We start from the raw sequence: 57,671 nt of genomic DNA on the forward strand, positions 1-57,671 counted from the left end.
TCCTCCGACAGGCAGGGGGCGACGGTCACCGTGCAGACACTGGCGCAGATCCTCGACCCGTCGCTGACCGACAAGGACCTCGGCGCCTTCCTCGCCAAGCTCGCCGACCTCGCCAAGGGCGGCGACTACAAGACGGCGCTGCTGCCCGTCCAGACCGACGGCACACTGAGCGCCCAGACCAGCGGCAGCGTGGTCAAGGACGTCCTCGGCGGTACCGCGAAGAGCCCCGACCAGGGGTCCGCGATCCGTGTCTCGGTCCAGAACGCCACCGGCACCAAGGGCAACACCGAGAAGGCCAGGGTCGCGCTCCTCAACGGCGGCTTCACCTTCCTGGACGGCGGCACCGCGGACGGCTCCGAGGCCACCTCCGAGGTCACCTACGCCGACGCCGCCGACAAGGACAACGCCACCGAGGTCGCCAAGACGCTGGGGCTGCCCACCAGCGCCGTGACCAAGGGAAAGGTCTCCGCGAACGCGTCCGTCGTGGTGATCCTGGGCCAGGACTACAAGCCCCCGGCCCTCTAGCCCGGGACCCCGCGCCCCACGTGATCCGGACGGGTGATCCGTTCGTCACGTGGGGCGCCGTCGGCTGTCCGTGAGACCCTTGGTGACACATGACCGCCGACGGAAAGCCTTGTAGTGACCGCCACTGACCGTTCCATCGAGCTCATCAACGCCGCCGCCCAGGCGGCGGCCGACAAGCTCGCGCACGACATCATCGCCTACGACGTCAGCGATGTGCTGTCGATCACGGACGCCTTCCTGCTGGCCTCCGCCCCCAACGACCGCCAGGTCAAGTCCATCGTCGACGAGATCGAGGAGCGGCTCAACAAGGAGCTCGGCGCCAAGCCGGTGCGCCGCGAGGGCGACCGCGAGGCCCGTTGGGTGCTGCTCGACTACGTCGACATCGTCGTCCACGTCCAGCACAGCGAGGAGCGGGTCTTCTACGCCCTGGAGCGGCTGTGGAAGGACTGCCCCGAGCTGGCGCTGCCCGCGGACGCCCAGGCGACCCGCGGCAAGGCCGAGGAGCACGCCAAGCTGCGCGCGGCCGAGGAGGAGGCCGACGGGGACGGTGAGTGGCGATGACCACCCCGGGCGCCGGGGCCGGATCCGCGGTCGACCGTGAGCCCGGCCGCGGGCGCCGGATCATCCTCTGGCGGCACGGCCAGACCTCGTGGAACGTGGAGCGCCGCTTCCAGGGCAGCACGGACGTCGAGCTCACCGAGACCGGTGTCGCCCAGGCCCGCCGCGCCGCCCGGCTGCTGGCGTCCCTGCAACCCGACGCAATCGTCGCCTCCGATCTTCGGCGGGCCGCCGACACGGCCGGCGAGCTCGCCGCGCTCACAGGCCTCACGGTGGCCCCCGACGAGGCCCTGCGCGAGACCTACGCGGGTGTCTGGCAAGGGCTGACGCACGAGGAGATCCTCGCCCGGCACGGCGAGGAGTACGCCGCGTGGAAGCGCGGTGAGCCGGTCCGCCGCGGCGGCGGCGAGCTGGAGACCGAGGTCGCCGACCGCGCCGCCCCGGTCGTCCTCGCCCACGCCGAGAAGCTCCCCGAGGACGGCACCCTCGTCGTGGTCAGCCACGGCGGCACGATCCGCACCACGATCGGACGCCTGCTCGGCCTGGAGCCACGGCACTGGGAGAGCCTCGGTGGTCTGTCCAACTGCTGCTGGTCCGTCCTCGGCGAGGGCGCCCGCGGCTGGCGCCTGCTCGAGCACAACGCCGGCACCCTGCCCGAGCCCGTGCTCGGCGACGACGACTGACCGCAGTTCCGGGGCGCGCAGCGGAGCCCGGAACCCGGATTTCACTTTCCGGCAGGTCGCAGGCTAGAGTTCTTCTTGTTCGCACCGCAGAGCGGGAAGAACGCAAGGGGCTATAGCTCAGTTGGTAGAGCGCCTGCATGGCATGCAGGAGGTCAGGAGTTCAATTCTCCTTAGCTCCACAGAACGACACTCTGTCGAGTTGTCAAAGATCGGTTGGATCAGGATCCCGTCCCCTCAGGGGGCGGGATTTTCTGTCTGCCACTGCTGGATGATCTCGGCGACCCCCTCGTCCGACGGCGGCCACAGCCGCTGCCTGGTCTCCCGCAGCAGCCCGAGCCTGCTTCGCGCCTCCTCGCTCTCCGGTGTGTAGACGACGATCCGGCACTCCGGCATCCCGTCGATCGACAGCGACTGCGAGGTCATCCTCAGTTCGCCGACCGCCAGATGCCGGAACGTCTTTATCCGCGGCCCCGGAGGTATGACCTCGCCGCTCGCCCACACCTCGGCGAAGTGCGGGCTGACCGCCGACAGGCCTCGGATGAAGTTCTCCCAGGCCGGCTCCCCGACGTGCCGGCCGTACGAGGAGCGCAGTGTCGCCACCATCACGGGCAGCTCACGCTCCCGGTGCACCACCGGGCAGGCCTCCTCGGACACCGTGAACAGCGTCCACAGCACGTTCGGCACCCCGATCCGTACGGTCTCCGGGACCAGGAACAGGACGCGGTAGGCCGGGTTGGTGGCGAGGACGTCGTAGCGCGAGTTGTAGACCGCCGCCGGAAGCGGGTCCAGGGCGTCGATGACGCCCTGGATCTCCGGGGCGACGGTCTGCGTCAGGCGCTCCGGATCGGGCTCGAAGGGGACCTCCGCCAGGCGGTACAGATGCTCCCGCTCCGGCGGGTCCAGCCGCAGCGTGCGGGCCACGGCGTCCAGGACCTGCGCGGAGGCGTTGATCGGCCGCCCCTGCTCCAGCCAGGTGTACCAGGTGACCCCGACACCCGAGATCTGGGCCACCTCCTCGCGCCGCAGCCCCGGGGTACGGCGCCGCAGCCCCGGCGGCATGCCCACGTCGGCCGGTGTCACCCGGGCGCGCCTGTTGCGCAGGAAGGCCGCCAGCTCCGGCCGGCGCCGCTGTGTCGTCCCCATCGTCACGTCCCCCCGTCATCCCGCCGCGACTCCATCGTCACCGCCCGGCACGGTCCTTGCCAGGTGCTGGCAGTACCAGCATCAGCGGGCACTCCACACTCGTACCGAAGCCTCGTCACGCTCGACGGCATGACGACAACACCCCGCACGGAGCCGGATTCCGCGCCCGTTCCGCGGCCTGGATCCAGTAAAGCCCCCGGCACTGACAACGGGTCCCGGCTGCTGCTCACGGTCGTGCTCGCGGCCCAGTTCATGGCACTGCTCGACGTCTTCATCGTGAACGTGGCGGCCCCCACCATCGGTTCCGACCTGCACGCCTCCGGCGCCGACCTGCAGCTGGTGATCGCCGGATACGCCATCACGTACTCCGTGCTGCTGATCACCGGAGCCCGCCTCGGCGACCGGCTCGGCCACGGCCGGGTCCACCTGGCCGGGCTCGCCCTCTTCACCGCCGCCTCGCTCGCCTGCGGGCTCGCCCAGGGCGCGACCGAGCTGATCGCCTTCCGGCTGGTGCAGGGCGCAGGTTCGGCGGTGATGATCCCGCAGGTGCTCAGCCTGATCCAGCGCTCCTTCACGGGGGAGGCCCGGATGCGGGCCCTCGGCGCGTACTCGGCGGTCATAGCCGTCGGCGCGGCGGCCGGACAGGTGGTCGGCGGTGTCCTGGTCAGCGCCGATCTGTTCGGCACCGGCTGGCGGCCCGTGTTCCTCGTCAACGTGCCGGTCGGCGCCGTACTCCTTGCCGTCGGCCGGCGCGCACTGCCCCGCGGCGGCGCGGCGGACCGGACGCGCCGGTTCGACCTGACCGGGCTGGTGCTGCTGGGCGGGGCCGTCTCGCTCCTGACGGTGCCGCTGGTGCTCGGGCAGGAGGAGGACTGGCCGCTGTGGTCCTGGCTGTCGCTGGCCGCCGCGGCCGGCCTCTTCGCGCTGTTCTGCCGCTTCGAGGCGCGGCTGGCCCGCAGCGGTGGCGCCCCGCTGATCGCCCCGCGGGTCCTGCGCCACCCCGGCATGGGCCTGGCCGCCTTCCGGATCATGGCCGTCATGGCCGTCAACGGCGGCTTCCTGTTCGCGCTCACCCTGCATGTCCAGGGCGGCCTCGGCTACAGCGCGCTGCACGCCGGTCTCACCTTCGCGCCGACCGCGGTCGTCTTCGGAGCGGTCGGCCTGACCTGGCGGTCCTGGCCCGCCTCCTGGCAGCGGACGCTGACCCCGGCCGGATTCGCGCTCACCGCGGTGTCCGTGGTGGCGGTCGGCCTGGTGCTCAGGGGCGGCGGCGAGGGCGGCGCCTGGCTGTACGCGGCCTACGCGGGGACCGGGACCGGTATCGCGCTGGGCTTCAGCCCGACGCTCACCCGGGCGCTGGCCACCGTGCGCCCCGAGGACGCGGCGGACGCCAGCGGCCTGCTCGCCACGGTCACCCAGCTCGGTCAGCTGATCGGTGTCGCGGTCTTCGGCACACTGTTCCTCAACCGCCTTGAGTCACTTGGGGCCCCGGGGGCGTATACCTCTGCGGAAGCGCTTGTGGCGTGCACGTTCGCGCTTGCCGCGGCGGCCGTGACGGGCGCCGTGTCCGGACTGGTACTAAGGCGTCGCTGACCGTATCGGCCCGGCCGTGGCAGAATCAAACGGCCGGAAGGGGGCGCGGCCCGACTGGGAGGGAGTGGTGATGCCTGCGAGCATCCTCGAAGAGGTTCGTGTCCTCTTCGACGCAGTACTGACACGGGATACGATCATCCGGCTCAGCTGCCCTTCCTGTGGTTCCGCGGACGTCGCGCAGGTACTGGGCGACAACGGCGGAATTTCCTATGTGTGCACGGCCTGCGGCCACAGCTGGAGCTGATCGATGGGTGCACACAGGCGAAAGTGCGACTGGTGCGGCAGCGGGACGCCGATCGTGCGCGACATGGAGCCGCTCAATCCCGACTACCAGTACTGGTGCGAGGAATGCGCGCGGGCGCTGATCATAAAAGGCGACCCCATCGAGACGTACCGCGAACTCGAGGGCGAACCGATCTACGGCCGGCTCCTCGAGGAACACTGCACACTCAAACGGTTCTATTCGTTCGTCACGGCTTGATCACGGCCGGGGTCTCGTAGCGAGATCCCGGCGAGGGCGAGGAAGAGCAGGCCCGCCCCCGCGTAGAGGGCCGACAACGCCAACTCGACGCCCCGCTGATGCAGTTCGGGCCGCCCGTGGCCGTGTGGCACCCACCACAGCGCGTACGAGCCGAAGACGAACAGCGCCCCCAGGGCCGCCGCCCGGTGCCCGCGCGTCACCAGGAGCAGGACCAGTGGCACACACCACACCCAGTGGTGCGACCACGACACGGGGCTGACGAGCAGCGCCGTCACCGCGCAGACCGTCACCGCCCAGGCCCGCAGTCCGCGCAGCTCCGCCGCGACCGCCACCGTGAGCCCGCCCAGGGCCACCACGGCCGCTGTGGCGACCCAGAGGTTCCCCGGCTCCGGCGTGTGCAGGAAACGGGCCAGGAGGCCCCGTAGAGCCTGATTCGCGGCCTCCTCCGCGTGGCCGACCCGCCCGGCACGGAACATCGTGTCCGTCCAGAACCGCCGGGAGTCCCGCGGCAGCACCACCGCCGTCAGCACGGTGACGCAGGCGAACGCCGCCACCGCCCCGCGCGCGTGCCGCAGCCGGTGACCCGCACAGCCGTGTCCGACCCGGGCCGTGACACCCGCGGCGAGCAGGAACACCACGAACAGCGCGGGCGTCAGCTTCACCGCCGTCGCGAGCCCGATGCCCAGGCCGGCCCAGCGGTGCCCGGGGCGCCGGGTCAGGTCCCACAGCACCAGGACCGCGATCAGCAGATTCACCTGCCCGTAGCGCAGCGTCGTCCACACCGGCTCGCACCACACGGCCACCGCGGCGCCCCACCAGACGGTCTCCGTGCGCGTGTGGCCCACGAGGCGCAGCGACAGTCTGACGAACACGACCAGCAGGACGAGGTTCCCGGCCGTCGCCAGGGCGCGCAGGCTCGCGATGCCCGGCAGGGTCAGCGGGGTGAACAGCAGGGCCGCGAACGGCGGATACGTGGTGGGCAGGTGCTCCGCCGTCGCGCGCAGCGCGTACAGGTCGCCTCCGGCGAGCACGGTCGCGCCCTCGGCCCGGTAGACCATCAGGTCGATCATCGAGACGTGGGTGGCCCGCTGGGCGATCCAGAAGGCGGCGAAGGAGAACAGGCAGGCACCCAGGGCCATCGGCATGCGGCGGTGGCCTGCGGAGAGCGTGAGCGCGGTCACAACGAACGACACTATCCCGAGCGAATCCGTACAGAACGGAATCGATTTGGTGGTGCACCCCGGTGACCGTGTAATGTTGGCGTCGCCGCCGGGGAAACCGGGCGACACGGTAAACATGCGGTTCCACCGCATGACCGCGAGGGGCTATAGCTCAGTTGGTAGAGCGCCTGCATGGCATGCAGGAGGTCAGGAGTTCAATTCTCCTTAGCTCCACAGAAGTAGAAGGCGGATCACTCGATCGAGTGATCCGCCTTCTGCGTTTTCCGGAGATGAAGTCCGGCGACAGTGCGACCGCTGCCGTACGGCGACGCGCCGGTGGCCGGCCCCGGGCGGGGCCGGCCACCGGCGCGGTGGGTCAGCGGCCCAGGGCTCGACGGCCGCGCCCCTGGGACACGACCGGCAGGTTGCGGGCGGGTGCCTGCGAGCGGGTGTCCTCCTCGATGCGCAGGGCGAGGGCCGGGCAGCGGCGCACCGCACGCAGCGCCTTGGCCTCCGCGAAACGCGGGACCTTCGCCTGCGCGACGGTCGGGAAGCCGTCGGCGCCGAGCTCGAACACCTCCGGGAGGAGATCCGCGCACAGACCGTGACCCCGGCACAGGGTCCAGTCGACGAAGATCTTCTGACGGCTCTCGCTGTCGTCCGCGGGCTTTTCGGCGCCCATGATGGCCGCCGGCGCCATGCCGGGCTCGAAGAGCGGCAGAACGCCCTCCACGGGCCGCCCGCAGCCGTTGCCGAGGACGTGCGCGGCCAGGTCGTCGGTGAACGCCTTGATGGTCGACTCCAGGAACATCGCGGAGCCGTCCGGGTGCGAGCACGCGCCGCGCCGCTTGACGTTCTTGGCGACCTGCTTGAGGGCCTCCAGCGCGGCGGGCCCGCCGCCGTTGAGGATGTCCTCCATGCCGCGTGCCGCGGCCGGCAGACCGAGGTAGCAGGGGCCGCACTGTCCCGCGCTCTCCTCGGCCAGCCACTGGGCCACCCGCAGCGACTCGCCCAGCGGGCAGGTCTCCTGAGTGATCGGCAGGATCGCGCCCGCGCCGAGCGCGCCGCCCACCGCGTCCAGGGAGTCGCGGGAGACGATCGCCTCGTTGACCGTGGCCGCGTCGATCCACTTGCCGTGGTAGCCGCCGGTCAGCACACCCTGGGGGACGGGCGGGGCGCCGGCCAGCTGGAGCACGTAGCGCAGCGGCACGCCCGTGGGGACCTCCAGGACCATCGGACGGGCCACGGCGCCCGAGACCGTCAGCATGACGGTGCCGGGTTCGTCGTACAGGCCGGTGTTGCCGTAGCGCTCGGGGCCGATGCGGGCGGCGATCGCCAGCTGGGCGAAGGTCTCGGCGTTGGACAGCAGGGTCGGGGCGCCGCCCACGCCGTTCTGCGACGCGCTGACCTTGCGGCCGGGCGGGATCGCCGGGCCGCCGTCGATGGAACGGATCACGGACGCGGCCGCGCCGGTGACCATACGGATCGGGTTGCGCTGGACGAAGGCCTTCAGCGCCGAGCGCCGGCCGTTGCTCAGGCCGCGCTCGGCGAGCGCGGCCTCCATGGACCGCTGGGTGGACTCACGGGTGACCGCCACCACGAGCGTGCGGGCACCCAGCGCCTCCGCGACCAGCAGCGCGCCGTCCAGGATGAGGTGCGGGGCACGGTTGATGAGCACCGTGTCCTTGCGGCAGGCCGGTTCGTCCTCGCTTCCGTTGACGACGACGACCGGCCGGACGCCGCGCTTGATCGCCGCGTCGGCGACCGAGCGCAGCTTCTTGTGGAAGGGGAAGCCCGCGCCGCCGCGGCCCTTGAGGTTGATGCGTTCGGAGAGCTGCGCGAGCTTCTCTCCGCCCAGGGGTTCGAGCGGCCCGTGCACCTTCAGGTGCATGGGCAGATCGAGTCTCTCGACAAGGTCGAAGCCCGACGTGAGTTGCGGAAGGCCGACCACGCGGACTTCTGGAACGTCGGGCAGGGCCTCGTTCACCTATAGCCTCCGGAAGGCATGTTCCAAGGTTCGCCCGAACCCGGTGTGTCGTACGACGCACCGGGGTTTGGTTCACTGGCGGGACCGCTGTTGTACGTGTCGTTCTGGTTGTACGTGTTGTACCGGGCGTTCGTCTCACCGGTGTCGTACACATCACTTCCGCGGTATCCCGCCGCACCCTGGCTGCCGTAGGCCGGGATGCTGAATCCCGTGTCCTGGAGCGGGTCGTAGGCGGACGGGGGCGCCTCGCCGACCGGCGGCGGGGACGGAACCGGCCAACTGCCCGCGGTGTTGCCGCCGGCGTCCATGCGCGGCATGGCCGCCGTGGCCTGCGTCTCGAACGGCGCGTTCGCGCGCCCGGCCGGGCCGCCCGCGTAGGGCTGCTGCCCGCCGCCGACGGGCGCGTTGGCGGTGCGGTAGGCGGCCGCGAAGCCGTTCCCGGACTCCTGGGTGCCGTACGACGGCGAGGCGGCCGACGCCGGCGGCGCCGTCCGGGGCGAGGCCATCGTCTCGGCGGTCGGCGACGGACGGCCGCCACGGCCCTCGTAGCCCGGCAGCGACGATCCGGCCTCCGCCACCCGGGCCCGGCTCGCCTCCAGGCCGTCCATGGCGGACATGTCGCTGTTGCCCATGAACCTCATGAGCTGGTCGGCGACCTTGCGCTTGACCGAACGGGGGGAGCTGCGCAGCGCGAGGGCGGCCAGGACTCCGGCCAGGCACAGCTCGTACGAGACCATGAAGAAGGGCTTCGCCGCGCGGCCCGCGAACAAGCCGTGCGTCAGGGCCGCGCACAGTGCGGGGTAGGCCAGCATGTGCATCGCGCGCCAGCGGGCGGCGACCACGGCCGGCGCGGCGAACTGGTTGCGCAGCGCACCCGTGATACCCACGAAGATCATGAGCAGGCCGGCCAGCGAGCCGAGGCCGATGAGTCCGGCGCTGCCCTTGACGCCCAGGCTGAAGGGGAGCAGCGCGGCGATCAGGACGGTGTGTCCCAGGAGCAGCTTGACGCTGATGTGGACGATGAGGAACGCGATCGAGCCGACGGCGGTCACGCGGTGGACGCCCTGCGCGACGATCCGCTGACGCGTGTTGAGGATGAGCCGGTCCTGGGCTATCAGGCCCCAGATCACCGAACAGGTCAGGCAGACCAGGGACAGCACGCCGGCGCCGAAGTTGAGGAACTGCTGGAACTGATCACCTCCGGCCAGCACCACCACGGGGATGAGGATCAGAACGACAGCCGACGCCACGCCGTAGGCCGACCGGCCGGGCTTGGGGAGCGAGCTGTTACTACGACGAGGGTTCATGGGGGCAACTCCGAGCAGTTTCGGGAAAGCGGTCCCGCTGCCGAACTCTAAGTGGCTCCATACCGAGGGGTACGAGGTTTGAGTTATTGCGTTGTTATCAAAGGACAGCGCGTCCGTTGCGATGTCCCTGTTGCTGCTGTTACGCGAAGTAATCGTTGAACTTGATTCAGCTTTCGTGTGGTGTGCATGATCTCCAACAGAGACATACGCAAGTACGACGCGACGTGCTCAGGGCCTGCGGTACCCTAGCGCCATGCGTGCTGTACGCCTTCTGCTTAGCGAGCCGCGCTGATCAGTCCCGACCACCGGTGAGACCCGTGGTCGGCATCGGCGCGGCGTCCCCTCCTGTGCGAGGGGCTTTTTCATTTCCGCAGGCAGAGACGATCGATGGAGCTTTGAGGATCATGAGCGAGACGAACCCCGCTGCTGCCGCCGCCGTGCCGGCGGACGCCGCGCCGCACCGCTACACGGCAGCCATGGCCGCCGAGATCGAGGCACGCTGGCAGGACTTCTGGGACGCCGACGGCACCTACGCGGCGCCCAACCCCACAGGCGACCTGGCCGGCGACCCCGAGCTGGCCGCCAGGCCCAAGAAGTTCATCATGGACATGTTCCCGTACCCGTCCGGTGCGGGCCTGCACGTCGGTCACCCCCTGGGCTACATCGCCACCGATGTCTTCGCCCGGTTCCAGCGGATGACCGGCCACAACGTCCTGCACACCCTGGGCTTCGACGCCTTCGGCCTGCCCGCCGAGCAGTACGCCGTGCAGACCGGCACGCACCCGCGCGTGTCGACCGAGGCCAACATCGCCAACATGAAGGCCCAGCTGCGCCGGCTGGGCCTGGGCCACGACCGGCGCCGGTCCTTCGCCACGATCGACCCGGACTACTACAAGTGGACCCAGTGGATCTTCCTGCAGATCTTCAACTCCTGGTACGACGACGAGGCGGACAAGGCCCGTCCGATCTCCGCGCTGATCGCCCAGTTCGAGTCCGGTGAACGCGCCGTACCGGGCCACACGCGCGCGTGGAACGAGCTGACCGCCGCCGAGCGCGCCGACGTCCTGGGCGGCTTCCGCCTGGCGTACGCCTCCGAGGCGCCGGTCAACTGGTGCCCCGGACTGGGCACCGTGCTGGCCAACGAGGAGGTCACCGCCGACGGCCGCTCCGAGCGCGGGAACTTCCCCGTCTTCAAGGCCAAGCTGCGCCAGTGGAACATGCGCATCACCGCCTACGCGGACCGGCTGCTGGACGACCTGGACGCGCTGGACTGGCCCGAGGCCATCAAGCTGCAGCAGCGCAACTGGATCGGCCGCTCCGAGGGCGCCCGCGTCGACTTCCCCATCGACGGCGAGCACATCACCATCTTCACCACGCGTCAGGACACCCTGTTCGGCGCGACCTACATGGTGCTGGCGCCCGAGCACCCGCTGGTCGACCAGTTCACCCCGGCCGCCTGGCCGGAGGGCACCCACGGCGTGTGGACCGGCGGTCACGCCACCCCGGCCGAGGCCGTCGCGGCGTACCGCGCGCAGGCCGCCTCGAAGTCCGACGTCGAGCGGCAGGCCGAGGCCAAGGACAAGACCGGTGTGTTCACCGGCGCGTTCGCGACCAACCCGGTCAACGGCGAGCGCATCCCGGTCTTCATCGCCGACTACGTCCTGATGGGCTACGGCACCGGCGCGATCATGGCCGTCCCGGCGCACGACAGCCGCGACTTCGCCTTCGCGCGTGCCTTCGAGCTGCCGATGCGCTGTGTCGTGGAGCCGGCCGACGACCGTGGCACGGACCCCTCCACCTGGGACGACGCCTTCGGGTCGTACGACGCGAAGATCGTCAACTCGGCGAGCGACCAGGTCTCCCTGGACGGCCTGGGCGTCGTCGACGCCAAGGCCCGCATCACCGAGTGGCTGGCCCGCAAGGGCATCGGCGAGGGCACCGTCAACTTCCGCCTGCGCGACTGGCTGTTCAGCCGCCAGCGCTACTGGGGCGAGCCCTTCCCGATCGTCTACGACGAGGACGGCACCGCCCACTCCCTGCCCGAGTCGATGCTGCCGCTGGAGCTGCCGGAGGTCGAGGACTACTCGCCGCGCACCTTCGACCCGGACGACGCCGACACCCAGCCCGAGACCCCGCTGTCGCGCAACGAGGAATGGGTCAACGTCACCCTGGACCTGGGCGACGGGCCGAAGAAGTACCGGCGCGAGACCAACACCATGCCCAACTGGGCCGGTTCCTGCTGGTACGAACTGCGCTACCTGGACCCGCACAACGACCGCGCGCTGGTCGACCCGGAGATCGAGCGGTACTGGATGGGCCCGCGCGAGGGTCAGCCGCACGGCGGCGTCGACCTGTACGTCGGCGGTGCCGAACACGCCGTGCTGCACCTGCTGTACGCGCGCTTCTGGTCCAAGGTGCTGTTCGACCTGGGCCATGTCTCGTCGGCCGAACCGTTCCACAAGCTGTTCAACCAGGGCATGATCCAGGCCTACGTCTACCGCGACAGCCGCGGCATCGCGGTGCCGGCCGCCGAGGTGGAGGAGCGCGACGGCGCCTATCACTACCAGGGCGAGCAGGTCACCCGGCTGCTGGGCAAGATGGGCAAGTCCCTGAAGAACGCGGTCACTCCGGACGAGATCTGCGCCGAGTACGGCGCGGACACGCTGCGCCTGTACGAGATGGCGATGGGCCCGCTGGACGTCTCGCGCCCGTGGGACACGCGCGCGGTGGTGGGGCAGTACCGGCTGCTGCAGCGGCTGTGGCGCAACATCGTCGACGAGGCGACCGGCGAGGTCACCGTCACCGACGCGGAGCCCGACGAGGAGACGCTGCGCGCCCTGCACAAGGCGATCGACGGCGTGCGCCAGGACCTGGAGGGGCTGCGCTTCAACACCGCCATCGCCAAGGTCACCGAGCTGAACAACCACCTGACCAAGGCGGGTGGCACGATCCCGCGCACCGTCGCCGAGCCGCTGGTGCTGCTGATCGCGCCGCTGGCCCCGCACATCGCCGAGGAACTGTGGCGCAGGCTGGGCCACACCGACTCGGTCGTCCACCAGGACCTGCCCGTGGCCGACCCCGCCTACGTGGTGGACGAGACCGTGACCTGCGTCGTGCAGATCAAGGGCAAGGTCAAGGCACGCCTGGAGGTCTCCCCGGCCATCTCCGAGGAGGACCTGGAGAAGGTGGCGCTGTCCGACGAGAAGGTCGTGGCGGCGTTGGACGGTGCGGGAATCCGCAAGGTGATCGTGCGGGCGCCGAAGCTGGTGAACATCGTCACGGCGTAGCCGCGGATCCTCCGGGCGGCCGGTCGTGAGACCCCGCCGCCCGGAGGTCGGCCGTCCCGGTCGGCCGTCCCGGTCGGTCGTACGGGCGGGCCGGTCGTCCGGCTCGGGGTAGTCCCCTACGGGCAGGTTCGGGGTTCTGGCGGAACTCCGCACCTGCCCGTGGCGTTTACCGTTGAAGAGCGGCGCGGTGCGTGCCGCGGCAGTCCGAGGAGGAGCACCGTGGCAACCGTGATCACAGTCTTCGCCCTGCTCTTCCTGCTCCTCGTGGTGCTCGGCGCCTATGCGACGGTGAAGGTGGTCGGCGCGGCCAAGCGCGGTGTGGACCGCACCATCGACCAGGCCCGCCGCACGGTCGAGGACCACGCGCTGCGGGCCAAGTCGTTCGCCCAGCCCGGACCGGCGGGCGAGATCGCCCAGCTCCGGCTCCGGCTGCGCACCTCGATGCGCGCCACCCAGGAGGCGCTGCGCACGGGTGTGGCGGAGGACGAGTCCCTCAAGGAGTCCCTCGGCCTCTTCGAACGCCTCAGTGCCCACGGGTACGAACTGGACCGCGATCTCAAGCGCATGGAGTCCGAGCCGGACCGGGCCACGCTCGCCGAGCGGCTGCCCGGCCTGCGCGAGCGCACCGAGCGCATCACCAAGTCCGCGGACTCCCTGCGCTGGGCGGCCCGCGACCGGGCCGGTCGGTTCGCGCAGGACGACCTCGACTCGCTGAGCGCACAGATCGACGTCGAAGCGGGCGCCCTGCGCCACTGGACCACCGCGGACCCCACACCCACCCCCGCGTCCGCCCCGTGGCCCGAGGCGCCGGCGGCCGGAGCCCCGGCGGACGGCCGGACCGGATCGGGGTCCCGCTGGTCCGGCCCGGCGGACGAGCCGGTCCAGCCAGCCATCACCCCGCCGGTCCGGCACCCCGCCTACCCCTGGCAGAAGAAGCCCCGGCCCGAGAGCACCACCTGATCCGGCCGTACCCCGTCCGAGTGCGAGGGGCCGGACTGCCGCTCGGGCGCTACGCCAGGTAACCTCCAGCTCATGTCCCGCCATGTCGCGATCGTTACCGATTCAACGGCCTACCTGCCGCCCCGGACGACGGAGCGCCATGGCATCACCACGGTGCCTCTGACCGTGGTCATCGGCGGACAGGCGTTCGAAGAGGGCACCGAGATCTCCACCCGCTCGCTGGCCCAGGCGCTCCAGAAGCGGCGCCCTGTCACCACCTCCCGCCCCAGTCCGGAGCAGTTCGCGCAGACCTACCGCCGGATCGCGGAGTCCGGCGCCACGGACATCGTCTCGCTCCACCTGTCCGCGGAACTGTCCGGGACGTACGACGCGGCGGTCGTCGCGGCGCGCGAGGCGCCGGTGCCGGTCCGTGTGGTGGACACCGGCATGGTCGCGATGGCGCTCGGCTTCTGCGCGCTCGCCGCGGCGCGAACGGCCGAGTCGGGCGGCACCGTGGACGAGGCCGTCACCGCCGCGGAGAAACGGGCCGCAGGCACCTCCGCCTACTTCTACGTCGACACCCTCGACTATCTGCGCCGCGGCGGCCGGATCGGCGCCGCGCAGGCCCTGCTGGGCTCCGCGCTCGCGGTGAAGCCGCTGCTGCAACTGGAGGACGGCCGGATCGGCCCTCTGGAGAAGGTGCGTACGGCCTCGAAGGCGATCGCCCGCATCGAGGAGATCGTGGCCGACCGGGCCGGCAGCGCCCCCGTCGACATCGCCGTCCACCATCTCGACGCCCTCGACCGGGCCTCCGCCCTCGCGGACCGTTTGCGGACACGTCTCCCCGGGCTGGCCGACCTGCATGTGAGCGAGATCGGAGCGGTGATCGGGGCGCACACGGGGCCGGGACTGCTGGGCGTCGTGGTGTCGGCACGGTAACGGTGGGCCGGCCGCGCGGCCGGTGTCGGCGCCACCGTGCAGCCGTGGGGCCGATCGCGTCGGAGGGGTCACCCGTGTGAGGGGCGAAGTTATCCACAATCCGGCGGGTTTCCACGGTATTTGAGCAAGATCAACACGAAATGCCAGGATGCCCGATCCTCGTCGCATGGCACTTCGATCACGCTCACGCACAGGATCCGCGACCAGCGGTCCCGGCCGCGGCCCCGCTTCGGACGTCCGCGCCCGCCACCGCCGTTCCCCGGCCCGCAGCCGCTCCCGTCACCGTCACGCGCCGGCGCAGGAGCTACGCCGACGTGCACAGGTTCTCTTCGCCGACCGCACGGGCAGGCGGCACGAGCCCGGAACCGGGCCGCCGGACCCGGCACCCGCACCCGTGGGCGCCGGCGGACCACCCCTGGGCCGGCGGGAGCCGCATGCCCGAACCGCCGTGGCCGAAGTCCACCCGGAACCCGGGTTCGAGGCTCCGGACATCAAGGTCATGCCGGGCATGAAGGTCATGACTGGCATGAGGGCCCTGATGGGCATGAGGGGCACGACAGGTCGGCTCGGCATCGAGGGCGGCTCCGACTTCACCCGTACGCGGGGGACTTGGCGGGAGCGGGTCGGACCGGCTCTGCGGGAGCGCATGCCGGTGTGGTTGCAGACACGGTGCGGTCTGGAACGCAGGAACGTGGTCGCGCTGACGGTGGTGCTCGTCGTCGCGGCGGGTTTCGCCGCGCAGCACTTCTGGACCGGCCGCCCCCGGTCCGTCCAGGCGCCGGAAACGGTGCGGGCGGCCGCGCCGTACGGGGTAGGGGCTGCCGGCGGGCCGGCCGCAGCGGGCACTCCGGCCGACTCCCCGGGCCCAGCGGGCGCGCCGGATGCGCGAGGCGCGGAGGGCCAGGCGGGTGCGGCAGCTCCGAGCGCGACCGCGGGTGGGACCGGTGCGGCCGGGACCGAGATCGTCGTCGACGTCAGTGGCAAGGTCCGTGATCCGGGGATCCACCGCCTGCCCGCCGGTTCGCGGGTCGTCGACGCACTCCGCGCGGCCGGCGGGGTGCGCCCCGGTACCAGCACCGACGGCCTCAACCGCGCCCGGTTCCTCGTGGACGGGGAGCAGGTGATCGTCGGCGGCCCGGCACCGGCCGCGACGGCCGACCCCGGCACGGGCGGAGCCACCGTCGGCGGGCCGTTCGGCGGCGCCTTGTCCACGGCCCCGGTCTCGCTCAACACGGCAACCGTGGAACAGCTCGACACCCTGCCCGGCGTGGGGCCCGTACTGGCCCGGCACATCCTCGACTACCGGGTGCAGCACGGCGGCTTCCGGTCGGTGGACGAACTGCGCGACGTCAACGGCATCGGCGACCGCCGCTTCGCCGATCTGCGGAATCTCGTACGGCCGTGACCGACGACCTCCGCCGCCGTCCCCCGGTTCCCTCCTCCCGCTCCCGCCGATCCGTGCACACCGACTCGGGGAAGCGGCTGGGAGCGGCCCACCCACGGCAGGAAGGACCGACCGACCTCCGGCTCGTACCGCCGGCCCTCGCGGCCTGGGCGACGGCCGCGCTGACACTGGACGCACCGACCGAACATGTCGTCGCCATCGTGGTCGCGGGCCTGGCCCTGGGCGGCGCGCTCCTGCTGACCCGCAGGCCGACCGGAGCCGGCCGGCGCCCGCCCGGACCGGACACCGTCGGCAGAGGGGAGTGCGGACCGCGCACGTGGCCGCGGGCGACGATCGCCGCCGTGCTGCTGTGTGCGGCGGCGGCCGCCGCTTCGGCCGGGCTGCACGGAGCGGATCTGCGCCGGGGACCGGTGCCGACGCTGGCACGGCAGTACGCCACCGTCACCGCCGAGGTCGAGATCACCTCGGACCCGCGGATCTTCGCACCCCGTGTCAGAGGTGATCGCGCGGCGCCGGTCTCCGCGTTGATCGAGACCGAGGTGCGCGGGGTGGAGCAGGCGAGCGGGGTGATGGTGTCGACACGGACGCCGGTCCTGCTGATCGTCGACGTCCGCGCGGGTCGCGCCCGGCCGGGGCAGGCTGTCGGTACGCCCAGGGCCGGGTCCGGGCCACGGGATGGGCCGGCGGGCTCGCCCTGGCTGGCGCTGCTGCCCTCGACCCGGCTGCGGGTGACCGGGCGGCTGGCTCCGGCCACGACGGGCGGCGACCGGATCGCCGCCGTACTGCGGGTCCGCGACCGGGCGGCGCCGGAGGTGACGCAGGGCCCCTCGGGGGCGCAGCGGTTCGCGGGACGGCTGCGCGCGGGGCTGAGGCAGGCCACCGACGGGCTCCCGGGGGACGCGCGGGCGCTGCTGCCCGGCCTGGTCGTCGGGGACACCTCGCGCATCGAACCCGAACTGGACGAGGCCTTCAAAAGGACCGACCTCGCGCACACCCTGGCGGTCTCCGGAAGCAATCTGACGATCCTCCTGGCCCTGCTCCTCGGGCCGCCCGGTCTTGCCCAGCAGGTCGAGCGGCGCGGCCTCGCACCCCGCCTCGGCATCCCGCTCCGCACGACGGCACTGTTCGGCGGCGCGCTCACCGTCGCGTTCGTGGTCGTGTGCCGACCCGACCCGAGTGTGCTGCGGGCGGCGGCCTGCGGCACGGTCGCGCTGCTCGCCCTCGTGACCGGCCGCCGCAGATCCCTCGTCCCGGCACTGGCGACGGCGGTACTGCTGCTGGTGCTGTACGACCCGTGGCTGGCCCGGAGCTACGGCTTCCTGCTCTCGGTGCTGGCCACCGGCGCGCTGCTCACGCTGGCGCCGCGCTGGAGCGCCGGGCTGCGGCGGCGAGGGGTGCCACCACGGCTGGCCGAGGCGCTGTCCGCGGCGGGCGCGGCCCAGATGCTGTGTGCGCCGGTCGTCGCCGTGCTGTCGGCGCGGGTGAGCCTGGTGGCGGTGCCGTGCAATCTGCTCGCCGAGCTCGCGGTCGCACCGGCCACGGTGCTGGGCTTCGCGGCGCTGTCGACCGCGCCGGTGACGATGCCGGTGGCCAAGGCGTTCGCGTGGTGCGCGAGTTGGCCCGCGGGGTGGATCGCGGGCGTGGCGCGGTACGGGGCCGCGCTGCCCGGCGGCGGAGTGGACTGGCCCGGCAGCTGGGCGGGCGCGCTGCTGCTCGCGCTCGTCATGGTGGTGGTCGTGGCGGTCGGGCGGCGGCTGCCGAGGAACCCGTGGCTGGTCGGGGCCTGGGGGGTGCTGTTCGTCCTTGTGGTGACGCGGCCGCCCTCGCTGACCAGGGTGATCAGCGGATGGCCACCGCCGGGCTGGCGGTACGCCGTGTGCGATGTGGGGCAGGGGGACGCGACGGTGCTGGCGGCGGGGGAGGGCACGGGTGTGGTCGTGGACGCCGGACCCGACGCGGCGTCGGTCGACCGGTGCCTGCGCGTTCTCGGTGTCACCAGGATCCCGCTGGTCGTGCTGACCCACTTCCACGCCGACCATGTGGCGGGACTGCCGGGCGTGCTGCGCGGACGCTCGGTGGGCGCGATCGAGACGACGGGGTTCGCGGAGCCCGCGGACCAGGCCGAGTTCGTGCGGACGCAGGCCGCGGCGCACGGCGTCCCGGTCACCGAGGCCGCCGCCGGGGAACAGCGCCGCATCGGGGACCTCTCGTGGGAGGTGCTGTGGCCGCCGCCGCGTCAGGCGCCCGCGCCCGACGGCCCGAACGACGCCAGTGTCACGCTGCTCGTGCGGTCGGCCGGACTGCGACTGCTGCTGCTCGGGGATCTCGAACCTCCGGCCCAGCAGGCGCTGTTGCGGTCGCCGAAAGCCGGGGCGCTGGCGGCGGTGGACGTGCTCAAGGTGGCCCATCACGGATCGGCCTATCAGGATCCGGATCTCATACGGGTGGTGTCGCCACGGCTGGCCCTCGTCTCCTGCGGTGCGGACAACCTGTACGGACACCCGGCTCCCGGCACCGTCGCCGCCCTGCGGGCCGGGGGAGCCGTGGTGCTGCGGACGGATGTGGACGGGGCGTTGGCGGTGACCGAGGAGGAGGGGGAGCTGAGGGTCACCCAGGACGGATGACGGGAGGACGGAAGACGGGGACGGGCAACGGGGACGGGCAACGAGAGGTGGCGGCTGCCGGGTGTCGCGGTGCCGGAGAATGGGCCCGTGAGCGATGTGAGACATGTGCTGGTGCTGCCCGACCGTGATTCCGCGGAGGAGGCGGTGGAGGCGCTCGGGGAACGGTTCGGACTCGCCGAGGAGCCGCAGCTGGTGCGGGACGCGTTGGCCGGTGAGGACGATGCCGAGGACGCGCAGTGGCTCCTCGCCATCCAGGACGCGGAGGGACGGCTGGACCCCCGGGAGCTGGACGCGTTCGCGGGGGAGTGGGACGGCTGGCGCGAGGAGCCGTGACCCGGGGGCGCGGAACCTCGGAGACGGTGGGCACCGGGAGGGCGGCCGGGACGGGGATCCGGTCCCGCGGTGGCGTTCTTCCGGCGGCCGGCTCGCGGATCGTTGTCGGTGGGCCGTGCCATGCTTGTCCCGATGGCAAGGAAGACTGCGAATGACGACCCTCTCGCCCCGGTGACGCTGGCCGTGGGCCAGGAGGACCTGCTGCTCGACCGCGCCGTGCAGGAGGTGGTGGCCGCCGCGAAGGCCGCCGACGCCGACACGGACGTACGTGACCTGACCTCGGACCAGTTGCAGCCCGGCACGCTGGCCGAGCTGACGAGCCCGTCCCTTTTCGCGGAGCGCAAGGTCGTGGTCGTACGCAATGCGCAGGACCTGTCCGCCGACACGGTCAAGGACGTGAAGGCGTATCTCGGGACACCGGCCGAGGAGATCACGCTCGTGCTGCTGCACGCGGGCGGGGCCAAGGGCAAGGGGCTGCTGGACGCCGCGCGCAAGGTGGGGGCGCGGGAGGTGGCGTGCCCCAAGATGACGAAGCCGGCGGACCGGCTGGCGTTCGTGCGGGGCGAGTTCCGTACGTTGGGACGGTCGGCGACGCCGGAGGCGTGCCAGGCCCTCGTCGAGTCCATCGGGAGCGATCTGCGGGAGCTGGCGTCCGCGGCGGCGCAGCTGGTCGCCGACGTGGAGGGGACGATCGACGAGGCCGTGGTCGGGCGGTACTACACCGGGCGGGCCGAGGCGTCGAGTTTCACGGTCGCGGACCGGGCGGTCGAGGGGCGGGCGGCCGAGGCGCTGGAGGCGCTCCGGTGGTCGCTCGCGACGGGGGTGGCGCCGGTGCTGATCACGAGTGCGCTGGCGCAGGGGGTGCGGGCGATCGGGAAGCTGTCCTCGGCCCGTGGCGGCCGGCCGGCCGATCTGGCGCGGGAGCTCGGGATGCCGCCGTGGAAGATCGACCGGGTCCGGCAGCAGATGCGCGGGTGGACGCCGGACGGGGTCGCCGTCGCCCTGCGGGCGGTGGCCGAGGCCGACGCCGGGGTCAAGGGCGGCGGGGACGACCCCGAGTACGCCCTGGAGAAGGCGGTCGTGACGATCGCACGGGCGGCGCGGTCCCGGGGACGGGCGTAACCCGGATGAGGCTCGCGGTCCCGGGGACGCGCGTAACCCGGACGCGAACCCGGGACGCGTGATCCGGACGAGGCTCGCGGTCCCGGGGACGGGCGTAACCCGGACGCGATCCGCGAACCCGGGACGCGTGACCCGGACCTGTTCCGGGACGGCGGACGGTGGCAGGGGCGCCACCCGCACACACCCATCCGCCGCCTTTGGCGTTGGCGCCGCGCCGCCCCGCCCCGCGCCGCCCGGCCTCTGCCCGCGCTCATGCCGAAGCCCGGTGTCCGCCCGCCCGCACCCATGCCGAGCCCCGGTGTTCGCCTGCCCGCGCTCATGCCGAAGGCCCCGGTGCTCGTCCTGGGGAAGGGCGAGGTGCCGGGGCCTTCGGTTCAAGCTTGGGGATCCGCGCCCGCGTGGCGAACGCAGGCCGCGCGCAGATCCATGGGTGCCGGACGGGAGCGGATGAGAGAGGGCCCGCTCTGGGTCCTTCCGGCGGTCAGATCAAGAAAGAGGATCAGCCGTTGAGGTTGGCGACCTTGGAAGCCAGCGCCGACTTCTTGTTGGCGGCCTGGTTCTTGTGGATGACGCCCTTGGAGACGGCCTTGTCGAGCTGACGCGCGGCAGCGCGCTGGTACTCGGTGGCCTTCTCGACGTCACCCGCGGCAGCGGCCTCGCGGGCCTTGCGGATCGCGGTCTTCAGGGAGGACTTGACCGACTTGTTGCGCAGTCGCGCCTTCTCGTTGGTCTTGATCCGCTTGATCTGGGACTTGATGTTCGCCACGAATGAGCCTTCACAGGTTCTGGCACGGGGCCGCTCGGGTCCCGTGCCGGTGATTTTCTTGGGGTGTGTCCCGTGCTGAGAGGGCAAGAGACACAGGTCCCCACGTTACCAGGGGCTCTCCGGCTGGCCCAAACCGGCTTCCGGTCGCCGCGCGTGGGACCATGGAGGCTGCGTAACGATCCGACCCGAGACCGCACACACTGCGGACGCCTCAAGAATCAGGACCCTGCGTGCCCGCGATCCCTAGCCATGTGCCCGAGCCGAGCCGTACCGACCCGGCCCGGATCCGCAATTTCTGCATCATCGCGCACATCGACCACGGCAAGTCCACGCTCGCCGACCGGATGCTCCAGCTGACCGGTGTGGTCGAGCAGCGGCAGATGCGCGCCCAGTACCTCGACCGCATGGACATCGAGCGCGAGCGCGGCATCACGATCAAGTCCCAGGCGGTGCGTCTGCCCTGGGCCCCGACCACGGGCCCCGACCAGGGCACGACGCACATCCTCAACATGATCGACACCCCGGGGCACGTCGACTTCACCTATGAGGTCTCGCGGTCGCTGGCCGCCTGCGAGGGGACCGTCCTCCTCGTCGACGCCGCCCAGGGCATCGAGGCGCAGACCCTCGCCAACCTGTACCTGGCGATGGAGAACGACCTGGCCATCGTCCCCGTGCTGAACAAGATCGACCTGCCGGCCGCGCAGCCCGAGAAGTTCGCCGAGGAGCTCGCCAACCTGGTCGGCTGCGACCCCGACGACGTGCTGCGGGTGTCCGCGAAGACCGGTGTCGGCGTGGACGCGCTGCTGGACAAGGTCGTCGCGACGGTGCCTGCGCCGGTCGGTGTCGCCGACGCGCCCGCCCGCGCGATGATCTTCGACTCGGTGTACGACTCCTACCGGGGCGTCGTGACGTACGTGCGTGTCATCGACGGGCAGCTCAACAAGCGTGAGCGGATCCGGATGATGTCCACCGGCGCCACGCACGAACTGCTGGAGATCGGCACCAACTCGCCCGAGATGCTGCCGGCCGACGGTCTGGGCGTCGGCGAGGTGGGTTATCTCATCACCGGCGTGAAGGACGTCCGCCAGTCCAAGGTCGGTGACACCATCACCACCCTGCACAAGGGCGCGACCGAGGCGCTGGGCGGGTACAAGGACCCCAAGCCGATGGTGTTCTCGGGCCTCTACCCGCTGGACGGCTCCGACTACCCCGAGCTGCGTGACGCCCTCGACAAGCTCCAGCTCAACGACGCCGCCCTCGTCTACGAGCCGGAGACCTCCGCCGCTCTCGGCTTCGGCTTCCGCGTCGGCTTCCTCGGGCTGCTGCACCTCGACGTGATCCGGGAGCGGCTGGAGCGCGAGTTCGGGCTCGACCTCATCGCCACCGCGCCGAACGTGGTCTACCGCGTCGTCATGGAGGACGGCAGCGAGCACACGGTCACCAACCCGAGCGAGTTCCCCGAGGGCAAGATCAACGAGGTGTACGAGCCGGTCGTGCGCGCCACGATCCTCGCGCCCTCCGAGTTCATCGGTTCGATCATGGAGCTGTGCCAGACCCGGCGCGGCACCCTGCTCGGCATGGACTACCTGTCCGAGGACCGGGTGGAGATCCGCTACACCCTGCCGCTCGCCGAGATCGTCTTCGACTTCTTCGACCAGCTGAAGTCAAAGACCCGCGGCTACGCCTCGCTCGACTACGAGCCCACCGGCGAGCAGACCTCCAGCCTGGTCAAGGTCGACATCCTGCTGCACGGCGACAAGGTGGACGCGTTCTCCGCGATCACGCACAAGGACGCGGCGTACGCGTACGGGGTGCGGCTCGTCGCCAAGCTGCGCGAACTCATCCCGCGGCAGGCCTTCGAGGTGCCCATCCAGGCCGCCATCGGCTCCCGGGTCATCGCCCGCGAGACCATCCGCGCCATCCGCAAGGACGTCCTCGCCAAGTGCTACGGCGGTGACATCTCCCGGAAGCGGAAGCTGCTGGAGAAGCAGAAGGAGGGCAAGAAGCGCATGAAGATGGTGGGTTCCGTGGAAGTTCCGCAGGAGGCCTTCATCGCGGTGCTCTCCAGCGACGACAGCGCGGGATCGGGCAAGGGCAAGAAGTAACCACGGGTCACCCCTGGGTACCTCGTCGAAACGGGCGCAATCGGGGCTCGTCGTGCGAAAGCGCGGCGGGCCCCTGTGCGTGCGGGCCGTCGCTCTCTGTAGGAAGTGACAGGCCGCGGCCTCTTACGCAGGGAGCGGTCGCGCTTTACTCTGATCTCTGCTCGATAGTTACTCGCGAGTTAAACAACGCTCGGACAGCAGCTCGTGAGCAGACCCAGCCGTACTGAGCAGGCCCGTACTGAGCCAGCCGAGCCAGCCGCACCGTCGCGGGCCCCGGAGGATGTCGTGAGCGACACACAGACACTGATCGAGAACCGTCCGCCGTCCGTCGCGGGCCTCTTCCTTGACCGCGTGGCGGCCACTCCGGACGCCGAGGCCTACCGCTACCCCGTGGTGGCGGAAGCGGGCGAGGGGCCGGACGGCTGGAAGTCGCTCAGCTGGGCGCAGGCCGCCGAGCGGGTCTACGCGATCGCCGCGGGCCTGATCGAGCTGGGCGTGCAGCCCGAGCAGCGGGTGGCCCTGGCCTCCTCGACCCGGGTCGAGTGGATCCTCGCCGACCTGGGCATCCTGTGCGCCGGCGCCGCCACGACCACGGTCTACCCGCAGACCAACGCCGAGGAGTCGGCGTTCATCCTCGCCGACTCGGAGAGCCGGGTACTGATCGCCGAGGACGCGGCCCAGCTCGCCAAGGCGCAGGAGAAGCGCGCCGAACTGTCCGAGCTCACCCACGTCGTGGTGATCGACCCGGCGGGCGTCGAGAGCGACGACCGGATCCTGACCCTCGCCGAGCTGGAGCGGCGCGGCGCCGCCTACCTGGAGAAGCACCCCGGCCTGATCAAGGAGCGGGTCGCGGCGATCACCAAGGACCAGCTCGCCACCCTCATCTACACCTCGGGCACCACCGGCCGCCCGAAGGGCGTGCGCCTGCCGCACGACAACTGGTCGTACATGGCGAAGGCGATCGCAGGGACCGGGCTGATCGGTGTCGAGGACGTGCAGTACCTGTGGCTGCCGCTGGCGCACGTCTTCGGCAAGGTGCTCACCTCCGGTCAGATCGAGGTCGGGCACGTCACCGCCGTCGACGGCCGCGTCGACAAGATCATCGAGAACCTTCCGGTCGTCAAGCCGACCTATATGGCGGCCGTGCCGCGCATCTTCGAGAAGGTCTACAACGGGGTCGCGGCCAAGGCCCGCGCGGGCGGCGGCGCCAAGTACAAGATCTTCCAGTGGGCCGCCGAGGTCTCCCGCGAGTACGCCAAGGTCACCCAGGACAACTTCCGGCGCACCGGCAGCCACGCGGCGCCGTTCGGGCTGGCGGCCAGGCACAAGGTCGCCGACACGCTCGTCTTCGCCAAGATCCGCGAGGCCTTCGGCGGCAACCTGCGCGCCTGCATCTCGGGCAGCGCCGCCCTCGCTCCCGAGATCGGCTACTTCTTCGCCGGTGCCGGCATCCACATCCTGGAGGGCTACGGCCTCACCGAGTCCTCCGCCGCCTCCTTCGTCAACCCGGGCGAGGCCTACCGCACCGGCACGGTCGGCAAGCCGCTGCCCGGCACGGAGGTGCGCATCGCGGACGACGGCGAGATCCTGCTGCGCGGCCCCGGCATCATGCAGGGCTACCACGGGCTGCCCGAGAAGACCGCCGAGGTGCTGGAGGCGGACGGCTGGTTCCACACCGGCGACATCGGCGAGCTGTCGGCCGACGGCTATCTGAAGATCACCGACCGCAAGAAGGACCTGATCAAAACGTCCGGCGGCAAGTACATCGCGCCGGCCGAGGTCGAGGGCCAGTTCAAGGCGGTGTGCCCGTACGTCTCCAACATCCTCGTGCACGGCGCCGACCGTAACTTCTGCACGGCCCTCATCGCGCTCGACGAGCCGTCGATCCTGGAGTGGGCGAAGGAGAACGGGCTGGCGGACAAGCCGTACGCCGACGTCGTCGCCGCGCCGGCCACGGTCGCCATGGTCGAGGGGTACGTCAAGCGGCTCAACGAGGGTCTCCAGCGCTGGCAGACCATCAAGAAGTTCCGGCTGCTGCCGCGCGACCTCGACGTGGAGCACGGCGAGATCACGCCGAGCCTGAAGCTGAAGCGGCCGGTGGTGGAGCGCGAGTACAAGCACCTGATCGACGAGATGTACGCGGGCTCGCGCGAGGCGTAGACAGGAGGGCCTCGTCCTGCGCGGTGGGCGACAAGTGTTGTCCGGATGCTCGGAGTCGGTCAGGTTTCTGCCCGGCTTCGAGCACACGCGTAGCACGGTTCTCACTCATGGCACCCCACTTCGGTAACTCGGCGCTTATGGGCGCGCTCGGTCTGTCACGCTGTCGGCAACGACCGAGGCCCATTCGTCCGAAACCGTTCGGGAGCCGCCCATGGGGGCCATTCCGGCGCAACGGGAGAACCCTCCCCTTGCCTCCGATGCTTCCGGTGCCTCCGACGCCTGCGCGCCGGAGCGCGCACAGGTGCGCGCGACCCTGGCCGGAAACCCCCTCGCGCCCGGCTCCGCCCGCGCACTCGTACGCGCCGCGCTCGTCGACTGGGCCGAGCAGGGGCCGCCCGCCCTGCGCACCGGCTGCCTGGCCGACGACGTGCTGCTGGTCGTCAGCGAGCTCGTCACCAACGCCGTCGTCCACGCCGGTACGGACGTCGAGCTCGTGTGCGGCCTGGAGGAGGTGGCGCCGGGCGCGGTCGTCGTGGAGGTCTCCGACCAGCACCCCTCACGGGCCCCGCGCGACGGCGGCGCCGAACCGGCGTACGAGACCCTGGAGTACGGGCGCGGACTGCGCCTGGTCGCCACGCTCGCGGAGGCCTGGGGTGTCACCTACCGCAGGGGCGCCAAGACGGTGTGGGCGCGGCTGCCGTTCGAGCCCCTCGACGACATCGGGGCGTACGACGACGCGTGCGCCCCGGCGTACGCCCTCGGCGTGGCCGAGATCCTCGCCCCCGAGCCGCAACGGGCCGAGCGGGACGGGGACTGGCTGGGCCGCGGCGCCCTGACCTTCCTCGCCGAGGCCTCCGACCTGCTCGCGGGCCAGCTCGACGAGGACCTGGTCGCCGCACTCACCGGCCAGTTGCTCGTGCCGCGGCTGGCCGACTGGTGCGCGGTGTGGCTGGAGGACGAGGCCACCGGCCGCGGCGGCTGGTCCGGCGCCCTGGCGGCGGGCACCGGACCACGGCTGGCCCGGGTCTGGCACGGCAGCGAGAACGTCATCGAGGAACTGCGCAGAGCCCTGGAGAAGGACCCGCCCCGGCCGTCGGAGGGGATCGCCGCCGGGCCGGTCCCGTTCCCCTGGCCCGCCGTGGCCTGGTCCGGGGACGGCTCCCACGGACCCGACGCCTCGTACGTATCCGGTGATCCGCACGGCCCCGGCGACCCGTACGTATCCGCTGATCCGCACGGATCCGGCGACCCGTACGGACCTGCGGTTTCCCGCGGATCCGGAGATTCGTACGGGACCAGCGAGTCGTACGGGACCGGCGAGTCGCACGGGACCCGTGAGTCGTACGGGACCGGCGAGTCGCACGGGACCCGTGAGTCGTACGGGAACGGCGGGTCGTACGGGAACGGCGGGTCGTACGGGACGGCGCTCGCCTACCGTCTCGTCGCGGGCGGCCGCCCGCTGGGCACCCTGGTCATCGGCCGGGCCGGACTCGCCCGCTTCCCCGACGAGGTCACCGGGCTGGTCGAGGACCTCAGCCGCCGGGTGGCGCTGGCCATCGGCGCCGCCCGCCAGTACACCCGCCAGGCCACCATCAGCGCCGTGCTCCAGCGGGGACTGCTGCCCGGCGCCGTCGCCGAGATCCCCGGGGTGCGCAGCGCCCTCGTCTACGAGCCCCGGGACAAGGGCGGACCGAGCGGCGACTTCTACGACCTCTTCCCGGCCGGCGACGGCCGCTGGTGCTTCGCCGTCGGCGACGTCCAGGGCAAGGGTCCCGAGGCGGCCGTGGTGATCGGCCTGGCCCGGCCCTGGCTGCGGCTGCTGGCCCGCGAAGGCTATGGCGTCGCCGACGTCCTGGACCGCCTCAACCAGCTCCTCCTCGACGACGCCACCGAGGCCGCGGACGCCTCCGCCCGCGCCCTCGTCGGCCCCACCGCCCCCGGTGACGGCCCGCAGACCCGGTTCCTCTCGCTCCTCTACGGCGAGCTCGCCCCCTTCGACGGCGGCCTGAGCTGCACCCTCGCCTCCGCCGGACACCCGCTGCCGCTGCTCCTCGGACCCGACGGCGACGTCCGCACGGTCGCCCGGCCACAGACCCTCCTCGGCGTCGTCGAGGACGAGACGTACACCAGCGAGACGTTCGAGCTGCGCCCCGGCGACAGCCTGCTGTGCGTCACCGACGGGGTGACCGAGCGGCGCTCCGGCTCCCGGCAGTTCGACGACGGCGACGGCCTCGCGGTCGCGCTGGCCGGCTGCGCGGGGCTGGACGCCGAGCTGATCGCGGAGCGCATCATAGGGCTGGTGCACGAGTTCGGCGGGCACCCGCCCGAGGACGACCTGGCGCTGCTGGTGCTCCAGGCGGAATAGCCCCGGGGACAGGCCCCGGGGCGACGGGCCCGGGGGCCCGGTGAACGTGCGGGACAATGGAGCACATGCCTTCCGCACTCCCCGACGGCGAGCCCGTCCCCGACGACGGCGCGCTGCCCGCGCCCGCGCTCGCCGGGGCCGCCGACCGCCCCCTCGGGTTCTACCTGCACGTCCCCTACTGCGCGACCCGCTGCGGCTACTGCGACTTCAACACCTACACGGCGACCGAACTGCGCGGCACCGGCGGCGTCCTCGCCTCCCGCGACAACTACGCCGACACCCTGATCGACGAGGTCCGCCTGGCCCGCAAGGTCCTCGGCGACGACCCGCGCGAGGTCCGTACGGTGTTCGTCGGCGGCGGCACGCCCACGCTGCTCGCGGCCGGAGACCTCGTCCGGATGCTGGGGGCGATCCGCGACGAGTTCGGCCTCGCGCCGGACGCGGAGGTGACCACGGAGGCGAACCCCGAGTCCGTCGACCCGGACTACCTCGCCACGCTCCGTGCGGGCGGCTTCAACCGGATCTCGTTCGGCATGCAGAGCGCGCGGCAGCACGTGCTGAAGGTCCTGGACCGTACGCACACCCCGGGACGGCCCGAGGCGTGCGTCGCGGAGGCGCGCGCGGCCGGCTTCGAGCACGTCAACCTCGACCTGATCTACGGCACCCCGGGCGAGTCGGACGACGACTGGCGGGCGTCGCTGGACGCGGTGATCGGGGCCGGTCCCGACCATGTGTCGGCGTACGCCCTGATCGTCGAGGAGGGCACGCAGCTCGCCCGTCGGATCCGGCGCGGCGAGGTCCCGATGACGGACGACGACGTCCACGCGGACCGCTATCTGATCGCCGAGGAGACGCTGTCTGCGGCGGGCTTCGGCTGGTACGAGGTGTCGAACTGGGCGACCTCGGAGGCGGCCCGCTGCCTGCACAACGAGCTGTACTGGCGGGGCGCCGACTGGTGGGGCGCGGGCCCCGGCGCGCACAGCCACGTCGGCGGCGTGCGCTGGTGGAACGTCAAGCACCCGGGGGCGTACGCGGCGGCGCTGGCGTCCGGGCGGTCGCCGGGGGCCGGACGCGAGGTCCTGGCGGACGAGGACCGGCGGGTGGAGCGGATCCTGCTGGAGCTGCGGCTGCTGGAGGGGGTGCCGCTCGGGCTGCTGAAGGAGGAGGGACTCGAGGCGTCGCGCCGGGCGCTGTCGGACGGGCTGCTGGTGCGGGAGGCGTACGACGACGGACGGGCCGTGCTGACGCTGCGGGGACGGCTGCTGGCGGACGCGGTGGTGCGGGACTTGGTGGACTGAGCGGCCTGAAGGGGCACCCCGTGCGACAGCGGGGAGCGCGACCTGCTCGACCGTGTGGACGAACCGTCGGCCCTGTGGACGGACGGTCGGCCCTGTGGACGGACGGTCGGCCCTGTGGACGAACCGATCGACGGACCGCCTCCGCGCGGAGGCGGTCCGCAGGTGCGGGCGGAGAGCGGTCGACCGGTCCGGCGGGTCAACGGCGCGGCACGCGTCAGGGCACGGTCACATGGTCGATGAGACGCTCGACACATCCCAGCAGCTCCGGCTGCAGGTCCTTGTAGGACCCGACCCGCTTCAGGATCGCCTGCCACACCGCGCCCGTGTTGTCCGAGGGCCAGCCCAGAGCCCGGCACACGCCCGTCTTCCAGTCCTGGCCGTGCGGCACCCTCGGCCAGCTTTCGAGCCCCAGCGAGGACGGCTTCACCGCCTCCCAGATGTCGATGTACGGGTGGCCCACCACCAGCGCGTGCTCGCTCGTCACCGACGCGGCGATCCGGGACTCCTTGGAGCCCGGCACCAGATGGTCCACCAGGACGCCGAGGCGGGCGTCCGGGCCGGGGGAGAACTCGGCGACGATCGCCGGCAGGTCGTCGACGCCCTCCAGGTACTCCACGACCACGCCCTCGATCCGCAGGTCGTCGCCCCACACCTTCTCGACCAGCTCGGCGTCGTGCCGGCCCTCCACGTAGATGCGTCCGGCGCGCGCCACCCGCGCGCGTGCGCCCGGTACGGCGACGGAGCCGGACGCCGTACGGGCGGGGCGTCGCGGACCGCCCGAGGACGGCCGCACGAGCGTCACCACCCGGCCCTCCAGCAGGAACCCCCGAGGCTCCAGCGGGAACACCCGGTGCCTGCCGAAGCGGTCCTCCAGCGTCACCGTGCCCGCCTCGCAGCCGATCACCGCCCCGCAGAAGCCCGTCCCGGGCTCCTCGACCACCAGACCGGGCTCGGCGGGCACCTCCGGCGCCGGCGTCGGCTTCTTCCACGGCGGGGTCAGGTCGGGTGAGTACTGGCGCATTCGGACGACGATAGGAGAAGCCGTCGGACAGGGCTCACGACACGCCGAAGCGCTTTGCGAGCGCGTCCCGCTGCGCACGGACGAAGGCCGCGTCCACCACCGCCCCGTGACCGGGCACGTACCGCGCGTCCTCGCCGCCCAGCTCCAGCAGCCGGTCCAGGGCCGCGGGCCAGCGCGACGGCACGGCGTCGTCTCCCGCCTGCGGCTCGCCGGACTCCTCGACCAGATCGCCGCAGAACACCACTGTCGGATCGCCCGGCACCACCACCGCGAGGTCCCGGGCGGTGTGTCCCGGGCCCACCTCGGCCAGCAGGACCCGCAGGCTGCCGCCCAGCGGCAGCTGCCGGGTGCCCCATACGGGGTGGTGCGGGTGCGTCAGCGCGTCGGCGGCCTCCTGCGCGGCCCGGGGGTCGAGGCCGTTGCGCACCGCGTCCGCGCGCATCGCCTCGCGCTCCGCCATGAAGGAGGCGCTCCACGGGACGGCCCCCGCGTCGGGTCCCGCCGGGCCCGCCGCCCCCAGTACGATCGCGTCCGCGAACACCGCCGCCCCGAAGGCGTGGTCGAAGTGCGGGTGGGTGAGTGCGAGAAAACCCACACGGCCGCCCGCGAGGGCCTCCGCCTGCTCGCGCAACCGGGCGCCCTCGGCGAGGCTCGACCCGGCGTCGACCAACAGTGCGCCCCCCTCCCCCAGGACCAGCCCCACCGTGCAGTCCCACACCGGCAGCCGGCACCGCCCGACCCCCTCGGCCAGCCGTTCCCACCCCAGCTCTTCCCAAGTCACCGTCATGCCGCGACGCTAATGGTGGAAGCCGCCCCGGTGCGACGTCGCAGGCCCAGCCTTGCCCGGGGTGTACCCCACGGCCGTACACTGACCCGGGGACCGTTGGCACTCGCGCGCGCAGAGTGCCAGGCGGCAGGCATCAGGGGACGACATTCTGGAGGTGTGCGCGAGATGCTGAGCGAACGCAGGCTTCAGGTGCTGCGCGCGATCGTCCAGGACTACGTCGGCACCGAGGAGCCGGTGGGCTCCAAGGCCCTCACCGAGCGGCACAACCTCGGCGTGTCCCCGGCGACGGTGCGCAACGACATGGCGGCCCTGGAGGACGAGGGGTTCATCGCCCAACCGCACACCAGTGCGGGGCGGATCCCCACCGACAAGGGCTACCGGCTGTTCGTCGACAAGCTCGCGGGCGTCAAACCGATGACGGCGCCCGAGCGGCGCGCGATCCAGAACTTCCTCGACGGGGCCGTGGACCTCGACGACGTGGTGGCCCGTACCGTACGGCTGCTCGCGCAGCTGACCCGGCAGGTCGCCGTCGTGCAGTACCCGTCGCTGACCCGGTCGACCGTGCGGCACGTGGAACTGCTGTCGCTGGCGCCCGCGCGGGTGATGCTGGTGCTGATCACCGACACCGGCCGGGTCGAGCAGCGCGTGGTCGACTGCGCGGCGCCGTTCGGCGAGACCTCCCTGGCGGATCTGCGGGCGCGGCTGAACAGCCGGGTCGCGGGCCGCCGGTTCGCGGACGTGCCGCGGCTCGTGGAGGATCTGCCGGACGCGTTCGAGGCGGACGACCGCGGTACGGTCTCGACGGTGCTCTCCACCCTGCTGGAGACGCTCGTCGAGGAGAACGAGGAGCGGCTGATGATCGGCGGCACCGCCAATCTGACCCGCTTCGGACATGACTTCCCTCTCACGATCCGCCCGGTCCTCGAGGCGCTGGAGGAGCACGTCGTGCTTCTCAAGTTGCTTGGTGAGGCCGGTGATTCGGGCATGACGGTGCGGATCGGTCATGAGAACGCCTATGAGGGACTCAACTCCACTTCGGTGGTCTCGGTCGGCTACGGTTCGGGCAACGAGGCGGTCGCCAAGCTCGGCGTGGTCGGACCGACTCGCATGGATTACCCGGGAACGATGGGAGCGGTACGCGCAGTGGCACGGTACGTCGGACAGATCCTGGCGGAGTCCTGAGTGGCCACGGACTACTACGCCGTTCTCGGCGTGCGCCGCGACGCGTCGCAGGAAGAGATCAAGAAGGCCTTCCGGCGGCTCGCGCGCGAGCTGCATCCGGATGTGAACCCCGATCCGAAGACCCAGGAGCGGTTCAAGGAGATCAACGCCGCTTACGAGGTGTTGTCGGACCCGCAGAAGAAGCAGGTCTACGACCTCGGCGGCGACCCGCTCTCCCAGTCCGGCGGCGCCGGCGCGGCGGGCGGCTTCGGGGCGGGCGGCTTCGGCAACTTCTCCGACATCATGGACGCGTTCTTCGGCACGGCGTCGCAGCGCGGACCGCGCTCGCGCACCCGCCGGGGCCAGGACGCCATGATCCGGCTGGAGATCGAGCTGGACGAGGCGGCCTTCGGCACCACGAAGGACATCCAGGTCGACACGGCGATCGTCTGCGCCACCTGCAACGGTGAGGGCGCGGCGCCGGGCACGACCCCGCAGACCTGCGACATGTGCCGCGGTCGCGGTGAGGTCTCGCAGGTCACGCGGTCCTTCCTCGGCCAGGTCATGACGTCCCGGCCCTGCCCCCAGTGCCAGGGCTTCGGAACCGTCGTGCTCAACCCGTGCCACGAGTGCGCGGGCGACGGCCGGGTGCGCTCCCGCCGGACGCTGACGGTGAAGATCCCGGCCGGTGTCGACAACGGCACGCGGATCCAGCTGGCCGGCGAGGGCGAGGTCGGTCCCGGTGGCGGTCCGGCCGGTGACCTCTACGTCGAGATCCACGAGCTGCCGCACTCCACCTTCCAGCGGCGCGGCGACGACCTGCACTGCACGGTCACGATCCCGATGACGGCGGCGGCCCTCGGCACGAAGGTGCCGCTGGAGACGCTGGACGGCATGGAGGAGGTCGACATCCGGCCCGGCACCCAGTCCGGCCAGTCGATCCCGCTGCACGGCCGTGGCGTCACCCACCTGCGCGGCGGCGGCCGGGGCGACCTCATCGTCCATGTCGAGGTCCAGACCCCGAACAAGCTCGACCCCGAGCAGGAGCGCCTGCTGCGCGAACTGGCCAAGCTGCGCGGCGAGGAGCGTCCGCAGGGGCAGTTCCAGCCGGGACAGCAGGGGCTGTTCTCGCGGCTGAAGGACGCGTTCAACGGCCGCTGAGCCGAGCGGACGAGGACATGAAGGGCCCGGGGCAGCCGCCTGCGGGCCCTTCGTCCGTGCCGCACGTCCGCTCCCGGCCACGGCCCGTACCGCACGTCCACTCCCGTGCGCGGCCCGGTCGCGGCCCGCGCGCAGCCCGCGGACGGCCCGATTCGGACTTGTTCGGGGGACGTGACAACATGCCGACATGTCCTCCGCACTGACCGATCTCTGCGTGCATCCGATCGTGCAGGCCCCCATGGCGGGCGGTGTCTCCGTGCCGAAGCTCGCCGCCGCCGTCTGCGAGGCGGGCGGTCTCGGCTTCCTGGCCGCCGGGTACAAGACGGCCGACGGCATGTACCAGGAGATCAAACAGCTGCGGAGCCTGACGGCCCGCCCCTTCGGCGTGAACGTGTTCATGCCGCAGCCGGAGTATGCGGAGACCGGCGCCGTCGAGGTGTACGCGCACCAGCTGGCCGGCGAGGCCGCCTGGTACCACGCGGAGCTCGGCGACCCGGACAGCGGGCGCGACGACGGCTACGACGCCAAGCTCGCGGTACTGCTGGCGAACCCGGTGCCCGTGGTGTCGTTCCACTTCGGGGTGCCGGACCGGGACACGCTGGAAGCCCTGCGCCGGGCCGGCACCCGCACGATGGTCACCGCGACCACCGTCGAGGAGGCCCTCGCCGTGGAACGGGCGGGCGCCGACGCGGTGATCGTGCAGGGCGTGGAGGCGGGCGGCCACCAGGGCACCCACCGCGACCTCCAGGAGAACGACGGCTGCGGCATCGGTCTGCTCGCCCTGCTCGCGCAGGTCCGCGAGAGCGTGAACCTGCCGTTGGTGGCCGCCGGCGGCATCATGCGCGGCAGCCAGATCGCCGCCGTGCTGGCGGCCGGCGCCTCGGCGGCCCAGCTCGGCACGGCCTTCCTGGCCACCGCCGAGTCCGGCGCGCACTCCGTGTACAAGCGGGCCCTCACCGATCCGCTGTTCGTCCGCACCGAGCTGACCCGCGCGTTCTCCGGGCGGCCGGCCCGCGGACTCGTCAACCGCTTCCTGCGCGAGCACGGGCCGTACGCGCCCGCCGCGTATCCCGAGGTCCACCACCTCACCGCGCCGCTGCGCAAGGCCGCCGCCCAGGCCGCCGACGCGCAGGGCATGGGGCTGTGGGCGGGCCAGGGCCACCGGATGGCCCGCGAGCTGCCCGCCGGGCGGCTGGTCGAGGTGCTGTGCGCCGAACTGGACGCGGCCCGGGCCGCCTTCTCGCAGGGTGGTGAGGTCCGATGACCGCTCCGGTCTTCGTCGTCGAGGACGTCCGCGCCGACGGCGCCGGACAGTACGTCCTCGACGGACCCGAGGGACGCCACGCGGTGTCCGTGAAGCGGCTTCGGGCGGGCGAGACGGTCGTCCTCACCGACGGCGCCGGACGCTGGGCCGAGGGCGAGGTGGCCGCCGCCGAGGGGAAGGACCGGCTGGTCGTCGACCTGCGCGAGGTGCACGAGGAGCCGGCGCCCACCCCCCGCATCACCGTCGTGCAGGCACTGCCCAAGGGCGACCGGGGCGAGGTCGCCGTCGAGACCATGACCGAGGTCGGCGTCGACGCGATCGTGCCGTGGGCGGCCTCCCGCTGCATCACCCAGTGGAAGGGCGAGCGCGGACTGAAGGCGCTCGCCAAGTGGCGGGCCACCGCCCGCGAGGCCGGCAAGCAGTCCCGGCGGGTGCGCTTCCCCGAGGTCGCGGACGCGGCGACGACCCGGCAGCTCGGCGCGCTGCTGGCGGCCGCCGACTTCGCCGCCGTGCTCCACGAGAGCGGCGACGCGCCGCTGGCCGCCGCCGAACTGCCCACCGAGGGCGAGATCGTGCTCGTCGTCGGCCCGGAAGGCGGGGTCTCCCCCGAGGAGTTGGCCCTGTTCGAGCAGGCCGGGGCGCGCCCCTACCGGCTCGGCCCCAGCGTGCTGCGCACCTCGACCGCGGGCACCGCGGCCGCGGCCCTGCTGCTCGGCCGCACCGGACGCTGGTCCTGACCGCGAGGAGGACACCGTGGAACTCGCCCAGGTACGGCCGCTCGTCACCGACTTCGCCGCCTGCTGCCGGTTCCACGCCGACGTCCTCGGCCCTGGACCGCGGTCGGGGGCGACGCGGGGGCCGTAGGAGCGGCTGTTGTCGCGCGACCGACCCGGTTCCCGCGCGCTCCCCGCGCGCCCTGCGCGGTGACCCCGGTACGCCCCCTTCGCGGCCCCCGCAGGCCCCATCGTGACCGTATGAGGTCTACCGTCCCACGCCCAGGAGTGGCACGCTGCCGTCCATGGGGGCATTGAGGTGGATTTGGGACCGCCCGCGCCGGACGCGGGCGATGGCCGTGGCGTGGTGCGCGGTGGTCGTCGGCGCGGGCGCCGTGGCGTGCGATCCGGGCGGGCTGAGTTCCGCCTCGGTGGCGTACACCACCGACCAGACCGCGACGAAGGAACTCCAGCGGCAGAAGGTCGACGTGCGCTGGCTCACCTGCACGGCCGCGTTCGGCGACAAGGGCGGCAAGGCGGCCACGGCGAGCGTGAGCGCCGTCGCCACCGTCGACTGCCAGGGCAGGACGGACGACGGCCGGGACATCACCGTCACCGGGAAGGTCACCCGGGCCGTGGACGGCGCCTGTGTGCGCGGCGACCTCACCGCCAAGGTCGGTGGCAAGGTGCGGTTCCACGTGAGCGGCCTCGGCGACTGCAACGCCACCCCCTCACCCGTCGGCGGCGGTTCCGGCCCGGGCTCCGGCGGACAGCGCGGCGGGCCGACCGCCACCGTGACCGTCACCAGGACCATCTGGTGTGTCGACGATCCGGCGTGCCGGCCCGTCGAGGGCAAGTGAACGTCCCTCTGTTCCCGCGCGCCCCTCGCTGCATAGGGTGACCGCGTGACCCAGCCTGCTGCCTCCGCCCCCATGTCGGCGTACCTCCGATTTCCGCACCTGCACGGCGAGTTGGTGGCCTTCACGGCCGAGGACGACGTATGGCTCGCGCCCCTGGACGGCGGTCGGGCCTGGCGGGTCAGCGCCGACAACATGCCCGTGACGATGCCGCGCGTCTCGCCCGACGGCACCACCGTCGCCTGGACCTCCACCCGCGACGGAGCCCCCGAGGTGCACATCGCCCCGGTCGACGGCGGCCCCACCGAACGGCTGACGTACTGGGGCAGCGCCACGACCAGGGTGCGCGGCTGGACCCCGGACGGCCGGGTCCTCGCCCTCACCACCCAGGGCCAGGCCAGTCCGCGCCGCACCTGGGCGCGCGCCGTCCCGCTGGACGGCGGACCGGCCGCCGTACTGCCGTACGGGCCCGTCGGGGACGTGGCGTACGGGCCGCACACCGTGCTGCTGTCCGCGCCGATGGGCCGTGAGGCCGCCTGGTGGAAGCGCTACCGCGGCGGCACGGCGGGCAAGTTGTGGATCGACCGTGAGGACGACGGCGAGTTCACCCGGCTGCACGAGGACCTGGACGGCAACCTGGAGTTCCCGGTGTGGGTGGGGGAGCGGATCGCGTTCCTCTCCGACCACGAGGGCACCGGCGCGCTGTACTCCTCCCTCGCCGACGGCTCCGACCTGCGCCGGCACACTCCCCTCGGCGGCTTCTACGCCCGGCACGCGGCGAGCGACGGCCGCCGGGTCGTGTACGCCTCCGCCGGTGAACTCTGGCTGCTCGACGACCTCGACGGCGCCGAGCCGCGCCGCCTCGACGTCCGCCTCGGCGGGCAGCGCACCGACCGGCGGCCCTACCCGGTGCACGCCGGCCGCTGGTTCGACTCCGCCTCCCCCGACCACACCGGGCGCGGCAGCGCGGTCGCCGTGCGCGGCGCCGTGCACTGGGTCACCCACCGGGCGGGACCGGCCCGCGCGCTGGCCGCCCGGCCCGGGGTACGCGCCCGGCTGCCGCGCGCCTTCCGCACGGAGGGTGAGGAGTGGGTGGTGTGGGTCACCGACGCCGAGGGCGACGACGCCCTGGAGTTCGCGCCCTCGACCGGCCTCGCCCCCGGCGCGACCCCGCGCCGGATCGCCGCCGGACGGCTCGGCCGGGTCCTGGACCTGGCGATGGCGCCCGACGGCAGCCGGGCCGCCGTCGCGGCGCACGACGGACGGCTGCTGCTCGTCGAGCGGGAGACCGGCGAGGTGCGCGAGGTCGACCGCAGCGAGCACGGCGACGTGGAGGGCCTCGCCTTCTCGCCGGACTCCGCCTGGCTCGCCTGGTCGCACCCCGGCCCGAGCCCGCTGGCCCAGCTCAGGCTCGCCAACACCACCGATCTGTCGGTCACCGAGGCGACCCCGCTGCGCTTCCAGGACTACGCGCCCGCGTTCACCCTCGACGGCAGGCACCTGGCCTTCCTGTCGACCCGCTCCTTCGACCCGGTCTACGACGAGCACGTCTTCGACCTCTCGTTCGTCGAGAGCACCCGCCCGCACCTGATCACGCTGGCCGCGACCACCCCGTCGCCGTTCGGGCCGCAGCGCCACGGCCGCCCCTTCGAGGCCCCCGACAAGGACGAGACGCCCGACAGCGAGGGCACCCCGGCGACCCGGATCGACCTCGAGGGACTCGCCGACCGCATCGTGCCCTTCCCGGTCGAGGCCGCCCGCTACTCCACCCTGCGGGCAGCCAAGGGCGGTGTGCTGTGGCTGCGCCACCCGGTGCGCGGGGTCCTCGGCGCCTCCCGCGCCACGCCCGACGACCCCGATCCCAAGACCGAGCTGGAGCGCTACGACCTGGAACGGCAGCGCCTCGAGCACCTGGCCGCCGACGCCGACGGCTTCGAGGTCACCGGTGACGGCAAGCGGCTGCTGCTGTGGACCGACGGCCGGCTGAAGGTCGTCCCCAGCGACCGGCGCGCCTCGGGCGACGACGACGGCGACTCCCACACCACCGTCGACCTCACCCGGGTACGGCAGAACGTCGACCCGGCGGCCGAGTGGCGGCAGATGTACGAGGAGACCGGCCGCGTCATGCGGGACAACTTCTGGCGGGCGGACCTGGGCGGGACCGACTGGACGGGGGTCCTGGACCGCTACCGCCCGGTGCTGGACCGGGTGGCCACCCATGACGACCTGGTCGACCTGCTGTGGGAGGTGCAGGGCGAACTCGGCACCTCGCACGCGTACGTCGTCGCGCCCGGGGGCCACGGCGGCGGCCCCCGCCAGGGCCTGCTCGGCGCCGACCTCTCCCGGCACCCGGACGGCACCTGGCGCGTCGACCGGGTGCTGCCCTCGGAGACCTCCGACCCCGACGCCCGCTCCCCGCTGGCCGCCCCGGGTGTCGCGGTGCGCGCGGGGGACGCGATCGTCGCGGTCGCCGGACACCCGGTGGACCCGGTGACCGGCCCCGGCCCGCTCCTGGTGGGCACGGCCGGCAAGCCGGTGGAGCTGACCGTCTCCCCGGCCGGCGGCGGCGACCTGCGGCACGCGGTCGTCGTACCGACCGCCGACGAGGAGCCGCTGCGCTACCACGCCTGGGTCGCCGACCGGCGGGCGTACGTGCACGAGCTGTCCGGCGGCCGGCTCGGCTATCTGCACGTCCCCGACATGCAGGCGCCCGGCTGGGCGCAGATCCACCGCGACCTGCGGGTGGAGGTGGGCCGCGAGGGCCTGGTGGTGGACATCCGGGAGAACCGGGGCGGCCACACCTCCCAGCTGGTGGTGGAGAAACTGGCGCGGCGGATCGTCGGCTGGAACGTGCCGCGGGGCATACGGCCCTTGAGCTATCCGCGTGACGCGCCCCGCGGCCCCGTCGTCGCCGTCGCCAACGAGTTCTCCGGCTCCGACGGCGACATCGTCAACGCGGCGATCAAGGCGCTGGGCATCGGACCGGTCGTCGGCACCCGCACCTGGGGCGGGGTCGTCGGCATCGACAGCCGCTACCGGCTGGTCGACGAGACCTTGATCACCCAGCCCAAGTACGCGTTCTGGCTGGAGGGTTACGGCTGGGGCGTGGAGAACCACGGGGTGGATCCCGACGTCGAGGCGGTGCAGCGCCCGCAGGACCACGCGGCCGGACGGGACGTCCAGCTCGCGGAGGCCGTCCGGATCGCGCTGGAGGCGCTGGAGACGGCACCCGCCAGGACCCCGCCGGACCTCCCGGATCTCCCGGACCGCTCCGGCGGCCCGGACGTCGGGTGACCCTCCGGCTCGCTACGATGCCTGCTACGAGACCGACCTCGCGAGGAGGCACACGCATGGCAGGGGAGCCGCAGGACGACTGCCTGTTCTGCAAGATCGTGGCGGGGCACGTCCCGGCGACGATCGTCCGTGAGACGGAGACGACCGTCGCGTTCCGGGACATCAACCCGCAGGCGCCCACCCACGTCCTGGTGATCCCCAAGGCGCACTACGCGAACGCCGCCGAGCTCGCCGCGGCCGACCCCGCGCTCACCGCGGACGTACTACGCGAGACGGCGACGGTCGCGGACGAGGACAAGCTGGAGAGCTACCGGGTCGTCTTCAACACCGGCGCCGGCGCGGGCCAGACCGTCTTCCACGCCCACGCGCACGTCCTGGGCGGGCGCGGCATGCAGTGGCCCCCCGGGTAGGCGACGGTGTCCGTACGTGAACTGGTGGTCCTCGGCACCGCCAGCCAGGTGCCCACCCGGCACCGCAACCACAACGGCTATCTGCTGCGCTGGGACGGCGAGGGTCTGCTCTTCGACCCCGGTGAGGGCACCCAGCGCCAGATGCTGCGGGCCGGGGTCGCCGCCCACGACCTGAACCGGATCTGTGTCACCCACTTCCACGGGGACCACAGTCTGGGGCTGGCCGGGGTGATCCAGCGCATCAACCTCGACCGGGTGCCGCACGAGATCACCGCGCACTACCCGCGCTCCGGCCGGTACTTCTTCGAACGTCTGCGCTATGCCACGGCCTACCGCGAGACCGTCGACATCAAGGAGGTCCCCGTCGCCGAGGACGGCACGCTCGCCGTGACGGACGCGTACCGGCTGGAGGCGCGCAGGCTCTCCCACCCCGTCGAGTCCTACGGCTACCGGCTCGTGGAGCCCGACGGCCGCCGGATGCTGCCCGAACGGCTCGCCGCCCACGGCGTCAAGGGCCCGGACGTGGGCCGGATCCAGCGGGAGGGTGCGATCGGCTCCGTCCTCCTGGAGGACGTCAGCGAGGTGCGGCGCGGGCAGCGGTTCGCGTTCGTCATGGACACCCGGCTCTGCGACGGCGTGCACGCGCTGGCCCAGGACTGCGACCTGCTCGTGATCGAGTCCACCTTCCTCGACGAGGACGAGGACCTCGCCGTGGAGCACGGCCATCTGACGGCGGGCCAGGCGGCCCGGGTGGCCCGGGACGCGGGCGTACGGCACCTGGTGCTCACCCACTTCAGCCAGCGCTATACGGAACCGGACGAGTTCGAGCGGCAGGCGCGGGCCGCCGGCTTCGAGGGGGAGCTGAGCGTGGCGCACGATCTGCTGCGAGTGCCGGTTCCGAAGCGCAGATAAAACCGCCGTACGATGCTTTGATGCCCCTCCCCAAAGCTGAACTGCACCTGCATATCGAAGGCACCCTGGAGCCCGAGCTGGCGTTCGCGCTCGCCGCGCGCAACGGTGTCACGCTGCCGTACGCCGACACGGAAGAGCTCCGCGAGGCCTACCGGTTCGACGATCTCCAGTCCTTCCTGAACCTGTACTACGAACTCATGGCGGTGCTGCGCACCGAGCGGGACTTCGAGGACCTCGCGAACGCCTACCTCGCCCGCGCCGCCGCCCAGGGCGTGCGGCACGCGGAGATCTTCTTCGACCCGCAGGCCCATCTCGCCCGGGGAGTGGCGATGGGCACGGTCGTCGAGGGGCTGTGGCGGGCGCTCGGGCACAGCGAGGAGAACCACGGCGTCTCCACCCGGCTGATCCTGTGCTTCCTGCGCGACGAATCCGCCGAGTCGGCGATGGAGACCCTGGACGCGGCGAAGCCGTACCTCGACCGGATCACCGGCGTCGGCCTGGACTCCGCCGAGGTCGGCCACCCGCCGGTGAAGTTCCGCGAGGTGTACGAGGCGGCCGCCGCCCTGGGGCTGCGCCGCGTGGCGCACGCCGGCGAGGAGGGCCCGCCGCAGTACGTCACCGAGGCCCTGGACGTGCTCGGCGTCGAGCGCGTCGACCACGGACTGCGCTGCATGGAGGACCCGGACCTGGTCGAGCGGCTGGTGCGCGAGCGCGTCCCGCTGACCCTGTGCCCGCTGTCCAACGTCCGGCTGCGCACGGTGGACGTCCTGGCGGACCACCCGCTGCCCGCCATGCTGGACGCCGGTCTGCTGTGCACGGTCAACTCCGACGACCCCGCCTACTTCGGCGGCTACGCGGGCGACAACTTCGACGCGGTGGCCTCCACCCTCGGCCTGGGCGAGGACCGGCTGCGCGAACTGGCCCGCAACTCCTTCCTCGCCTCCTTCCTGGAGGACGACGAGGAGCGGCGCTCGCGCTACCTCGCGGAGGTGGAGGCGTACGAGTTCCCGTAGGCCCCCCGCCCGGCCGCCGTTCCCGCCCGCCCCGCGAGGGGGGCGGGTTCAGCCGACCGTGTCGAAGGCGCTGCGGGCGGGGACGGGCGGGGTGTCCGGCGTCGCCTCGACGACGCGTACACCGCCGCCCCGCCGCCGGACCGCGCCCGGCAGCAGCGGGCGCCCGGCGGCGCGCAGCGCCACGGCCGTCATGGGCACGGCGACGAGGAGCAGCACCGCGGCGAGCACCGCGCCCATGGCGGGGAACCCGGCCCGCGCCGACAACAGGCTCCCGGTCAGCGGTCCCGCCGCCGTGCCGAGCGAGGCGGCCGACCCGACGAGCACCGCCCAGCGGCCGCACGGGGCGAGCGAGGCGGCGAGCCCGATGACGTACGACATCACCACCGGATAGATCGTGTTCCAGGCGATCTCGCCGATCGCGAAGGTCGTCGGGCCGGTGGCGGACGCGCTGAGCGCGACACAGCCGGCTATGAGCGCGGTACCGGCCCCGATCGGCAGTGCCCGCCCCAGCCGCGGCCCCAGCGCCCGCGCGCCCAGCACCCCCAGCAGCGCCGCCCCGAGCGCGACGGCGAAGACCACGCCGACGGCCGCCTCGGTGAGGTGTGCCTGGGTCAGTCCTATCCGGCCGCTGACCCCCCACAGGGAGTTCTGCACCAGGGACCAGCAGGGCATCACCGAGACCAGCACGAGACCGGGGCACGGCCGCGGCAGCCGGGCCCGCTGCCGCGGCGCCGGCTGCCGCCGAGGGGTCCGGGCGGCGGCCGTGGGCGCCGGGAGACGGCCCGTCAGGGGCCAGACGGCGAGCGCGGTCAGGGCCAGCGCGGCCAGCGGCCGGCCGTGCCCCGGACCGAGGTGCGGCAGCACGAGATAGAGGAGTCCGGCGAGCCCGGAGACGCCGAGCAGACCGAGGGTCGAGGCGCGGTGCGGGTCGGGCTGCGTGGCGATCCGGGTGGCGGCCACCGCGGTGACCGTGCCGGACCCGAACCCGCCCAGCAGCGCGCCGAGCACGACGGCCGGTACGGCACCGGTGAGCGCCGCGATGCCGTAGCCGAGTGCGGCGAGGACGAGGCCGATCCGGGCCAGCCGCCGCGCCCCGATCCGGTCCACGCGCGAGGCGAACAGGAAGCCGGCGGAGGACGAACTCAGCAGGAGGGCACTGCCGACCGCCCCGGCCTGGGTGGCCGACAGGGGGAGCCCCGAGTCCAGTCTGCCGACCAGGGTGGGCAGCAGGTACGGGGCGAGACAGCCGGCCGTGAAAAGGGCGACGAGGGGCCAGGGGCTGGTGCGAGGCGCGGACACGGGCGTTCCCGGGGCATGCGAGAGGAGCGGCTCAAGGCGGGGAGGGGTGCGACGGCCGTCGACCGACGGGAACGTGCGGGCAATTTGTATCAAAAGCGCCGTTCGGGAAGAAGGGTTCGCAATGAGATGTGAGGAACATCCCGTTTGAGGTGCCGATGTGTCTTGCGTGCGTCACGGGTCGGTGTCGTTGACGGCATCTGTTCGCGTATCTAACCTTCATTTTCATATGTAGATGATGTTCCGATGGCTGACACGCCCGCCCGGCCGACCACCGGACCCGACCTCGGAGGAGCCACCCCGTGACCCGCGACCTGACCATCACCGAGGTACGGCTGACCCCGATCCTGGTGGCCGACCCACCACTGCTGAACACCCAGGGCGTGCACCAGCCCTACACCCCCCGGCTGATCGTCGAGATCGTCACCGCCGACGGCGTCACCGGACTCGGCGAGACCTACGGCGACACCAAGTACCTGGAACTCGCCCGGCCCTTCGCCGACCGCCTCGTCGGCCGCCGGGTCAGCGACCTGAACGCGCTGTTCCCGCTCGCCGACGAGGTCGCCGTCGACGACTCCCGCACCTCCGGCCGGGTCGACGTCGGCGGTCTGCGGGGCGTGCAGACCGCCGACAAGCTGCGCCTGTCCGTCGTCTCCGCCTTCGAGGTCGCCTGCCTCGACGCCCTCGGCAAGTCCCTCGGCCTGCCCGTGCACGCCCTGCTCGGCGGCAAGGTCCGCGACGCGGTCGAGTACAGCGCGTACCTCTTCTACAAGTGGGCCGCCCACCCCGAGGGCACGGCCTGCGAGAAGGACGACTGGGGGGCAGCTCTCGACCCGGCCGGGATCGTCGAGCAGGCGCGCAGGTTCACCGAACGCCACGGCTTCACCTCCTTCAAGCTCAAGGGCGGTGTCTTCCCGCCGGACCAGGAGATCGCCGCGATACGCGCCCTCGCCGAGGCGTTCCCCGGGCGCCCGCTGCGACTGGACCCCAACGGCGCCTGGAGCGTGGCGACCTCGCTGCGGGTGGCCGAGGAGATCGGCGACCTCCTGGAGTACCTGGAGGACCCCGCGCTCGGCACCCCCGCCATGGCCGAGGTCGCCGCCGGTACCGGAGTGCCGCTGGCCACCAACATGTGCGTGACGACCTTCGCCGAGATCCCGGAGGCGTTCGCCCGCGGCGCCGTGCAGGTCGTGCTGTCCGACCACCACTACTGGGGCGGCCTGCGCAACACCCGGGAGCTCGCCGCCGTCTGCCGCACCTTCGGCGTCGGGATCTCCATGCACTCCAACACCCACCTGGGCATCAGCCTGGCCGCCATGACCCATGTCGCGGCCACCGTCGCGGACCTGCACCACGCCTGCGACTCGCACTACCCCTGGCAGTCGGAGGACGTCCTCACCGAGCGGCTCGCCTTCGACGGCGGCCGGGTCGCCGTGCCGGACGCCCCGGGCCTCGGCGTCACCCTCGACCGCGAGCGGCTGGAGTTCCTCCACCGGCGCTGGCTCGACGACGGCCGGCTGCGCGAGCGCGACGACGCGGCCGCGATGCGCGCCGTCGACCCGCGGTGGGTCACCCCGGCGGTCCCTCGCTGGTGACGGCCCGGCGGGACGGCAGGGGCGCGCGGGACGGCCGGGGCGGGCGGTCGCGGGCAGGGCCCCGTCGCGGCGGCGGTCGGACGTGACGCACGGCACGTTGTCGGTGGCGTGGTGCACACTGGCCAGATCCGCACCACGCCAGGGGGCACCACGTGATCGCGTACGACGCCTACGACGGAAAGGGACCGTCGCCCATCACCCCGGGCCCGCAGTGGCAGACCCACATCGATCCGCTGTCCGCCCTGCGCACCCCCGACGACCCGCCCTGGGACGTGTACCTGACCGGTGACGTCTTCCTCGACATCATCTTCACCGGGCTCGACTCCGCCCCGGTGCGCGGCACCGAGTCCTGGGCGCGCGGCATGGGCTCGAGCCCCGGCGGCGTCGCCAACATGGCCACCGCGCTGGCCCGCCTCGGCCTGCGCACGTCCCTGGCGGCCGCCTTCGGCGACGACCACTACGGCGAGTACTGCTGGGACGCCCTGGAGCAGGGTGAGGGCATCGACCTCGCGCCGTCCCGCACGGTCCCCGGCTGGCACTCCTCGGTGACCGTCTCCATGGCCTACGAGGGCGAGCGCACCATGGTCTCGCACGGCCACGAGCCACCCCCCGAGGCCGTGCTCGATCAAGCGGGCGCCCCCGAGCACGCCCCCCGTGCGCGCGCCGCCGTCGCCTCCCTCACGCCCGGGCGGCGCGCTCCCTGGATCGCCGAGGCCGCCCGCGCGGGCACCCGGATCTTCGCGGACGTCGGCTGGGACGACACCGGCGCCTGGGACCTGGCGGGCCTCGCCGACCTCGCGCACTGCGAGGCGTTCCTGCCCAACGCCGAGGAGGCCATGCGCTACACCGGCGCCGACTGCCCCCGCGCCGCCGCCCACGCCCTCACCGCCCATGTGCCGCTCGCCGTCGTCACCCTCGGCGCGGACGGCGCGTACGCGGTCGACCGGCGTACCGGCGAGAGCGCCGAGGTCCCGGCGATCGCCGTCGAGGCCCTGGACCCGACCGGCGCCGGCGACGTCTTCGTGGCGGGCTTCGTCACCGGCACCCTGGCGGGCTGGCCGCTCGCCGACCGGCTGGCCTTCGCGGGCCTGACCGCCGCCCTGTCCGTCCAGGAGTTCGGCGGCTCCCTGTCGGCGCCCGGCTGGGCGGAGATCGCGGCCTGGTGGCGCCGGGTGCAGTCGGTCGAGGAACAGGATCCGGCCGCCCTGCGGCGGTACGCGTTCCTGGACCGGCTGGTGCCGGGGGAGGAGCGGGTCAGGCCCTGGCCGCTGCGCCGGGCGGTGCCGACGATCGGCTTCGGGCGCTCGGCGTGAGCGCGGCGGACGGTGCCCGTGGGACCTCGGAGCTCTAAAAGCCCTACGGCGTTGACGGTGCACCGTCGTACCCTTGGAATCGCGAGGCCGCCCTCAGCTACGCGGCCGTGACGAGGAGGAACCGCAGGCCTACAGAGCCGGCCCATGACGCAGACACCCACAGCTCGCAACCCCGTCCAGGGGCAGGCGAGAGCACAGTTCACCGTTCCCGCGCAGCACCCCATGGTGACCGTACTGGGATCCGGCGACTCCCTGTTGCGCGTGATCGAGAAGGCCTTCCCGGCAGCCGACATCCACGTCCGGGGCAATGAGATCAGCGCGGTCGGCGACGGGCGGGAAGTCGCCCTCGTACAGCGCCTGTTCGACGAGATGATGCTGGTGCTCCGCACCGGGCAGCCGATGACGGAGGACGCAGTGGAACGCTCGATCGCCATGCTGAGGGCGAGCGAGAACGGGACGAGCGACGGCCAGGAGACCCCGGCCGAGGTGCTGACGCAGAACATCCTGTCCTCGCGAGGCCGCACGATCCGCCCCAAGACCCTCAACCAGAAGCGGTACGTCGACGCGATCGACAAGCACACGATCGTCTTCGGCATCGGTCCCGCGGGCACCGGCAAGACCTACCTCGCCATGGCCAAGGCGGTGCAGGCCCTGCAGTCCAAGCAGGTCAACCGCATCATCCTGACCCGCCCCGCGGTGGAGGCCGGCGAACGCCTCGGCTTCCTGCCCGGCACGCTGTACGAGAAGATCGACCCGTACCTGCGTCCGCTGTACGACGCGCTGCACGACATGCTCGACCCGGACTCGATCCCGAGGCTGATGGCCGCGGGGACGATCGAGGTCGCGCCGCTGGCCTACATGCGCGGCCGTACGCTCAACGACGCCTTCATCATCCTGGACGAGGCCCAGAACACGAGCCCCGAGCAGATGAAGATGTTCCTCACCCGGCTCGGCTTCGACTCGAAGATCGTGATCACGGGTGACGTGACCCAGGTCGACCTTCCCAACGGCACCAAGTCCGGCCTGCGGCAGGTGCAGGACATCCTGGAGGGCCTGGACGACGTCCACTTCTCCCGGCTGTCGTCCCAGGATGTCGTCCGGCACAGGCTGGTCGGCCGTATCGTCGACGCGTACGAGAAGTACGACAGCGAGAACGGTACGGAGAACGGCACCCACAAGGGCGGCCGCACCAAACGGAAGTAGACAAGTCAGCACCATGTCGATCGACGTCAACAACGAGTCCGGAACCGAGGTCGACGAGCAGGCGATCCTCGACATCGCCCGCTACGCGCTCACGCGGATGCGTATCCACCCGCTCTCCGAGCTCTCGGTGATCGTCGTGGACGCCGACGCCATGGAGCAGCTGCACATCCAGTGGATGGACCTGCCGGGGCCCACGGACGTCATGTCCTTCCCGATGGACGAGCTGCGTCCGCCGTCGAAGGACGACGACGAGCCCCCGCAGGGCCTCCTCGGTGACATCGTGCTCTGCCCCGAGGTCGCCGAACGCCAGGGCAAGGAGGCGCCCACGGAGCACTCCATGGACGAGGAGCTCCAGCTCCTCACCGTCCACGGGGTGCTGCACCTGCTGGGCTACGACCACGAGGAGCCCGACGAGAAGGCCGAGATGTTCGGCCTCCAGGCCGCCATCGTGGACGGCTGGCGCGCGGAGAACGGCCTGACCGGCCCGTCTCCGGCTCCCACCGTTTCATGAGTGCGCCACTCGTCCTCGGCGCGATCGCGCTGATCGTCGTCGCCTGGCTCGCCGCCTGCGCGGAGGCGGGCCTGGCACGCGTGTCCAGCTTCCGCGCCGAGGAGGCGGTGAAGTCCGGCCGCCGCGGCAGCGCGAAGCTGTCCCAGATCGCCGCCGACCCCACCCGCTACCTCAACGTGGCGCTGCTGGTCCGGGTCGTCTGCGAGATGGCGGCGGCCGCGCTGGTCGCCTACGGCAGCCTGAAGGAGTTCGACGACACCCCCGAGGCCCTGCTGATCGCCATCGGGGTCATGGTCCTCGTGTCGTACGTCGCCGTCGGCGTCTCCCCGCGCACCATCGGCCGCCAGCACCCGCTCAACACCGCGACGGCGGCGGCGTACGTCCTGCTGCCGCTCGCGCGGATCATGGGCCCGATCCCCTCGCTGCTGATCCTCATCGGCAACGCGCTCACCCCCGGCAAGGGCTTCAGACGCGGCCCGTTCGCCTCCGAGGCGGAACTGCGCGCGCTGGTCGACCTCGCCGAGAAGGAGTCCCTGATCGAGGACGACGAGCGCCGCATGGTGCACTCGGTCTTCGAGCTGGGCGACACGCTCGTGCGGGAGGTGATGGTCCCGCGCACCGACCTCGTCGTCATCGAGCGCTTCAAGACCATCCGGCAGGCCCTCACCCTCGCCCTGCGCTCCGGCTTCTCGCGCATCCCCGTCACCGGCGAGAGCGAGGACGACATCGTGGGGATCGTGTATCTGAAGGACCTGGTCCGCAAGACGCACATCAGCCGCGACGCGGAGAGCGAACTGGTCTCGACGGCCATGCGGCCCGCCGCCTTCGTGCCCGACACCAAGAACGCCGGCGACCTGCTGCGCGAGATGCAGCAGGACCGCAACCACGTCGCCGTCGTCATCGACGAGTACGGCGGCACGGCCGGCATCGTCACCATCGAGGACATCCTGGAGGAGATCGTCGGCGAGATCACCGACGAGTACGACCGGGAGATCCCGCCGGTGGTGGAGCTGGGCGAGGACCGCCACCGGGTCAGCGCCCGCCTGGACATCACCGACCTCGGCGAGCTGTACGGCCTGGAGGAGTACGACGACGAGGACGTGGAGACCGTCGGCGGACTGCTGGCCAAGGCGCTGGGCCGGGTGCCCATCGCCGGTGCTTCGGCGGCCGTGGAACTCCCCGACGGCCGTGCGCTGCGGCTGACCGCGGAGGCCTCCGCAGGGCGTCGGAACAAGATCGTGACGGTCCTGGTGGAGCCGGTGGGCGTCGCCGGACCGGGCGACGAGAAGGAGACGAAGCCGGAGTGACCCCCCAGGAGCTGCGCGCCCTGTGCCTGTCGTTCAACGCGGCCGTGGAGGACTTCCCGTTCAATCCGGAGACCTCCGTCTTCAAGGTCCTGGGCAAGATGTTCGCCCTGTCGGGCCTGGACGCGCGGCCCCTGACGGTCAACCTCAAGTGCGACCCGGAGGACGCGGTCCGGCTGCGGGACGAGCACCCCGGACTGATCGCCCCCGGGTACCACATGAACAAGCGCCACTGGAACACCGTCACGGCCGACGGCGCTCTTCCCGACCGGCTGGTCAGGGAACTCGTCGAGGACTCCTACGACCTGGTGGTGGCCGGTCTGCCCAGGGCGCAGCGGCTCCGCCTGGACCGGCCCTGACACCGGATTTCCCTGCCGTCGGTCCCGGTGCCGTGCCAGAATCCGCGCATGTCTGTTCGATACCCGCGCCCGCTGCGCCCCGGTGACCGTATCGGCGTCACCTCGCCCTCGAGCGGGGTCCCGAAGGAGCTCGGGGCACGGTTCGAGGTGGCCGTGGGCGATCTCCGGGCCCTTGGGTACGAGGTGGTCGTCGGCCGGTGCATGGACGGCACCGGACATCTGAGCGCCCCGGCCGGCGAGCGGGCGGCCGAGCTGATGGAGATGCTGACCGACCCCGGTATCCGGGCCGTGGTGCCGCCGTGGGGCGGGGAGACCGCGATCGACCTGGTGCCGCTGCTCGACTTCGACCGGCTGCGCGCGGCCGAGCCGACCTGGCTGGTCGGGTTCTCCGACCTGTCCACCCTGATGACGCCCCTGACGCTGCTGACCGGCGTCGCCACCGTGCACGGCAACAACCTGATGGACACCCCCTACCGGGTGCCGGACGGGCTGCTGTCCTGGCTGGACGTCGTCGCCGCGCCCCAGGGCGAGCCCTTCGCCCAGACCTCGCCGGGCCGCCACCGCGCGAGCGGCTGGGACGACTACCGCGCCCGTCCGGACGTCCGCGAACTCACCCTGGACACCGCGGGCGGATGGACCCGGCTGGACGGCGACGGGGACGTGGACGTCGAGGGGCGGCTGATCGGCGGCTGTGTCGAGACCCTCGTCAACCTGGCGGGCACGCCGTACCTCGACGTCCGGTCCTTCGCCCGCGACCTGGCCCCGGAGGGGCTGCTGGTGTACGTCGAGGCGGCGGAGGACAACGCCTTCACCATCTGCCGCAATCTGCACGGGATGCGCCTGGCGGGGTTCTTCGACGCGGCGAACGCGGTGCTCGTCGGCCGCACCGGGGCGCCGGACGGCCGTACGCTCACCCAGCACGAGGCGGTCCTCGACGCCCTCGGCCCGCTCGGCGTGCCGATCGTCGCCGACGTCGAGTGCGGCCACGTCCCGCCGTACCTGCCGCTGGTGAACGGAGCGCGTGCCCGGGTCGTCCACACGGCCACCCGCAGCGAGATCGTCCAGACCCTCGACTGAGCGGCGCCGGCCGGCCCGCCCGGCGGCGGGCCGCCGACGCGGGGCGGTGCACCCCGTGGCCGGGTGGGCGGTCCGGGGCTTCGTATGCTCGGGGCATGACCGACAGCAACGCGCTCGACCCCGAGGACCGCAAGATCGTCACCCTGGCCCGGTCCGCCCGCGCCCGCAACGCTGTGCCCGAGGGGGCGGCCGTACGCGACGAGACCGGCCGTACGTACGTGGCCGGCACCGTCGCCCTCGACTCCCTGAAGCTCAGCGCCCTCCAGACCGCCGTGGCCATGGCGGTGGCGTCCGGCGCGAAGTCGCTGGAGGCGGCGGCGGTGGTGACCGAGGCGGAGTCCGCGTCCGCGCAGGACCTGGCGGCGGTACGGGACCTGGGCGGCCCCGCCACGCCGGTACTGGTGGCCGCGCCGGACGGCACGGTCCGCACGACCGTCACCGCGGGCTGAGCACCGCCGTCGCCGCGGGCTGAGCGCTACCGTCAGCGCGGCTGAGCGCCTCCTGCGCGGCGGCCCGAAGATCCGTCCGGAACTCGTCCTTGCCGTTCTTCGACCCGTACGCGTCAATGGAGCCCTGAGGTTCCGGCCGGGCCCGGGCAGGACTCCGCGGCAGGAAAACTGATGCAGCGTCAGTTTCCCTGCCGCGTCTCCATTGACTTCTCACGCGGCCTGCACATCAATGGCCCCCTGTCGGCGCAGACGAGCCGCTGCGCCCGCATCCTCAGAGGGGGCAAGCATGGGTCCAGAACCCCGGAGATCCCTATGGCGCCGGTGGGCGTCGCTGCTCGGGGCGACCGCGCTCGCGGTCACCGCGGGCGGCGCGCTCGCCTGTCCGGCCGGAGCCGCGTCCACGAACGTGGACTTCGCCGCGCACTGCATCCCGCCCGCGATCGCGGGCCTCCCGCCGATCGACGGCACCACCACCGCGAACATCGCGGTGGACAACACCAGCCCCAAGGTCGGCGACACCGTCACGGTCACCTACACGGTGGTCACGGCCGCCGCGAGCAACCCCACCGACCTCGCCCTGCCGGCCGACATCATGACGCCGACCGGCACGGTCGTCCTCGGCGGGGCGCAGACCGGCAACGTCACGGTCGCCGGGCCGAAGAAGAACGACCCGGTGCCGGGGCGGGGCGCCTTCCCGTCGTTCTCCATGACCGGCACGTTCACGGTCACCGCGCCCGGCGCGATCACGCTCTCGCCCGGCGACTACAACATCCACACCAGCTACATCCTGGAGCTGGACACCCCCTGCACGGTCATCACCCCGCCCGCGCCGGTCTCCGAGACCGTCACCGCGACGGACGTGAGCCAGCCCAACACCCGTGCCATCACGCTCGGTTCGGCCTCCGGCAACCCCGGTGACAGCGTCACCGTCACCGGCAGCGACTTCACCCCGGGCGCGACCGTCACCCTGGCCGGCCGGGCCGGCACCACGCAGACCGCGGACACGGCGACCGTGACCGCCGACGCCCAGGGCGCCTTCAGCGGCCCGCTCGTCGTCAACGACAGGACGACCACCGGGGTCGTGGCGTACGAGGGCGGCGCGTGGAGTTCGGACAAGGGAGCGGGACCCGCCGCCTATGTCGTCGTCGACAACACGCCCGTACCCGAGGGCAGCCAGAAGCTGACCACCACGGTCCGGGCGGGGACGCTGTCCATGTCCCAGGCCGGGGACGCGGTGCAGTTGTCGGCGGTCGACTTCGGCCAGGGCGGCGCCTCGGCCGGATCCCTCCGGACGGTGACCGTCAAGGACTTCCGCGGCGGACCCGCGGGCTGGTCCCTGACCGGCAAGGTCACCGACTTCACCGGCCCCGGCGCCAAGATCGACGCCGGAAAGCTGAGCTGGACCCCCGCCTGCGCCACCAAGGCGGGCAGCCCGAGCACCTGCCAGGCCGGTTCGGCGGGCACGGTGGGCACCTCGGGGGCGACGCTGGCCGCCACCCCCGACTCCGCGCTCACCGGCGGCGAGTTCACCGTGGACGCCCAACTGTCGCTGAACGTACCGGCGTTCACCCCGCCGGGCACGTACTCCGGCATCCTCACGCTGACGCTCACCTGACCGTGCCCTTCCGGGGGACGGGCGCCCCGCCACGGGTCCGCACCCGCCCGTCCACCCAGGCCCGTCCGTACCGGCCCGTCCATATCGGCTCATGCGTCCCGGCTCGTCCGTCCGGCTCGATCACCTCAGCGGGGGTCCGCACCCATGCCCAAGCCGCACCTGCACCTGCCTTCGGCGCCGCGTCCGGCCGCCCCGCTCCCGGCGCTGCGGCTGCTCCTGCCGCTGTCCCTGCTCCTGAGCCTCTTCCTCGCCGGCACGGCGGCCCCCGCGCACGCCGCCGACAACGGCAGCTGGTCCGTCTACCCGGCCTCCCCGGCCGCCGCCGCACGCCCCTACTTCTACGTCTTGGCGGACCCCGGCCAGACCGTCCGGGACAAGGTCGTCGTCGCCAACAAGACCGGCTCGCCCCTGACCTTCCGCCTCTACGCGGCCGACGCCTACAACACCGCCCGCGACGGGGGATTCGCCGTGCGGACGCTGAAGGAGCGGATGCGCGGGGTCGGTGCCTGGGCGAAGCCGGCGCGCGGCCGGGTCACCGTGCCCGCCCACGGCTCGGTCACCGTGCCCGTCACGCTGACGGTGCCCCGGGACGCCGAACCCGGCGACCACCCCGGCGCCATCGTGGCCCTCGACGAACGCGTCGGCGCCGGCTCCGGATCGCTCGCCCTCGGGGTGCAGCGGGCCGTCGGGGCCCGTGTCTACCTGCGGGTGAGCGGCCCCGCCCTTCCCGCGATCTCCGTCGAGGACGTCCGGATCAGCCACCACCAGCCGCTCGTGCCCGGCCTCGGCGCCAGCACGGCGACGATCTCCTACACCCTGCGCAACACCGGCAACGTCACCCTCGACCCCAAGGTGGAGCTGACCGCCCGGGGCCTGTTCGGGCGTACGCTCCTCAGCCGCGCCCTGACCCGGATCCCCGCCGAACTGCTGCCGGGGCAGCGCGTCCGGCTCAGCGAGCCCTGGCACGGCGCGCCCCAGCTCGACCGGGGCGACGTCACCCTGACGGCCAGCGCCCAGGGCACCCGGGAGACGGCGAGCGCGTCGTTCCTCGCGCTGCCGTGGCTGCTGCTGGCGGTGGTGTTCGTCGCCGGAGTCGTCGGCGGGGTGCTCCTGGTCAGAGTGCGTCGGGGCCGCGCTCGCCGGTCCGTACCCGCACCACCGTCTCGACCGGCGTCGCCCACACCTTCCCGTCGCCGATCTTCCCCGTCCGTGCCGCGTTGACGACGGCGTCGATGACGGCGTCGGACTCGGCGTCGTCGACGACGACCTCGATCCGGACCTTGGGCACCAGGTCCACCCGGTACTCCGCGCCCCGGTACACCTCGGTGTGCCCGCGCTGGCGGCCGTAGCCGCTGGCCTCGGTGACGGTCAGACCGTGCACACCGAGCTCCTGGAGAGCCGTCTTGACCTCGTCGAGGCGGTAGGGCTTGACGATCGCGGTGATGAGCTTCATGCCTGGGGCTTGACCTTCTGCGCGGAGGGGAGGGCGGAGTGGCCGACCGGGGCGCCGTGGCCCAGGACCCCGTGATCGTAAGCCGTCTCGGCGTGCACCGTAAGGTCCAGACCGGTGTGCTCCTGCTCCTCGCTCGCCCGGAACCCGAGCAGCCGGTCCAGCAGCCTGCCGATGCCGTACGTCATCGTGAACGCGTACGCCGCCACGGCCGCGACCGCCACCGCCTGCCGGCCGAGCAGACCGAGCCCGCCGCCGTCCAGCAGGCCCGCGACGCCACCGGTCATCCGCGAGGTGGCGAACATCCCGATGAGCAGGGTGCCGACGACTCCGCCGACCAGATGGACCCCGACGACGTCGAGGGAGTCGTCGTAGTCGAACCGGAACTTCCAGCTCACCGCGTACGAGCAGACGACACCGGCGGCGAGACCCACGGCCAGCGCGCCGAGCAGGGAGACCGAGCCGCAGGAAGGGGTGACGGCGACCAGGCCCGCGACCGCGCCGGAGGCGGCGCCCAGGGTGGTGGGGTGGCCGTCGCGCCGCTGCTCCACGAAGAGCCAGCCGAGCAGACCGGTGCCGCCGGCCGCGAGGGTGTTGAGGAGGACGGCGGCGGCCAGGCCGTCGGCGTGCAGGGCGGAGCCCGCGTTGAAGCCGAACCAGCCGAACCAGAGCAGACCGGCGCCCAGCATGACCATCGGCAGGTTGTGCGGACGCATCGCGTCCTTCTTGAAGCCCAGCCGGGGGCCGAGCACCAGACACAGGGCGAGGCCGGAGGCGCCGGAGGTGATCTCGACGGGGAGCCCGCCGGCGAAGTCGAGGGCGCCGAGGTGCTCCACGATCCAGCCGCCCGGGCCCCACACCCAGTGGGCGACGGGTACGTATACGAGCAGCGCCCAGACGGGGACGAACACCAGCCACGCCCCGAACTTCACCCGGTCCGCGACCGCGCCGCTGATCAGCGCGGCCGTGACGATAGCGAAGGTGAGCTGGAAGGTGGCGAAGAGCAGGGTCGGCACGCTGCCGTGGACGCTGTCGGGGCCCAGGTCCGCCATGCCGAGGTGGCCGAGACCGCCGAGGAGGCCGCCCGCGACGTCGTCGCCGAAGGCGAGCGAGTAGCCGGCGACCAGCCACACCACCGTGACCAGGGCGATCGACACGAAGCTCATCATCAGCATGTTCAGGACACTCTTGGTGCGGACCATGCCGCCGTAGAAGAGGGCCAGACCGGGGGTCATCAGCAGGACGAGGGCGGTGGCGGCGAGCAGCCAGGCGGTGTCGCCGGTGTCGATGCGCCCTTCGGCGAGAGGGGCGGAGAGGGGCGCGGCCAGGGTCACGGTGTCTCCAACGGGATGGGGGGCTCGTCAGAGGGTCACCGGTGGGCGTTTCCGGTTGTGCACAGGGGTGTTTCGGCGGAGTTTCCTATTGCGGGGAGGTTTCCGGGAGCTCACCGTCGGGGGGAGGTTGGCGCTGCGTGCAGCCGGGGTTCGTGGATCAGGGACAATGGGCGTCATGAGCGTTCGTACCCCGTCATCCGAACAGTCGGCCGAGGCCGCCCACCGCGCCGGCTTCGCCTGCTTCGTGGGCCGCCCCAACGCGGGCAAGTCCACCCTCACGAATGCTCTGGTCGGCCAGAAGGTGGCGATCACGGCGAACCAGCCGCAGACCACGCGGCACACGGTGCGCGGCATCGTGCACCGGCCGGACGCCCAGCTGATCCTGGTGGACACCCCCGGCCTGCACAAGCCGCGCACCCTGCTCGGCGAGCGGCTCAACGACGTCGTGCGCACCACCTGGGCCGAGGTCGACGTGATCGGCTTCTGTCTGCCGGCGAACGAGAAGCTCGGTCCCGGTGACCGTTTCATCGCGAAGGAACTGGCGTCGATCAAGAAGACGCCGAAGATCGCGATCGTCACCAAGACCGACCTGGTCGACGGCAAGGCGCTGGCCGAGCAGCTCATCGCGATCGACCAGCTCGGCGCGGAGCTCGGCTTCGAGTGGGCCGAGATCATCCCCGTGTCGGCGGTCGCCGACAAGCAGGTCGACCTGCTCGCCGACCTCATCGTCCCGCTGCTGCCGGAGGGGCCCGCGCTCTACCCCGAGGGCGACCTGACGGACGAGCCCGAGCAGGTGATGGTGGCGGAGCTGATCCGCGAGGCCGCGCTGGAGGGCGTGCGGGACGAGCTTCCGCACTCCATCGCCGTGGTCGTGGAGGAGATGCTGCCGCGCGAGGACCGCCCCGCCGACAAGCCCCTCCTCGACATCCACGCCTTCGTCTACATCGAGCGCCCCAGCCAGAAGGGGATCATCATCGGCCCCAAGGGCAAGCGCCTGAAGGAGGTCGGCATCAAGTCCCGCAAGCAGATCGAGGCGCTGCTGGGCACGCCGGTCTTCCTCGACCTGCACGTGAAGGTGGCGAAGGACTGGCAGCGCGATCCCAGGCAGCTGCGCAAGCTCGGCTTCTGAGCCCGCAGGCGACGGACCCGGCGGGCCCGCCCGGCCGGGCCGGTCCGCCGCGCCCCGGCGGACTCGGTGCGCCCCGGCTCAGTCCACCCCGCGGATCCGCCCCACCAGCACCGCCCCCGCCAGCCCGATCAGCGCCGCCACCGCGTACAGCATCCGGTAGCCGCCCAGGTACGTCACGATCGGCGCCGCCAGCACCGGGGCCGCCACCTGCGGCAGGGCGTTGGCGACGTTGATGACGCCCAGGTCCTTGCCCCGGTCGAGGGCCGTCGGCAGGACGTCGGTCATCAGGGCGAAGTCGACCGAGGTGAAGACCCCGAAGCCGATGCCGAGGACGGCCGCGGCGGCGATCGCGCCGGGCCAGGTCTGCCAGCAGGCCAGCGCCGCCGTCGCCACCGCCATCAGGACGCCGGACCAGACCACGAACGGCTTGCGGCGGCCCAGCCGGTCCGACCACACCCCGCCCACCACGACGGTGGCGAGGAGCGTGATCCCGTTCACCGCGGTCAGGACGAGGACGCCCTGTTCGGGGTCGTCGAGGTGCAGCCGGTCCCGCAGGTAGTAGAGCAGGTACAGCAGCACCAGCGCGTTGCTGAGGTTGATCAGGAAGCGGGTCAGCCAGGCCCACGCGAGGTCGGGGTGTTCGCGCGGGCTCAGCCGGAAGGACGCGAGGAACGCCCGCCCCGACCAGGGCGGCCGGGCCGACACCGGCAGCCGCAGATCCTGGTGGCGAACGACGTACGGCAGGACGCCCACCAGGGTGAACACCGCGCACGCCGCGTACCCGCCGCCGGTGCCCCCGGCCACCGTCGCCAGCCCCGTGCCGCCGACCACGCCGAGGATCTGCGCCGCGCCCAGCCAGCCGCCCACGCTGCCGCGCTGGAGCCGCGGCACCCGGTCGGGCACGGCCGCGGTGACGGCGGCGAACGCGGCGTTCAGGGTGAGCTGGACCAGGCACCAGCCCGCCGCCATCGTCCACACCCCGCCCGCGCCCGCGAGGAGCAGCAGGGACAGCGCGCCGCCGGCCGCCCCGGCCACGATCCACGGCGTACGCCGGCCCCATCGCGCGGTCGTCCGGTCGGACAGCGCGCCGAAGAGCGGGTTGGCGACCAGCGAGACGACCGCGCCCGCGCCCGTCACCCAGGCCAGCATCGTCTCCTTGGACATGCCGGAGCCGGGCGCGAAGTCCTCGGCCTGGGAGGCGAGGAGGATCTGGAGCGGGCCGTACCAGCCCACCCAGATCGCCCCGTTGGCGAGACACAGCGCCGAGGTCCAGCCCCGGCCGACCCGCTCGACCGGCTCGGCGAGGGCGGGGACGGGCAGCGGCACGGCCGGTTCGGCCGCGGTCATCTCTGCGCCCGCAGGGCGTCCCGCAGCCAGTGGTACGAGGCCTTCGGGGTCCGCTCCAGGGTGTCGTAGTCGACGTGCACGAGCCCGAAGCGGCGCTGGTAGCCCTCCGCCCACTCGAAGTTGTCCATCAACGACCAGACGAAGTAGCCGCGTACGTCGACGCCCTGCTCCAACGCCCGGTGCAGGGCCCGGACATGACCGTCCAGGAAGGCGATCCGCTCCTGGTCGTCGACGCCTTCGTACGAGCAGCCGTTCTCGGTGATGACGACGGGCGGCAGCCGGTCGCCGTAGCGCTCGCGGAAGCCGGTGAGCAGCT

48 protein-coding genes, 2 tRNA genes and 1 pseudogene (2 of these 51 only partly in view) are annotated in these 57,671 nt (G+C 72.5%); 39 read left to right on the plus strand and 12 right to left on the minus strand.

What is annotated here, in order from left to right:
• The 4 genes from ACWC24_RS01705 to ACWC24_RS01720 form a co-directional block, all read left to right on the plus strand.
• Positions 1-525, plus strand: the end of a protein-coding gene (locus ACWC24_RS01705; protein WP_450660818.1) for a LytR C-terminal domain-containing protein. 1,224 nt of this gene lie to the left of the window's left edge; only the last 525 of its 1,749 coding nucleotides appear in the window; its start codon lies off the left edge, out of view; it ends in the stop codon at positions 523-525.
• 114 nt (positions 526-639) lie between these two features.
• Positions 640-1,086, plus strand: a complete 447-nt coding sequence (gene rsfS / locus ACWC24_RS01710; protein WP_450660819.1) for a ribosome silencing factor — start codon at positions 640-642, stop codon at positions 1,084-1,086.
• Positions 1,083-1,766, plus strand: a complete 684-nt coding sequence (locus tag ACWC24_RS01715) for a histidine phosphatase family protein (RefSeq protein ID WP_450660820.1) — start codon at positions 1,083-1,085, stop codon at positions 1,764-1,766. The genes rsfS and ACWC24_RS01715 overlap by 4 nt, the downstream gene beginning before the upstream one ends.
• Positions 1,767-1,872: 106 nt before the next feature.
• Positions 1,873-1,945 (plus strand) — tRNA-Ala (locus ACWC24_RS01720).
• Between the two features lie 55 nt (positions 1,946-2,000).
• Here ACWC24_RS01720 and ACWC24_RS01725 read toward each other — a convergent pair.
• Entirely contained in the window at positions 2,001-2,909 is a 909-nt protein-coding gene (locus tag ACWC24_RS01725) for a helix-turn-helix transcriptional regulator (RefSeq protein ID WP_450660821.1), read from the minus strand.
• A 129-nt stretch (positions 2,910-3,038) separates the two neighbouring features.
• Between ACWC24_RS01725 and ACWC24_RS01730 the strand changes: the two genes are divergently transcribed.
• Positions 3,039-4,502 carry an MFS transporter gene (locus ACWC24_RS01730; RefSeq protein WP_450660822.1) on the plus strand — a complete coding sequence of 488 codons (1,464 nt, stop codon included), beginning with the start codon at positions 3,039-3,041 and terminating at the stop codon, positions 4,500-4,502.
• A gap of 247 nt (positions 4,503-4,749) precedes the next feature.
• Entirely contained in the window at positions 4,750-4,983 is a 234-nt protein-coding gene (locus tag ACWC24_RS01735) for a hypothetical protein (RefSeq protein WP_019523121.1), read from the plus strand.
• On the opposite strand, the gene ACWC24_RS01740 is transcribed toward ACWC24_RS01735, so the two are convergent.
• Positions 4,962-6,164, minus strand: a complete 1,203-nt coding sequence (locus ACWC24_RS01740) for a glycosyltransferase 87 family protein (RefSeq protein ID WP_450661040.1) — start codon at positions 6,162-6,164, stop codon at positions 4,962-4,964. The two genes, ACWC24_RS01735 and ACWC24_RS01740, sit on opposite strands and share 22 nt — an antisense overlap.
• A gap of 140 nt (positions 6,165-6,304) precedes the next feature.
• Between ACWC24_RS01740 and ACWC24_RS01745 the strand changes: the two genes are divergently transcribed.
• A tRNA-Ala gene (locus ACWC24_RS01745) sits at positions 6,305-6,377 on the plus strand.
• A gap of 142 nt (positions 6,378-6,519) precedes the next feature.
• Here the strand turns inward: ACWC24_RS01745 and ACWC24_RS01750 are convergent.
• Both ACWC24_RS01750 and ACWC24_RS01755 read right to left on the minus strand, forming a co-directional pair.
• Positions 6,520-8,130, minus strand: a complete 1,611-nt coding sequence (locus tag ACWC24_RS01750) for an NADH-ubiquinone oxidoreductase-F iron-sulfur binding region domain-containing protein (RefSeq protein ID WP_162468490.1) — start codon at positions 8,128-8,130, stop codon at positions 6,520-6,522.
• On the minus strand, positions 8,127-9,437 hold the full coding sequence (locus ACWC24_RS01755) for a ferric reductase-like transmembrane domain-containing protein (RefSeq protein WP_450660823.1): 1,311 nt from the start codon (positions 9,435-9,437) through the stop codon (positions 8,127-8,129). The genes ACWC24_RS01750 and ACWC24_RS01755 overlap by 4 nt, the downstream gene beginning before the upstream one ends.
• 404 nt (positions 9,438-9,841) lie before the next feature.
• Between ACWC24_RS01755 and leuS the strand changes: the two genes are divergently transcribed.
• From leuS to holA, 7 genes are all read left to right on the plus strand, one after another.
• A complete protein-coding gene (gene leuS, locus ACWC24_RS01760; RefSeq protein WP_450660824.1) occupies positions 9,842-12,724 on the plus strand; it encodes a leucine--tRNA ligase in 2,883 nt (960 codons plus the stop codon).
• A 228-nt stretch (positions 12,725-12,952) separates the two neighbouring features.
• A complete protein-coding gene (locus ACWC24_RS01765) occupies positions 12,953-13,684 on the plus strand; it encodes a hypothetical protein (protein ID WP_450661041.1) in 732 nt (243 codons plus the stop codon).
• Positions 13,685-13,756: 72 nt separating this feature from the next.
• Positions 13,757-14,602, plus strand: a complete 846-nt coding sequence (locus ACWC24_RS01770; protein WP_450660825.1) for a DegV family protein — start codon at positions 13,757-13,759, stop codon at positions 14,600-14,602.
• Between the two features lie 166 nt (positions 14,603-14,768).
• On the plus strand, positions 14,769-16,007 hold the full coding sequence (locus ACWC24_RS01775; RefSeq protein ID WP_450660826.1) for a helix-hairpin-helix domain-containing protein: 1,239 nt from the start codon (positions 14,769-14,771) through the stop codon (positions 16,005-16,007).
• On the plus strand, positions 16,004-18,631 hold the full coding sequence (locus ACWC24_RS01780) for a ComEC/Rec2 family competence protein (RefSeq protein ID WP_450660827.1): 2,628 nt from the start codon (positions 16,004-16,006) through the stop codon (positions 18,629-18,631). The genes ACWC24_RS01775 and ACWC24_RS01780 overlap by 4 nt, the downstream gene beginning before the upstream one ends.
• 87 nt (positions 18,632-18,718) lie before the next feature.
• Positions 18,719-18,964, plus strand: coding sequence for a hypothetical protein (locus tag ACWC24_RS01785; protein WP_450660828.1), 246 nt, complete (start codon positions 18,719-18,721; stop codon positions 18,962-18,964).
• A gap of 132 nt (positions 18,965-19,096) precedes the next feature.
• Positions 19,097-20,086 (plus strand): DNA polymerase III subunit delta, encoded by a 990-nt coding sequence (gene holA / locus ACWC24_RS01790; protein ID WP_450660829.1) that lies wholly within the window; start codon positions 19,097-19,099, stop codon positions 20,084-20,086.
• Positions 20,087-20,585: 499 nt separating this feature from the next.
• Here holA and rpsT read toward each other — a convergent pair whose 3' ends face one another.
• Positions 20,586-20,852 carry a 30S ribosomal protein S20 gene (gene rpsT / locus ACWC24_RS01795; protein WP_162469724.1) on the minus strand — a complete coding sequence of 89 codons (267 nt, stop codon included), beginning with the start codon at positions 20,850-20,852 and terminating at the stop codon, positions 20,586-20,588.
• Between the two features lie 230 nt (positions 20,853-21,082).
• Here rpsT and lepA point away from each other — a divergent pair, with 230 nt between their 5' ends.
• The 4 genes from lepA to hemW all read left to right on the plus strand — a co-directional run bounded on the left by lepA (position 21,083) and on the right by hemW (position 28,780).
• Entirely contained in the window at positions 21,083-22,957 is a 1,875-nt protein-coding gene (gene lepA, locus ACWC24_RS01800) for a translation elongation factor 4 (RefSeq protein WP_450660830.1), read from the plus strand.
• Between the two features lie 285 nt (positions 22,958-23,242).
• Positions 23,243-25,117, plus strand: coding sequence for an AMP-dependent synthetase/ligase (locus ACWC24_RS01805; protein WP_450660831.1), 1,875 nt, complete (start codon positions 23,243-23,245; stop codon positions 25,115-25,117).
• Between the two features lie 211 nt (positions 25,118-25,328).
• Entirely contained in the window at positions 25,329-27,482 is a 2,154-nt protein-coding gene (locus tag ACWC24_RS01810) for a SpoIIE family protein phosphatase (RefSeq protein ID WP_450660832.1), read from the plus strand.
• Positions 27,483-27,547: 65 nt separating this feature from the next.
• Positions 27,548-28,780: a radical SAM family heme chaperone HemW gene (gene hemW / locus ACWC24_RS01815; RefSeq protein ID WP_450660833.1), complete on the plus strand. Its 1,233-nt coding sequence runs from the start codon at positions 27,548-27,550 to the stop codon at positions 28,778-28,780.
• A 214-nt stretch (positions 28,781-28,994) separates the two neighbouring features.
• Here hemW and ACWC24_RS01820 read toward each other — a convergent pair whose 3' ends face one another.
• Positions 28,995-29,801: a DUF3097 domain-containing protein gene (locus ACWC24_RS01820; protein ID WP_450660834.1), complete on the minus strand. Its 807-nt coding sequence runs from the start codon at positions 29,799-29,801 to the stop codon at positions 28,995-28,997.
• A 34-nt stretch (positions 29,802-29,835) separates the two neighbouring features.
• A complete protein-coding gene (locus tag ACWC24_RS01825) occupies positions 29,836-30,588 on the minus strand; it encodes an MBL fold metallo-hydrolase (protein WP_450660835.1) in 753 nt (250 codons plus the stop codon).
• A 165-nt stretch (positions 30,589-30,753) separates the two neighbouring features.
• Between ACWC24_RS01825 and hrcA the strand changes: the two genes are divergently transcribed.
• From hrcA to ACWC24_RS01875, 10 genes and pseudogenes are all read left to right on the plus strand, one after another.
• Complete coding sequence (hrcA, locus tag ACWC24_RS01830) at positions 30,754-31,770, plus strand: heat-inducible transcriptional repressor HrcA (RefSeq protein WP_450661042.1); 1,017 nt, start codon at positions 30,754-30,756, stop codon at positions 31,768-31,770.
• Positions 31,771-32,910, plus strand: coding sequence for a molecular chaperone DnaJ (gene dnaJ, locus ACWC24_RS01835; protein WP_450660836.1), 1,140 nt, complete (start codon positions 31,771-31,773; stop codon positions 32,908-32,910). It begins immediately after the preceding gene.
• Between the two features lie 187 nt (positions 32,911-33,097).
• A complete protein-coding gene (locus tag ACWC24_RS01840; RefSeq protein ID WP_450660837.1) occupies positions 33,098-34,174 on the plus strand; it encodes a nitronate monooxygenase in 1,077 nt (358 codons plus the stop codon).
• Positions 34,171-34,911, plus strand: coding sequence for a 16S rRNA (uracil(1498)-N(3))-methyltransferase (locus ACWC24_RS01845; protein ID WP_450660838.1), 741 nt, complete (start codon positions 34,171-34,173; stop codon positions 34,909-34,911). Before ACWC24_RS01840 ends, ACWC24_RS01845 begins: the two co-directional genes overlap by 4 nt.
• A 16-nt stretch (positions 34,912-34,927) precedes the next feature.
• A pseudogene (locus tag ACWC24_RS01850) lies at positions 34,928-35,035 on the plus strand (VOC family protein); the annotation flags it as partial.
• 157 nt (positions 35,036-35,192) lie between these two features.
• On the plus strand, positions 35,193-35,747 hold the full coding sequence (locus ACWC24_RS01855; RefSeq protein WP_450660839.1) for a hypothetical protein: 555 nt from the start codon (positions 35,193-35,195) through the stop codon (positions 35,745-35,747).
• Positions 35,748-35,819: 72 nt separating this feature from the next.
• On the plus strand, positions 35,820-39,038 hold the full coding sequence (locus tag ACWC24_RS01860; RefSeq protein ID WP_450661043.1) for a S41 family peptidase: 3,219 nt from the start codon (positions 35,820-35,822) through the stop codon (positions 39,036-39,038).
• 56 nt (positions 39,039-39,094) lie between these two features.
• The gene (locus ACWC24_RS01865) at positions 39,095-39,448 is read left to right on the plus strand and encodes a histidine triad nucleotide-binding protein (protein ID WP_450660840.1); all 354 of its coding nucleotides are present in this window, start codon (positions 39,095-39,097) and stop codon (positions 39,446-39,448) included.
• A 6-nt stretch (positions 39,449-39,454) separates the two neighbouring features.
• Positions 39,455-40,360 (plus strand): ribonuclease Z, encoded by a 906-nt coding sequence (locus ACWC24_RS01870; RefSeq protein ID WP_450660841.1) that lies wholly within the window; start codon positions 39,455-39,457, stop codon positions 40,358-40,360.
• A gap of 20 nt (positions 40,361-40,380) precedes the next feature.
• A complete protein-coding gene (locus tag ACWC24_RS01875) occupies positions 40,381-41,373 on the plus strand; it encodes an adenosine deaminase (protein ID WP_450660842.1) in 993 nt (330 codons plus the stop codon).
• Positions 41,374-41,421: 48 nt separating this feature from the next.
• Here the strand turns inward: ACWC24_RS01875 and ACWC24_RS01880 are convergent, their stop codons facing one another.
• On the minus strand, positions 41,422-42,672 hold the full coding sequence (locus tag ACWC24_RS01880) for an MFS transporter (protein ID WP_450660843.1): 1,251 nt from the start codon (positions 42,670-42,672) through the stop codon (positions 41,422-41,424).
• 299 nt (positions 42,673-42,971) lie between these two features.
• Between ACWC24_RS01880 and ACWC24_RS01885 the strand changes: the two genes are divergently transcribed.
• The 10 genes from ACWC24_RS01885 (at position 42,972) to ACWC24_RS01930 (ending at position 53,316) form a co-directional block, all read left to right on the plus strand.
• On the plus strand, positions 42,972-44,264 hold the full coding sequence (locus ACWC24_RS01885; protein WP_450660844.1) for a glucarate dehydratase family protein: 1,293 nt from the start codon (positions 42,972-42,974) through the stop codon (positions 44,262-44,264).
• Positions 44,265-44,416: 152 nt separating this feature from the next.
• Positions 44,417-45,577, plus strand: a complete 1,161-nt coding sequence (locus ACWC24_RS01890) for a carbohydrate kinase family protein (protein WP_450660845.1) — start codon at positions 44,417-44,419, stop codon at positions 45,575-45,577.
• Between the two features lie 144 nt (positions 45,578-45,721).
• Positions 45,722-46,780 carry a PhoH family protein gene (locus ACWC24_RS01895; RefSeq protein ID WP_450660846.1) on the plus strand — a complete coding sequence of 353 codons (1,059 nt, stop codon included), beginning with the start codon at positions 45,722-45,724 and terminating at the stop codon, positions 46,778-46,780.
• Positions 46,781-46,793: 13 nt separating this feature from the next.
• Entirely contained in the window at positions 46,794-47,291 is a 498-nt protein-coding gene (gene ybeY / locus ACWC24_RS01900) for an rRNA maturation RNase YbeY (protein ID WP_450660847.1), read from the plus strand.
• Positions 47,288-48,598, plus strand: a complete 1,311-nt coding sequence (locus tag ACWC24_RS01905; RefSeq protein WP_450660848.1) for a hemolysin family protein — start codon at positions 47,288-47,290, stop codon at positions 48,596-48,598. The genes ybeY and ACWC24_RS01905 overlap by 4 nt, the downstream gene beginning before the upstream one ends.
• Entirely contained in the window at positions 48,595-48,954 is a 360-nt protein-coding gene (locus ACWC24_RS01910) for an MmcQ/YjbR family DNA-binding protein (protein WP_450660849.1), read from the plus strand. The genes ACWC24_RS01905 and ACWC24_RS01910 overlap by 4 nt, the downstream gene beginning before the upstream one ends.
• A gap of 48 nt (positions 48,955-49,002) precedes the next feature.
• On the plus strand, positions 49,003-50,031 hold the full coding sequence (locus ACWC24_RS01915) for a S66 family peptidase (protein ID WP_450660850.1): 1,029 nt from the start codon (positions 49,003-49,005) through the stop codon (positions 50,029-50,031).
• A gap of 95 nt (positions 50,032-50,126) precedes the next feature.
• A complete protein-coding gene (locus tag ACWC24_RS01920; protein ID WP_450660851.1) occupies positions 50,127-50,480 on the plus strand; it encodes a cytidine deaminase in 354 nt (117 codons plus the stop codon).
• Between the two features lie 286 nt (positions 50,481-50,766).
• Positions 50,767-52,095: a beta-xylosidase gene (locus ACWC24_RS01925; protein WP_450660852.1), complete on the plus strand. Its 1,329-nt coding sequence runs from the start codon at positions 50,767-50,769 to the stop codon at positions 52,093-52,095.
• Positions 52,096-52,239: 144 nt separating this feature from the next.
• Entirely contained in the window at positions 52,240-53,316 is a 1,077-nt protein-coding gene (locus ACWC24_RS01930) for a WxL protein peptidoglycan domain-containing protein (RefSeq protein WP_450660853.1), read from the plus strand.
• Here the strand turns inward: ACWC24_RS01930 and ACWC24_RS01935 are convergent.
• Positions 53,210-53,548, minus strand: a complete 339-nt coding sequence (locus tag ACWC24_RS01935) for a P-II family nitrogen regulator (RefSeq protein ID WP_152884130.1) — start codon at positions 53,546-53,548, stop codon at positions 53,210-53,212. The two genes, ACWC24_RS01930 and ACWC24_RS01935, sit on opposite strands and share 107 nt — an antisense overlap.
• Entirely contained in the window at positions 53,545-54,879 is a 1,335-nt protein-coding gene (locus tag ACWC24_RS01940; protein WP_450660854.1) for an ammonium transporter, read from the minus strand. The genes ACWC24_RS01935 and ACWC24_RS01940 overlap by 4 nt, the downstream gene beginning before the upstream one ends.
• A gap of 166 nt (positions 54,880-55,045) precedes the next feature.
• On the opposite strand from ACWC24_RS01940, the gene era reads away from it, so the two are divergent.
• The gene (gene era, locus ACWC24_RS01945) at positions 55,046-56,008 is read left to right on the plus strand and encodes a GTPase Era (RefSeq protein ID WP_202919559.1); all 963 of its coding nucleotides are present in this window, start codon (positions 55,046-55,048) and stop codon (positions 56,006-56,008) included.
• A 78-nt stretch (positions 56,009-56,086) separates the two neighbouring features.
• On the opposite strand, the gene ACWC24_RS01950 is transcribed toward era, so the two are convergent.
• Both ACWC24_RS01950 and ACWC24_RS01955 read right to left on the minus strand, forming a co-directional pair.
• The gene (locus tag ACWC24_RS01950) at positions 56,087-57,355 is read right to left on the minus strand and encodes an MFS transporter (RefSeq protein WP_450660855.1); all 1,269 of its coding nucleotides are present in this window, start codon (positions 57,353-57,355) and stop codon (positions 56,087-56,089) included.
• Positions 57,352-57,671 carry the 3' portion of a GH1 family beta-glucosidase gene (locus ACWC24_RS01955; protein ID WP_450660856.1) on the minus strand. Its footprint extends 1,015 nt past the window's final position, so the window shows 320 of its 1,335 coding nt (coding positions 1,016-1,335); its start codon lies beyond the right edge, outside the window; it ends in the stop codon at positions 57,352-57,354. Before ACWC24_RS01955 ends, ACWC24_RS01950 begins: the two co-directional genes overlap by 4 nt.

Source organism: Streptomyces sp. NPDC001443, assembly GCF_053597355.1.

Coding starts and splice junctions, on each gene's coding strand:
- ACWC24_RS01715 (WP_450660820.1), top strand. CDS start 1,083: ATGACCACCCCGGGCGCCGGGGCCGGATCCGCGGTCGACCGTGAGCCC.
- ACWC24_RS01725 (WP_450660821.1), bottom strand. CDS start 2,909: ATGGGGACGACACAGCGGCGCCGGCCGGAGCTGGCGGCCTTCCTGCGC.
- ACWC24_RS01730 (WP_450660822.1), top strand. CDS start 3,039: ATGACGACAACACCCCGCACGGAGCCGGATTCCGCGCCCGTTCCGCGG.
- ACWC24_RS01735 (WP_019523121.1), top strand. CDS start 4,750: ATGGGTGCACACAGGCGAAAGTGCGACTGGTGCGGCAGCGGGACGCCG.
- ACWC24_RS01755 (WP_450660823.1), bottom strand. CDS start 9,437: ATGAACCCTCGTCGTAGTAACAGCTCGCTCCCCAAGCCCGGCCGGTCG.
- leuS (WP_450660824.1), top strand. CDS start 9,842: ATGAGCGAGACGAACCCCGCTGCTGCCGCCGCCGTGCCGGCGGACGCC.
- ACWC24_RS01770 (WP_450660825.1), top strand. CDS start 13,757: ATGTCCCGCCATGTCGCGATCGTTACCGATTCAACGGCCTACCTGCCG.
- ACWC24_RS01775 (WP_450660826.1), top strand. CDS start 14,769: ATGGCACTTCGATCACGCTCACGCACAGGATCCGCGACCAGCGGTCCC.
- holA (WP_450660829.1), top strand. CDS start 19,097: ATGGCAAGGAAGACTGCGAATGACGACCCTCTCGCCCCGGTGACGCTG.
- ACWC24_RS01810 (WP_450660832.1), top strand. CDS start 25,329: ATGGGGGCCATTCCGGCGCAACGGGAGAACCCTCCCCTTGCCTCCGAT.
- hemW (WP_450660833.1), top strand. CDS start 27,548: ATGCCTTCCGCACTCCCCGACGGCGAGCCCGTCCCCGACGACGGCGCG.
- ACWC24_RS01820 (WP_450660834.1), bottom strand. CDS start 29,801: ATGCGCCAGTACTCACCCGACCTGACCCCGCCGTGGAAGAAGCCGACG.
- ACWC24_RS01825 (WP_450660835.1), bottom strand. CDS start 30,588: ATGACGGTGACTTGGGAAGAGCTGGGGTGGGAACGGCTGGCCGAGGGG.
- hrcA (WP_450661042.1), top strand. CDS start 30,754: ATGCTGAGCGAACGCAGGCTTCAGGTGCTGCGCGCGATCGTCCAGGAC.
- ACWC24_RS01840 (WP_450660837.1), top strand. CDS start 33,098: ATGTCCTCCGCACTGACCGATCTCTGCGTGCATCCGATCGTGCAGGCC.
- ACWC24_RS01845 (WP_450660838.1), top strand. CDS start 34,171: ATGACCGCTCCGGTCTTCGTCGTCGAGGACGTCCGCGCCGACGGCGCC.
- ACWC24_RS01855 (WP_450660839.1), top strand. CDS start 35,193: ATGGGGGCATTGAGGTGGATTTGGGACCGCCCGCGCCGGACGCGGGCG.
- ACWC24_RS01860 (WP_450661043.1), top strand. CDS start 35,820: ATGTCGGCGTACCTCCGATTTCCGCACCTGCACGGCGAGTTGGTGGCC.
- ACWC24_RS01865 (WP_450660840.1), top strand. CDS start 39,095: ATGGCAGGGGAGCCGCAGGACGACTGCCTGTTCTGCAAGATCGTGGCG.
- ACWC24_RS01875 (WP_450660842.1), top strand. CDS start 40,381: ATGCCCCTCCCCAAAGCTGAACTGCACCTGCATATCGAAGGCACCCTG.
- ACWC24_RS01895 (WP_450660846.1), top strand. CDS start 45,722: ATGACGCAGACACCCACAGCTCGCAACCCCGTCCAGGGGCAGGCGAGA.
- ybeY (WP_450660847.1), top strand. CDS start 46,794: ATGTCGATCGACGTCAACAACGAGTCCGGAACCGAGGTCGACGAGCAG.
- ACWC24_RS01905 (WP_450660848.1), top strand. CDS start 47,288: ATGAGTGCGCCACTCGTCCTCGGCGCGATCGCGCTGATCGTCGTCGCC.
- ACWC24_RS01915 (WP_450660850.1), top strand. CDS start 49,003: ATGTCTGTTCGATACCCGCGCCCGCTGCGCCCCGGTGACCGTATCGGC.
- ACWC24_RS01920 (WP_450660851.1), top strand. CDS start 50,127: ATGACCGACAGCAACGCGCTCGACCCCGAGGACCGCAAGATCGTCACC.
- ACWC24_RS01925 (WP_450660852.1), top strand. CDS start 50,767: ATGGGTCCAGAACCCCGGAGATCCCTATGGCGCCGGTGGGCGTCGCTG.
- ACWC24_RS01930 (WP_450660853.1), top strand. CDS start 52,240: ATGCCCAAGCCGCACCTGCACCTGCCTTCGGCGCCGCGTCCGGCCGCC.
- ACWC24_RS01935 (WP_152884130.1), bottom strand. CDS start 53,548: ATGAAGCTCATCACCGCGATCGTCAAGCCCTACCGCCTCGACGAGGTC.
- era (WP_202919559.1), top strand. CDS start 55,046: ATGGGCGTCATGAGCGTTCGTACCCCGTCATCCGAACAGTCGGCCGAG.
- ACWC24_RS01950 (WP_450660855.1), bottom strand. CDS start 57,355: ATGACCGCGGCCGAACCGGCCGTGCCGCTGCCCGTCCCCGCCCTCGCC.